Annotated in this window: 51 protein-coding genes and 1 pseudogene (2 of these 52 only partly in view); 32 read left to right on the forward strand and 20 right to left on the reverse strand. The window is 68.1% G+C overall.

Annotation, left to right across the window (positions count from 1 at the left end; all coding sequences use genetic code 11):
* A protein-coding gene (locus tag ACSFBC_RS15735; RefSeq protein ID WP_435511282.1) for a hypothetical protein crosses the window boundary here: on the forward strand, positions 1–77 show its 3' end. Its footprint begins 526 nt before the window's first position; only the last 77 of its 603 coding nucleotides appear in the window; the start codon falls outside the window, past its left edge; its stop codon occupies positions 75–77.
* A 197-nt stretch (positions 78–274) separates the two neighbouring features.
* Positions 275–1,789, forward strand: a complete 1,515-nt coding sequence (locus ACSFBC_RS15740) for an ATP-dependent nuclease (RefSeq protein ID WP_435511283.1) — start codon at positions 275–277, stop codon at positions 1,787–1,789.
* 458 nt (positions 1,790–2,247) lie between these two features.
* Here ACSFBC_RS15740 and ACSFBC_RS15745 read toward each other — a convergent pair whose 3' ends face one another.
* The 3 genes from ACSFBC_RS15745 to ACSFBC_RS15755 form a co-directional block, all read right to left on the reverse strand.
* Complete coding sequence (locus ACSFBC_RS15745) at positions 2,248–3,048, reverse strand: hypothetical protein (RefSeq protein WP_435511284.1); 801 nt, start codon at positions 3,046–3,048, stop codon at positions 2,248–2,250.
* 309 nt (positions 3,049–3,357) lie between these two features.
* Complete coding sequence (locus tag ACSFBC_RS15750; protein ID WP_435511285.1) at positions 3,358–4,344, reverse strand: Bug family tripartite tricarboxylate transporter substrate binding protein; 987 nt, start codon at positions 4,342–4,344, stop codon at positions 3,358–3,360.
* Complete coding sequence (locus ACSFBC_RS15755) at positions 4,341–5,324, reverse strand: alpha/beta hydrolase (RefSeq protein ID WP_435511286.1); 984 nt, start codon at positions 5,322–5,324, stop codon at positions 4,341–4,343. The genes ACSFBC_RS15750 and ACSFBC_RS15755 overlap by 4 nt, the downstream gene beginning before the upstream one ends.
* A gap of 110 nt (positions 5,325–5,434) precedes the next feature.
* Here ACSFBC_RS15755 and ACSFBC_RS15760 point away from each other — a divergent pair, with 110 nt between their 5' ends.
* A complete protein-coding gene (locus tag ACSFBC_RS15760; protein ID WP_435511287.1) occupies positions 5,435–6,358 on the forward strand; it encodes a LysR family transcriptional regulator in 924 nt (307 codons plus the stop codon).
* Positions 6,348–6,535: pseudogene (locus tag ACSFBC_RS15765) on the forward strand (IS5/IS1182 family transposase); the annotation flags it as partial. The gene ACSFBC_RS15760 and the pseudogene ACSFBC_RS15765, both read left to right, overlap by 11 nt.
* Before the next feature lie 36 nt (positions 6,536–6,571).
* On the opposite strand, the gene ACSFBC_RS15770 reads toward ACSFBC_RS15765, so the two are convergent.
* From ACSFBC_RS15770 to ACSFBC_RS15815, 10 genes are all read right to left on the reverse strand, one after another.
* Positions 6,572–8,239, reverse strand: coding sequence for a S8 family serine peptidase (locus ACSFBC_RS15770; RefSeq protein WP_435511288.1), 1,668 nt, complete (start codon positions 8,237–8,239; stop codon positions 6,572–6,574).
* Positions 8,240–8,812: 573 nt separating this feature from the next.
* A complete protein-coding gene (locus tag ACSFBC_RS15775; protein ID WP_435511289.1) occupies positions 8,813–11,077 on the reverse strand; it encodes an EAL domain-containing protein in 2,265 nt (754 codons plus the stop codon).
* On the reverse strand, positions 11,074–12,192 hold the full coding sequence (locus ACSFBC_RS15780; protein WP_435511290.1) for a sensor histidine kinase: 1,119 nt from the start codon (positions 12,190–12,192) through the stop codon (positions 11,074–11,076). Before ACSFBC_RS15780 ends, ACSFBC_RS15775 begins: the two co-directional genes overlap by 4 nt.
* Positions 12,161–13,321 (reverse strand): nitric oxide-sensing protein NosP, encoded by a 1,161-nt coding sequence (nosP, locus tag ACSFBC_RS15785; RefSeq protein WP_435511291.1) that lies wholly within the window; start codon positions 13,319–13,321, stop codon positions 12,161–12,163. Before nosP ends, ACSFBC_RS15780 begins: the two co-directional genes overlap by 32 nt.
* Before the next feature lie 242 nt (positions 13,322–13,563).
* Positions 13,564–13,797: a hypothetical protein gene (locus ACSFBC_RS15790; protein ID WP_435511292.1), complete on the reverse strand. Its 234-nt coding sequence runs from the start codon at positions 13,795–13,797 to the stop codon at positions 13,564–13,566.
* Positions 13,798–13,986: 189 nt separating this feature from the next.
* Entirely contained in the window at positions 13,987–14,607 is a 621-nt protein-coding gene (locus tag ACSFBC_RS15795) for a 2OG-Fe(II) oxygenase (protein WP_435511293.1), read from the reverse strand.
* A gap of 2 nt (positions 14,608–14,609) precedes the next feature.
* Positions 14,610–15,698, reverse strand: a complete 1,089-nt coding sequence (gene ada, locus ACSFBC_RS15800; protein ID WP_435511294.1) for a bifunctional DNA-binding transcriptional regulator/O6-methylguanine-DNA methyltransferase Ada — start codon at positions 15,696–15,698, stop codon at positions 14,610–14,612.
* 85 nt (positions 15,699–15,783) lie between these two features.
* Positions 15,784–16,434: a DNA oxidative demethylase AlkB gene (alkB, locus tag ACSFBC_RS15805; protein WP_435511295.1), complete on the reverse strand. Its 651-nt coding sequence runs from the start codon at positions 16,432–16,434 to the stop codon at positions 15,784–15,786.
* Positions 16,434–17,147: a 2OG-Fe(II) oxygenase gene (locus ACSFBC_RS15810; RefSeq protein WP_435511296.1), complete on the reverse strand. Its 714-nt coding sequence runs from the start codon at positions 17,145–17,147 to the stop codon at positions 16,434–16,436. The genes alkB and ACSFBC_RS15810 overlap by 1 nt, the downstream gene beginning before the upstream one ends.
* A 72-nt stretch (positions 17,148–17,219) precedes the next feature.
* Entirely contained in the window at positions 17,220–17,831 is a 612-nt protein-coding gene (locus ACSFBC_RS15815; protein WP_435511297.1) for a CGNR zinc finger domain-containing protein, read from the reverse strand.
* A 212-nt stretch (positions 17,832–18,043) separates the two neighbouring features.
* On the opposite strand from ACSFBC_RS15815, the gene ACSFBC_RS15820 reads away from it, so the two are divergent.
* Genes ACSFBC_RS15820 through ACSFBC_RS15840 form a run of 5 tightly spaced genes read left to right on the forward strand, consistent with a single transcriptional unit; the run spans position 18,044 to position 22,684 of the window.
* A complete protein-coding gene (locus tag ACSFBC_RS15820; RefSeq protein WP_435511298.1) occupies positions 18,044–18,892 on the forward strand; it encodes an ABC transporter permease in 849 nt (282 codons plus the stop codon).
* Positions 18,893–18,926: 34 nt separating this feature from the next.
* A complete protein-coding gene (locus tag ACSFBC_RS15825; protein ID WP_435511299.1) occupies positions 18,927–19,802 on the forward strand; it encodes an ABC transporter substrate-binding protein in 876 nt (291 codons plus the stop codon).
* Between the two features lie 14 nt (positions 19,803–19,816).
* Positions 19,817–20,941, forward strand: coding sequence for an LLM class flavin-dependent oxidoreductase (locus ACSFBC_RS15830; RefSeq protein ID WP_435511300.1), 1,125 nt, complete (start codon positions 19,817–19,819; stop codon positions 20,939–20,941).
* Positions 20,938–21,972, forward strand: coding sequence for an ABC transporter substrate-binding protein (locus tag ACSFBC_RS15835; protein WP_435511301.1), 1,035 nt, complete (start codon positions 20,938–20,940; stop codon positions 21,970–21,972). Before ACSFBC_RS15830 ends, ACSFBC_RS15835 begins: the two co-directional genes overlap by 4 nt.
* Positions 21,956–22,684 (forward strand): ABC transporter ATP-binding protein, encoded by a 729-nt coding sequence (locus ACSFBC_RS15840; RefSeq protein WP_435511302.1) that lies wholly within the window; start codon positions 21,956–21,958, stop codon positions 22,682–22,684. Before ACSFBC_RS15835 ends, ACSFBC_RS15840 begins: the two co-directional genes overlap by 17 nt.
* A 15-nt stretch (positions 22,685–22,699) precedes the next feature.
* Here ACSFBC_RS15840 and ACSFBC_RS15845 read toward each other — a convergent pair whose 3' ends face one another.
* On the reverse strand, positions 22,700–23,299 hold the full coding sequence (locus ACSFBC_RS15845) for a hypothetical protein (protein WP_435511303.1): 600 nt from the start codon (positions 23,297–23,299) through the stop codon (positions 22,700–22,702).
* A 121-nt stretch (positions 23,300–23,420) separates the two neighbouring features.
* On the opposite strand from ACSFBC_RS15845, the gene ACSFBC_RS15850 reads away from it, so the two are divergent.
* Together ACSFBC_RS15850 and ACSFBC_RS15855 are read left to right on the forward strand one after the other, a co-directional pair.
* Positions 23,421–24,434, forward strand: a complete 1,014-nt coding sequence (locus ACSFBC_RS15850) for a Bug family tripartite tricarboxylate transporter substrate binding protein (protein ID WP_435511304.1) — start codon at positions 23,421–23,423, stop codon at positions 24,432–24,434.
* 205 nt (positions 24,435–24,639) lie between these two features.
* Entirely contained in the window at positions 24,640–25,626 is a 987-nt protein-coding gene (locus tag ACSFBC_RS15855; protein WP_435511305.1) for a glycosyltransferase, read from the forward strand.
* A gap of 5 nt (positions 25,627–25,631) precedes the next feature.
* Here ACSFBC_RS15855 and ACSFBC_RS15860 read toward each other — a convergent pair whose 3' ends face one another.
* Positions 25,632–25,991: an HPF/RaiA family ribosome-associated protein gene (locus ACSFBC_RS15860; protein WP_435511306.1), complete on the reverse strand. Its 360-nt coding sequence runs from the start codon at positions 25,989–25,991 to the stop codon at positions 25,632–25,634.
* Positions 25,992–26,143: 152 nt separating this feature from the next.
* Positions 26,144–26,971, reverse strand: coding sequence for a MetQ/NlpA family ABC transporter substrate-binding protein (locus tag ACSFBC_RS15865; protein WP_435511307.1), 828 nt, complete (start codon positions 26,969–26,971; stop codon positions 26,144–26,146).
* 137 nt (positions 26,972–27,108) lie between these two features.
* Between ACSFBC_RS15865 and ACSFBC_RS15870 the strand changes: the two genes are divergently transcribed.
* The 9 genes from ACSFBC_RS15870 (at position 27,109) to ACSFBC_RS15910 (ending at position 35,043) form a co-directional block, all read left to right on the forward strand.
* Positions 27,109–27,837 carry a tRNA-uridine aminocarboxypropyltransferase gene (locus tag ACSFBC_RS15870; protein WP_435511308.1) on the forward strand — a complete coding sequence of 243 codons (729 nt, stop codon included), beginning with the start codon at positions 27,109–27,111 and terminating at the stop codon, positions 27,835–27,837.
* 151 nt (positions 27,838–27,988) lie between these two features.
* Positions 27,989–28,864, forward strand: a complete 876-nt coding sequence (locus tag ACSFBC_RS15875) for a methionine ABC transporter ATP-binding protein (protein ID WP_435511309.1) — start codon at positions 27,989–27,991, stop codon at positions 28,862–28,864.
* A complete protein-coding gene (locus ACSFBC_RS15880; RefSeq protein WP_183026147.1) occupies positions 28,857–29,519 on the forward strand; it encodes a methionine ABC transporter permease in 663 nt (220 codons plus the stop codon). Before ACSFBC_RS15875 ends, ACSFBC_RS15880 begins: the two co-directional genes overlap by 8 nt.
* Positions 29,520–29,673: 154 nt before the next feature.
* The gene (locus ACSFBC_RS15885) at positions 29,674–30,498 is read left to right on the forward strand and encodes a MetQ/NlpA family ABC transporter substrate-binding protein (protein WP_435511310.1); all 825 of its coding nucleotides are present in this window, start codon (positions 29,674–29,676) and stop codon (positions 30,496–30,498) included.
* A gap of 12 nt (positions 30,499–30,510) precedes the next feature.
* On the forward strand, positions 30,511–31,092 hold the full coding sequence (locus ACSFBC_RS15890; protein WP_435511311.1) for a 1,2-dihydroxy-3-keto-5-methylthiopentene dioxygenase: 582 nt from the start codon (positions 30,511–30,513) through the stop codon (positions 31,090–31,092).
* A gap of 140 nt (positions 31,093–31,232) precedes the next feature.
* A complete protein-coding gene (locus tag ACSFBC_RS15895; protein WP_435511312.1) occupies positions 31,233–32,141 on the forward strand; it encodes a TauD/TfdA dioxygenase family protein in 909 nt (302 codons plus the stop codon).
* A 1-nt stretch (position 32,142) separates the two neighbouring features.
* Positions 32,143–33,153, forward strand: a complete 1,011-nt coding sequence (locus tag ACSFBC_RS15900; protein WP_435511313.1) for an ABC transporter substrate-binding protein — start codon at positions 32,143–32,145, stop codon at positions 33,151–33,153.
* A 50-nt stretch (positions 33,154–33,203) separates the two neighbouring features.
* Positions 33,204–34,058: an ABC transporter ATP-binding protein gene (locus ACSFBC_RS15905; protein ID WP_435511314.1), complete on the forward strand. Its 855-nt coding sequence runs from the start codon at positions 33,204–33,206 to the stop codon at positions 34,056–34,058.
* A 115-nt stretch (positions 34,059–34,173) separates the two neighbouring features.
* Complete coding sequence (locus ACSFBC_RS15910; protein ID WP_435511315.1) at positions 34,174–35,043, forward strand: ABC transporter permease; 870 nt, start codon at positions 34,174–34,176, stop codon at positions 35,041–35,043.
* Here the strand turns inward: ACSFBC_RS15910 and ACSFBC_RS15915 are convergent.
* Together ACSFBC_RS15915 and ACSFBC_RS15920 are read right to left on the reverse strand one after the other, a co-directional pair.
* On the reverse strand, positions 35,012–36,007 hold the full coding sequence (locus tag ACSFBC_RS15915) for a CysB family HTH-type transcriptional regulator (RefSeq protein WP_435511316.1): 996 nt from the start codon (positions 36,005–36,007) through the stop codon (positions 35,012–35,014). The two genes, ACSFBC_RS15910 and ACSFBC_RS15915, sit on opposite strands and share 32 nt — an antisense overlap.
* Before the next feature lie 162 nt (positions 36,008–36,169).
* A complete protein-coding gene (locus ACSFBC_RS15920) occupies positions 36,170–36,412 on the reverse strand; it encodes a hypothetical protein (protein ID WP_435511317.1) in 243 nt (80 codons plus the stop codon).
* Positions 36,413–36,657: 245 nt separating this feature from the next.
* On the opposite strand from ACSFBC_RS15920, the gene ACSFBC_RS15925 reads away from it, so the two are divergent.
* The 10 genes from ACSFBC_RS15925 (at position 36,658) to ACSFBC_RS15970 (ending at position 51,312) form a co-directional block, all read left to right on the forward strand.
* Entirely contained in the window at positions 36,658–37,635 is a 978-nt protein-coding gene (locus ACSFBC_RS15925) for a ferritin-like domain-containing protein (RefSeq protein ID WP_435511318.1), read from the forward strand.
* Between the two features lie 172 nt (positions 37,636–37,807).
* A complete protein-coding gene (locus ACSFBC_RS15930) occupies positions 37,808–38,353 on the forward strand; it encodes a (2Fe-2S)-binding protein (RefSeq protein WP_435511319.1) in 546 nt (181 codons plus the stop codon).
* Positions 38,350–39,384 carry an FAD binding domain-containing protein gene (locus tag ACSFBC_RS15935; protein ID WP_435511320.1) on the forward strand — a complete coding sequence of 345 codons (1,035 nt, stop codon included), beginning with the start codon at positions 38,350–38,352 and terminating at the stop codon, positions 39,382–39,384. Before ACSFBC_RS15930 ends, ACSFBC_RS15935 begins: the two co-directional genes overlap by 4 nt.
* Entirely contained in the window at positions 39,381–41,675 is a 2,295-nt protein-coding gene (locus tag ACSFBC_RS15940) for a xanthine dehydrogenase family protein molybdopterin-binding subunit (protein ID WP_435511321.1), read from the forward strand. The genes ACSFBC_RS15935 and ACSFBC_RS15940 overlap by 4 nt, the downstream gene beginning before the upstream one ends.
* Positions 41,672–44,326: an excinuclease ABC subunit UvrA gene (locus ACSFBC_RS15945; RefSeq protein ID WP_435511322.1), complete on the forward strand. Its 2,655-nt coding sequence runs from the start codon at positions 41,672–41,674 to the stop codon at positions 44,324–44,326. The genes ACSFBC_RS15940 and ACSFBC_RS15945 overlap by 4 nt, the downstream gene beginning before the upstream one ends.
* Positions 44,323–46,452 carry a TonB-dependent receptor family protein gene (locus ACSFBC_RS15950; protein ID WP_435511323.1) on the forward strand — a complete coding sequence of 710 codons (2,130 nt, stop codon included), beginning with the start codon at positions 44,323–44,325 and terminating at the stop codon, positions 46,450–46,452. Before ACSFBC_RS15945 ends, ACSFBC_RS15950 begins: the two co-directional genes overlap by 4 nt.
* A 115-nt stretch (positions 46,453–46,567) precedes the next feature.
* On the forward strand, positions 46,568–47,779 hold the full coding sequence (locus ACSFBC_RS15955; RefSeq protein ID WP_435511324.1) for an imelysin family protein: 1,212 nt from the start codon (positions 46,568–46,570) through the stop codon (positions 47,777–47,779).
* A gap of 38 nt (positions 47,780–47,817) precedes the next feature.
* Entirely contained in the window at positions 47,818–49,224 is a 1,407-nt protein-coding gene (locus ACSFBC_RS15960) for a di-heme oxidoreductase family protein (RefSeq protein WP_435511738.1), read from the forward strand.
* Positions 49,224–50,249, forward strand: coding sequence for an imelysin family protein (locus ACSFBC_RS15965; RefSeq protein WP_435511325.1), 1,026 nt, complete (start codon positions 49,224–49,226; stop codon positions 50,247–50,249). Before ACSFBC_RS15960 ends, ACSFBC_RS15965 begins: the two co-directional genes overlap by 1 nt.
* 7 nt (positions 50,250–50,256) lie before the next feature.
* Positions 50,257–51,312 (forward strand): DUF1513 domain-containing protein, encoded by a 1,056-nt coding sequence (locus tag ACSFBC_RS15970; RefSeq protein WP_435511739.1) that lies wholly within the window; start codon positions 50,257–50,259, stop codon positions 51,310–51,312.
* 58 nt (positions 51,313–51,370) lie between these two features.
* Here ACSFBC_RS15970 and metK read toward each other — a convergent pair whose 3' ends face one another.
* Positions 51,371–52,555 carry a methionine adenosyltransferase gene (metK, locus tag ACSFBC_RS15975; RefSeq protein ID WP_435511326.1) on the reverse strand — a complete coding sequence of 395 codons (1,185 nt, stop codon included), beginning with the start codon at positions 52,553–52,555 and terminating at the stop codon, positions 51,371–51,373.
* A gap of 207 nt (positions 52,556–52,762) precedes the next feature.
* Between metK and ACSFBC_RS15980 the strand changes: the two genes are divergently transcribed.
* Both ACSFBC_RS15980 and ACSFBC_RS15985 read left to right on the forward strand, forming a co-directional pair.
* Positions 52,763–53,641 carry a lysophospholipid acyltransferase family protein gene (locus tag ACSFBC_RS15980; RefSeq protein ID WP_435511327.1) on the forward strand — a complete coding sequence of 293 codons (879 nt, stop codon included), beginning with the start codon at positions 52,763–52,765 and terminating at the stop codon, positions 53,639–53,641.
* A 124-nt stretch (positions 53,642–53,765) separates the two neighbouring features.
* A complete protein-coding gene (locus ACSFBC_RS15985; protein WP_435511328.1) occupies positions 53,766–54,650 on the forward strand; it encodes a lysophospholipid acyltransferase family protein in 885 nt (294 codons plus the stop codon).
* A gap of 194 nt (positions 54,651–54,844) precedes the next feature.
* On the opposite strand, the gene ACSFBC_RS15990 is transcribed toward ACSFBC_RS15985, so the two are convergent.
* Positions 54,845–55,726, reverse strand: the 3' portion of a protein-coding gene (locus tag ACSFBC_RS15990) for an alpha/beta fold hydrolase (RefSeq protein ID WP_435511329.1). It continues 30 nt past the right edge of the window; the window shows 882 of its 912 coding nt (coding positions 31–912); its start codon lies off the right edge, out of view — the gene reads right to left on this strand; its stop codon occupies positions 54,845–54,847.

A 55,726-nucleotide genomic window follows, 5' to 3' on the forward strand; every position in this document is an offset into this window, starting at 1 on the left:
TCAGCACGTGGCTTGAGAGTCAGAGGGAACCCGGTGTCGCAGGAGCTGCCATCGATTTGAGTGAGATGCTGGAATAGCCTCCGCATCGTCTCAGTCCTGCTGTCTACCTTGACCAGCAGCTCCGTGGTTTAAGCCATGCCGGAAATTTCCATGAGGGCGGACAAACGGCCGATCTGCTAGCACCAATCAAGAAGGAGGCATGATGCATCATCAATGCAAGTTTGTACGTCCGCCTTGCACCGCGCTTTGGCGCCAACACCTGCCTGGAGACAGGATGCACATAACGAGTCTGGCCATCCACGCGTTTCGGTCTTTCGCGGACCTCGGTTCCATCGAGTTCTCATCGATGAACGTGCTACTGGGGGCAAACAATTCCGGAAAATCCACGATTCTCAAGGCGCTTCATCTGTTGCAGCAGAACTCGGTGTCGCCGTCTGATGTCCGATTGGCCCATACCGAGGCGGTCATTCGCATCGGTCTCGCTGGCATAACAGCAAAGGCCCTCGCCGTGCCGACTGTTGTGGCGGATACGGGAGTCGCCGTGGTCGAACTTAAAGCCAACGCAGAGCGGAGCTCGGGAAGCGTCAGCCTGACTCTCGGGCTGACTGGTGGCGCACAGCAGGGCTTCGGTCAAATTCCCAATCGAGACCCGGATCATCTGATCATCCCCTTCTATTCGAAGCGTAAGACCGTGATCTACAGCCGGGATGTGAGCCTCCCCGCCGTCCGAGCCATATCGGGTAGTCTGGAGCATCTGTCCGCGAAACTTTCGAGGCTGGCGAACCCTCACTTCCCTGGCTACGCAGCATACAGCGACGCGTGCCAAGAGATCTTGGGATTTGTGGTTACGGCCATCTCCGCTGATGGCGGCCAGGAGGCCGGTGTCTACATCGACGAGCAAACCACGCTGCCGATGAGCCAAATGGGAGAGGGTGTGCCCAACATCGTTGGCTTCCTCTCGGACTTGGCGACCGCGCAGGGGAAGGTTTTCCTGATTGAGGAACCTGAAAACGATTTGCATCCGGCCGCACTAAAGGCGCTACTCGAACTGATCAAGGTGAGTTCCCAGCGCAACCAGTTCTTTGTCTCCACACACTCGAGCATCGTCGTTCGCCACTTGGGGTCCCTGCAGGGGTGCAGACTCTTTAACATCACCGCGCCGCGAGGACAGCTCCCCCCCGTCTCGGAGATATCACTCGTGGAAAACACAGCGAGCGCGCGTCTCGAAGTTCTGCGAAACCTCGGCTATGAGCTCTCCGACTTTGATCTCTGGGATGGCTGGCTAGTGCTTGAGGAGGCTTCGGCGGAGCGCGTCATCATCGAATGTCTGATACCGCACTTTGCACCACGAATGACGCGCGTGCGCACGATCTCGGCGCGCGGCATCGCTGGTGTAGAGCCGGCCTTCCATGATCTGCACAGGCTAGTCCTCTTCACGCACTTGGAAGCTGCCTATACCGGGCGTTGCTGGGTTCGTGTAGATGGGGACGCTCCGGGCAACGAGACCGTTCTTAAATTGCGCAGGGACTTTCCCACCTGGCCCCAGGGGAGCTTTGAGACCTTCGGGCAAGAGGATTTTGAGCGTTACTATCCTTCCGTATTTCAGGAGACTGTTGACACCGTTCTTGGCATTGCAGACAGACAGGAGAAGCGCCGTGCCAAGAAAGAGCTGCTCTTGTCGGTGCTCCAGTGGTTCGCGGACGATGTCGCGCGGGGCACAAGGGAGTTTGAAGTTTCCGCTTCAGAGATCATCGCGAGCCTGCGCCGAATGGAAGCACGGCTACAGTGAACGTTCGAAACGGGACTTCGATACAGTTCGAGAACTCAAGAAGCCTAAATCGATGTCCACGATTCCGGCAGCAGCCCACTTCCGCCAGACGAATTCGAATCCAATTTGCTCGGAAAGCGGCTTAGTTCGCATGACCCCGTGGTCCACCCGTACGGGTTCACTCCAGCCAACATCCATGGAGCTGTGGAGCAAGATGGGTATCGAATCGCGCTGCTGCTGCTGGACCGCAGAGGCTAAAACGGCTGACGTGAGCACGCAGCTAAAGTGGCGTGGCTAGACTCGCCGCCGTCCACGCCCGGGCGCCGGTTCGGATGTTCTAACGGATCGCAGCGGCATCGCGCTCGACTAGCTCGACGAAACGGGGAGTTGTTCGGTGGGATGTTAGGCGCTGCGCTTGTTTCTGCGGACGCGTCACCGTCCCGCGAAGATCCACGCGGCAAGCGTCGTTTCTGCGTAGGTCAGGTGAGCGCAGCCCGTACTGAGCCAAAGGCCGTTGCGCCAGCGTTACGCGCCATCGGCGGTGCCACGTACTTGATGTTCGATGAGCTCAGAGCCTTGTCGTCGATGCGCCGCAAGAAAGTCGCGTATTTCGTCACGGCATAGCCGGCGCCAGCCATCTCGGAATGCACCGCCATCAAGTGCTCACGCATTGCATCCTTGTCACTCCACGACCGCATCCCCACCCGGTCAACGAAGTGAACGACGCCGCCCGGTTTGAGAACTATGCGACCAAGGGTGTAGCAGGCGGCTTGCAACCGCAGGCGGTAGGCGGGCATCTCGCTGCCATCAAAATCGACATGCATCTTGCCGAGCTGCTCCGCAATAGCGCCAGGCCGTGCACCGGTGAGCCAGCACACAAGAGCGTCTACATCGCGTGGAAGGCAGTCCGATAGCGCGGGGTCAAATACATTGATGTGAGCGATCCGAACCGCAGGGCCGTTGGCCCAGTCGATGGTGCGCATTTCGCGCGCATCGATGCGCTCTGCGGCAATGCCGCTCATTTGAAGATACTCCAATGCCTTGTCGATCATCGGCGCGTTTTCTTCGACGCACAGGATGCGGCATCCAGCTTTGACCAAGCTCAAAGTGCTGGCGCCGGAGCCGCAGCCGATTTCTATAGCAGTCGGTGCATCACCCAATTGTTGCGCCATCCATGTGTAATGCCCGTTTGCCGCGAAGTGGGCGGCTGAGGTCGACCACTCGTTAGCATATTCCTCGTGCGTCATTGCGCGGCCGAAGTTCGGATTGATTGCATTCATGGATCTATTTTAGGTGGCGGATGCCGCGAGATCTGCCGCAGCCGGCCAGCGCGAGGGACGGAAAATTCAAAGTGAGTTGAAAAAAGTGCCGGGGGATTCAAGGTAACGTGACCAAGCAGTTCAAGTTGTCGTGCCTTGGCGTGCGGTATGTGGGTATGTGCTTGATCGAGCAGGAACACCGATTCAACATGAGCTGACCATCGACACCGGGCATGCAGAGACAACGCGGTGGAGCAGTGCGGGCCTCGTCCGGCCTCGTGGGACCCGACGCGAACTGGTTTGCGCCATCGGCGCCCGCCACGTCAGCGTTCAGTCCAAAGAAATACGCGCCTCGGCCGCAACGTGCTTCCACTTCGCCACGTCGGTGCGGATCACCTGCTCGAACTGCGCCGGCGTGTTGGCCACCACGGTGCCTCCCAGTTCTTTCAGACGGGCCTGAAGCTTGGGGTCCTGAAGGGCCTTGACCGAGGCGGCATGCAGCTTTTTCGTGATATCCGCGGGCAGGCCGCGCGGTGCAAGGAGGCCGTTCCATGCCACTGCGTCATAGGGCCGAATGCCGGCTTCCTCGAAGGTGGGCACGTCGGGCAGCTCTGGCGAACGGGTGCGCGACGCCACAGCCAGCGGTCGCAACTGGCCGGACTTGATGTAGGGAAGGGATGATGGCAGCGGCTCCCAGATCATGGCGACCTGACCACTTATCACATCAGTGAATGCTGGGCCGGCGCCTTTGTAGGCGACGTGCAGGATGTGCGCGCCGGATTGCGATTTGAGCAGTTCCATCGCCAGATTGCCGAGACCGCCCGCGCCGGAAGATGCATAGCTCAGCGCGTCCGGCTGCGCTTTGGACAGCGCGATGAGTTCCTGGAGATTGGCGACCTTGACATTCTTGTTGACGCTGAGAGTGCCCGGTACGGTGACGATCTGGGTGATCGGGGTGAAGCCCTCGACCGGGCTGTAAGGCAGCTTCTGATACACGGCGGGATTGGTGCCGTGGGTGCTGGAAGATGCCAGCAGCAAGGTGTAACCGTCGGGTCGTGCATCGGCAACGGCGCGCGTGCCGATGCTGCCGCCGGCACCGCCCTTGTTGTCCACAATGATGCTGACCTTGAGTTCCTGCCCGAGCTGCTGGGCGAACAGGCGACCGATCACGTCGGCGGTGCCGCCAGGCGGGAAGGGCACGACCAAGCGGATGGGCTGGTCGGGGTAGCGCGGTTGCGCCTGGACAGCGGGCGTGACCACCGCGACGCAGACGGTGCTGAGCGCGGCGATCAAGAACTTCCGGTGGCTTGCTTTCATGGTGCTTTATCTCCTATAGCCGAATGAGGGGCTGCAGACTGGTGGGCCAGCCAATCGCCGACGAGGTCAGCGATGTCATCGCTGTTGCGATCGGACATGCAGAAATGCGAATTGCCAAGGATCTGCTGCGCAGGCAGGTCGAGCGTGTGGCCAATCTGGCCCCGCGCGATCAATTGCTGCCAGTAGTGCTCGGCCTGACTGCGGTAGTGGCGCCAAAGCGCATGAGCCTCGAAGTGGTCGCCCCAGACCACGAGGTGCGGCGCCACTGGCAGGGCGGCATCCACCGGCACGCCGGTGGGCTCCACGGCAACCACGGCACGAACCAGTCCGGGGCAGCGGCGCGCGATGTGCGCGGCATAGCCTCCGCCCTGGCTGTGGCCAATCAGAAAACAGGGGCCTGTCTGCTCCACCAGGGCCTGATAGGCCGCGAGGGCCATGTCATCGTGGCCCGTCCAGCGCGGTACGAACTGGCGGGCGAAGGCGTCGAACGCGTGGACGGGGAACTGCTGCGGCGTAAATGCGCGGCGTTGCGCCAGGTTGGCGTGATAGCCACCCGCCGGACCCAGGCGAAAAACCGACCAGGCATCCTCTTTGGTGCGAAACAAAGGAGGTTGCTCGAAGATTTGCGGCACCATTGCCCAGGAAGCGCGTCCACGCTCGGGACCGTCGGAAACCAGCACGTCGAATCCGGCTTGCAACAGTCGCCATAGCCAGCCGGTTCGGCCGTCGGGCGTGGCTTCCCACTGCGCTCCCGTCATGCCGCCGCCATGCCATAACAGCACAGGCCAGGGATGCCGAGGGCTGGCCAACCGGTACTCGGTCACGTAAAGCTGACCGACGCTGTAAGTGCCGTTCAAGTCCACCGCCCTCGCCCCTCCGCCCAACACGACTTCGCGTTCGGTCACTGCGACGCCAGAGAGAACGCGATCCGAGCCCCCAAGATGGCGGCTTTTGATGGACTTGAGAATGATCTGGGACATGGGCTGGCAGTGCGATGGGAGTGAAATGTTAGGCAGCCGGGTGATGCCATGGTGTGCAGAATGCGGCCTTTCTGTGCCGATCCGGCACAACGAACGATCAGGAGGTATCCGTGCAGGACATCCATCTCAAGCTGCTGGAAGACCTCGTCGCCCTGTCCAGGTCAAACAACCTCTACCAGGCGGCAGAACTTCGCAACGTCACCCATCCCGCTTTTGGACGACGCATACGTTCGTTGGAAGCTTGGGCCGGCGTGCCCTTGTTGGATCGTGGGCATCAAACCAGCCAGCTCAATGCGGCCGGACGTCTTTTGCTGAGCAGTGCCCAGGAGGTGCTCGGCATCCTGGAGCACACCCGGGAAACCCTGCAAGGCCCGGCACGGGCCAGGGCTGCGCGCATCACCATCGCGGCAGGGCGCACCTTGGCACATTCGGTGCTCCCGCCTCTGCTGGAGCGCCTGCGGCGTGCGTTCCCTTCAGTTTTGTGGAACGTCTCGACAACCAGTCTCGGCTATGGACTCGAGATGCTGGAGCGTGGTGAAGCCGACATGCTGCTCTGTCATGTTCCGATACCGGCAAAAGCGCCACTCACCGAGGCCACTCTTGTGGGATGCCGGGTGGGTAGCGATGAGCTGATCGCTGTCAGTGCGCCTTTGGTTCCAGGCCATCCGCGTTGGCGTGTACCCCGTGCGGCAAGCGATTCCGAAGCACCGTTTCTTGCCTATGCGCCGAGCATGTCGTTGGGTCGAATCTTGAAAGACCGCTTGCCGGCGCTGTGTGCCACACAACGCCTGCGCACGGTCTACGAAGCCGACCTCGCCGATGCCATCCTGGCAATGGTTCGTGAGGGGACCGGGTTGGCGTGGTTGCCCGGCACACTCATTCGGCAAGAGTTGGCCCAGGGCACACTGGTGCGCGCCGATACCGCATCGAATGACATCCCCATGGAGATACACCTGTACCGCCGCGGCGACCACGCCAAGCCGCTAGGCCGGCAGATCTGGCAGCAGATCGAACGGTTGCTGAAGACCGATTGATGCAAGAAGAGCGATCGTCCGCTCAGCCACTGAAGCAACGGAAGAGGAGCAACCGCCCGGATGGATCAAGCGGCGGTTCGGGTTCGCGCAGGTGTGCTGCGAGGCTTGGCGAAGAACACCGCGCAGAGGGTCACGCCGTTCGCGCTGTCGAACCTGTGGATGGCGCGCAGGCTGCTATCTGCTATCTGCTTCCGCGCAGCCGACCACCAGCGCTCAAGTGGTTTTCGCGTGCCCCGTCACACGCAACTGGAAGTTGCGCAGTTGCGCGCCGCTCACGGGCCGGCCCGAGACGTCGGTCACGCGCAGCACCCATTCGCCGCGCGAGGATTCCGCGAAGAAGGCATTGCTCGACGACAGGGGAATGGCGAAGTCGCTGCCGTTCTTCAGCGTCGACATCGGCGTGAGCACGTGGCTGACCGTGCCCGAAGGCGAGGTCAGCGTGGCCGAGAGCGCGCTCGGCTGGGCATGGGTGGTGGCGAGGCTGAACTGCACGGACTCGAGGGCCACGTTCGCGTCGATCCGCACACGCAGCGTGGCCGACGACGGGGCGGCAGCGATGTCCGAGGGCTGGTCGGTCGAAGCCGTCCATCCGCTGTCTTGCAGCGGCGCCAGCGTCTTGAAGCCGCGCGCCATGGCCACGGCCGCGCTGGCGTCGACCAGGCCGAAACCGTACCAGTTGCTGAAGCGGTAGCCCGCGGCGTTGGTGATCCAGCCGGCTTCGACCAAAGTGTCCCGGACGGTGACGGCGGGCTGGGCGAGGTCCAGCGGACGGGCCGTGGAAGCCAGGATGAATTTCACGTCGCGCTGGGTCAGTGCCGGGTTCGCATTCAGCAAAAGAGCCGCGATGCCCGCCACCATCGGCGCGGCCGAGGAGGTGCCGCCGAACGCCGCGGTGTAGTGGCAGTCGGGGTCCAGCGGCGTGCCGCCGTCGAGCGCGTTCACGCGCGTCGCCGTGGTGTTCAGGCCCACCGAACATCCGCGGATGTCGGTGGTGACGATGCCGGGGCCGTAGTCGCGCTGGCCCGGGCCTGCCACGCTCAGTTGCCGACCACCTTCGCCGCCCGGCGCCGACACCCAGACCGAGGAACCGGCGGAGGAAAAGTACGAGCGCGTGCCGCGCGCGTTGACCGAGGCGACGGCGATGGTCTGGCGAAAGTTGGCGGCCGGATCGGTGTTGGCCAGCACGCAGCTCAATCCCGTGGCGCTGGCCGCGCAGCCGGCGAACTGGTCGTTGTTGTCCAAATCCTCGGGCTGCATGAAGCCATTCCCCGCGGCGAAGACATAGACCCCGCCCTTGCCCGCGCGCGTGCCGCTCATGAGCGATTCCCAGGCCTGGAGTTCGGCCTGCGAAAAGCCGGGATAGGCGCCGGTGTACGGTGCGCCCAGGCTGGTGTTGAACACGTCGGTGCCCTTTGCCTCGGCGCCTTCGCCCCAGGCATAGCCGACGTATTTGCGGAAGGCCGCGGCCTGTTCGGCCACGGTGCCGCTGTAGATGAATTCGCTGACGTTGAAGCCCTGCAAGCCTGCTTCGGGCGCCACGCCGCGCCCGCCCTGGCCGTTCCAGCCCACGGCTGCGATGATGCCGGCGACGTTGGTGCCGTGCCCGTCGATGTCGCCCAGCGGCTGGGTGTCGCTGAGAAAGTTCTTGCTGCCGCCCGGCACGATGTTGGCAGCCAGATCTTCGTGCGCGCTGTCGATGCCGCTGTCGACCACCGCGACCTTCACGCCCTTGCCGCGCAGGCCCTGCGCGTGCAGGGTGCCGATGCTCAGGTCCACACCGGCGCAAGGCAGCGTATCGGCGAACACGGCCTGGCCGACGTTCTCCAAATACCACTGGTCGATGAACAGCGGATCGTCGTTGTCGGCCGTGGTGCGCGCCAAGGGGGTGGCCGTATCGGCGCAATGAACGGCCAGCGTGTTCCGGTTGGGAGATAGCGCGACCTCATTGCCATTGCCATTGCCACTGTTCCCGCCGCTGCCGACAGTCGTGCTCCCGCCACCCCCTGTATTTCCATTGCCGCCGGTACTCCCCCCACCGCTGTTGCCGCCCCCACAGCCAGCCAGGACCGCCAGCGCGACGATCGACAGCGTGCGGCGCGGAGACGCCAAGACACAAGACAAATATTTAACTTTTCTCAATGGAATATCCCTGGAGGTGAATAAAGAAATCGAGCCCGATCGTCTTGGCGCGCGATCTGAAGGCATCACCTCGCATTGTCTTTTTGCTGTCGAAGGTTTTGTTTTTTTGGGGATTTAGTTAAATATCTTTAACAAAGGCGAACGAAAAAACTTAAGAACATTCGGACGAATGCAATGTCTGCCGTGCCGCTGCGCCTTGCGGGGCCGGGTGCGTGATCCGCGTGGGTCGGCGATGACGAAACGGGCTCGGCGTGTGCTGCAACGCCTCACGTCACGAGAAAAATCAAAAGTGCTTCTTCTCGTGCCGCAGGCCCTTCAGGCCGAGGTCACCTGGTTCTCGGCTTTGCTGCTCTGGCTCTGCGCCATGGTGCCTGTGCGCAGAAAGTCGCCCGCTTCGCCGGCCACCACGGCACCGCTGAAATAGTAGCCCTGCGCAAGGGTCGTGGAGCCTGTCGAGTGGAGAAACGCGAGTTGTGCTTCCGTCTCCAGTCCTTCGACGATGATGCCGATGCGAGCCTCCCGCGCGAGATTCATGATGGCGCGAACAGTGGCCGCGCTGTCGGGATCGTCGATGGCTCTCTGGAGCATCGACTGCGCGATCTTCAAGTGATTCACACGGTACGTCCGCAGATACTCGAACGACGAATACTCGGTGCCGAAGTCGTCGATGGCAATCCGTACTCCGAGTGCGCGCAATTGCGGCAGCACATCATTGTGGGTCCATGTCATCTGCGCCAGCGTCGACTCCGTCACATCGAACTCCAGAGCAGAGGGGTCGAGCTGCCATCTCGCGAGGCTTTCGACCACTTCACGGACCAGCTCACTGCCTTGCCTGAGTTGCCCGAGCGACAGATTGATGGCCACGACAGGGGGCTGCACGCCTTGTTCGCGCCACTGGTTCATTTGCCGGCATGCCTGGTTCAGTACCCAGCGACCCAGCATGACGATGCCGCCGGTGCGCTCCGCGATCGGCACGAACGCGGCGGCGTCGAGCAGCCCGCGCTGCGGATGGTGCCAGCGCAGCAGCGCTTCCACGCCCACGATCTTTCCGGACGACAGCTCGACCTGCGGTTGGTAGTAGAGCTCCAGCTCTTCGCGTTCGATGGCAGTCCTCAGGTCTTCGCCCAGCGCAACCCGATCGCGGACCGCCAGGTCGAGCTCTTCGGAGTGGAAGCGATATTGATTGCGACCCTCTTCCTTCGACCGATAGAGCGCCACATCAGCCTGCGCGAGCATTTCGTCGGGGCTCTCGCTGCCCGGGATGTAGGGGCAGATGCCGATGCTGGCGGAGACATGCACTTCATTGCCGTCAAGCATGTAGGGCCGCGCCAGTTCCACCTGGATCTTCATGGCCAGAGCGCCTGCGGCTGCCGGTTCGCCCATTTCGCTTTGCAGCACTGCGAACTCGTCGCCGCCCAGGCGAGCCACCACATCCGTTTCGCGGGTGCAATTCTTCAGGCGCTGAGCCACTTCACGCAACAGCAAGTCGCCCACCGGATGGCCGAACGTGTCGTTGACGGGCTTGAAGTGGTCCAGGTCGAGGCAGTGCAGCGCGAACGGCACGGAGCCCCGTCGTGCGGCAGCGTGGGCTTGGTGCAGGCGCTCCGTGAGCGTGGCACGGTTTGCAAGGCCGGTCAGCCCGTCGGTGCGCGCGAGCCGTGCAAGCTGTTCCTCCGCGGTCTTGCGCTCCGTCACGTCGATGACGATGCCCTCGACTTCCATGAGCCGGCCTTCCTTATCGCGCACCGGAACATAGCGGTTCTCGACCCAGCGCTGTCTGCCGTCGCCCGTGCGCAGGCGGTATTCGATCGAGGCGCCTTGGGCATCCTTCTCGAGCACGCGTGCCATCGCGGCGGCGACGCCGGGTTGGTCGGCCGGGTCGATCAGCACGTCCGCCCAGTTCGGGTCGGCCAGCAGGGCGGCCGGTTCGTGGCCGAACTTGGTGATGTTGTGCGAGATGTAGATCAGCGGGAATGCCGGCTCGCCGCGCAGGCGATAGAGGATGGTCGGACTGTTCTGCACGATGATGTTGGCGTCCGACAGTTCACGCGTCCGTTCCTCGACGGCCTGCTCGAGCTGATTCAGCTTGAAGGCCGCGTCCTCCGTCATCTGCCACTTCATCGTGAGTGCGCTGGCCAGTTGGCGGACCTCGATCGGATCGAACGGCTTCTTGAGCACCAGCAGGCGATCGCGTGCGTCCAGCCGCTCGAACACCTCGACCCACGACTGGTCCGCATAGGCTGTGCAAATCACGATCTGCAGACGCGGGTCTTCGAGCCAGAGCCGCTCGATCGTCTCGACGCCGTCCCACCCCGGCGGCATGCGCATGTCGATGAACGCCATGGCGTAGGGCCGGTCGGCCTTCAACGCTTCGCGCACCTTCTCGAGCGCCTCCTGTCCCTGGTGGGCGCTGTCCATCGCGAAGTCCACCTCGCTCTTCTTGGCCGGGATCCCGAACAAGGCGGACTCGAGGTCGTCCAGATTTGCCGCTGCTGCCGGGAGAAGAATCTTGCGGAAATCCTCATGGATGGCGGGCATGTCGTCCGCCAGGAGGATGCGGCGGTTCTGCAGATTGCTCATGGCGTCTCTGTCGCCTTTCTGATGGGAAGTTCGAGCGTGAATGCTGCACCGGTGCCCGGACCATCGCTGTGGACCGCCAGCGTGCCACCCATCTCGCGCGCAGCGATCGCCGCGCTGTGCAGGCCGAAGCCATGGCCGTCTTTCTTGGTGGTGAACCCGTGCATGAACACGCGGGTCAGGTTTTCCGGGGCGATGCCGACCCCCGTGTCCGCGACGCGGATGCGCAGCGTTTCGTCCCCGACGATCTCCGCATTCAGCATGAGTTTCGCGTTGTCGGCCGCCGTCGTCTCCATGGCCTGCTTGGCGTTTCGCACCAGGTTCATCAGCACCTGCAGGACCCGGCCCCTGTCCAGTGGGAGTTCGGGAATCTGTGCAAAGTCGCTCTCCATGACCACCTGGTGGTGCGCCAGGCCTGTGGTGTTCATGCGCAGGGCATCCTCGACCAACTCGTGGATTCGTATCGATTCGACCAGGCTGGAGGCGCCGGCATGCGCCTGCTGCGCGGCGATGATCTCCTTGATGTGGTCGACGCTCTTGGTCAGCGCCACCAGTTCGTCGACGACGGCGCGCTGTTCCGCCACCAGCAGCGGCGTCAATTGCATCAGGTAGCCCGGGAGCATTCGGCCCTTCGCGTCGGACGCCAGAAACGTGCCCAGATCGGCCGCACGCTCGTTCATCAGCTGCGCCGCGCGTGCGAGCCCCTCCACCTTGGATGCGCGAACCCTGGAGAGAATCAGCCCGGCGGAAACGTTGACGCTGTTGAGCACGTTGCCCACGTTGTGCAGCACGTTGGTGGCGATCTCGGCCATGCCGGCCGAGCGCGCGGCTGCCACCAAGTCGGCCTGCGTCTTGCGCAGCATCCGGTTGACCTGTTCGTTCTCGCGCAGCGCCGCTTCCAGTTCCGCCGTGCGGCTGAGCACCTGTTCCTCCAGCATGACCGTGGTCTGGAAGAGGTTGAAGTCGGAGCCCTGCGCGTTGGCGCTGCGTTCGGCGCGGTCCATCAAGGCCTGGATGATCTTGTGGAGCCGGGCGATCTCGTCCTTCGAGGACAGGTCTTGCGCGCCGGGGCGCTGCAGCGTCGTATCAGGCATCGTTCGTCTCCACAGCGGTCGCACCGAATGCAATGCCGACCAGCGTCTGATTGACGTGCACGCCACGGAACTGCTCGCCGTAGGTGTGGAAGCCGATCGTGTGGTTCTCCTGCAGCACCTCATCGATGCGATCCTTCGCGGCGCTCTGGGTGATCTCCAGCTTGCGCAGGATGCAGTCGTATCCCAGAACGAGTTGGGGGACCCCGATCTCGGCCCGTATCTCGGCGAAGGCCTGCTCCAGGTTCTGCAGGAGATCCACTCCTTTGGCCACCCTCAGGACCAGGCCATTTTCGATGGCGCAGAAGAAAGTCAGGCTGCCATCCGGGTTCGCTTTCTGGATCGAGCGCACATAGGTGGTTCCGCCGATCGTCAGCACCACGGGCCAAGCCGCGAAGCGCGAGGGGTCCAGGTCGGACGCGTCGATGCCGAGCATTCTTGCGTACTCCTGGCTCGCCGGCAGGCCATTGATTTCCTTCACGACACGGGAAGGAGCATCTGCCTCAGTCACCACCAGTCTGGCTTCCGTGGCGACGATGTGTTGCGTCTTGAAGATCCGAAACGGCATCCGGGACACGACCAGCACCAGCACCGCACAGTCGGAGCAGAACCGGCCATCCCAATAGACCTGGGTGCGATCGAACTTCATGCCGTCGCCGGCCGATCCGCCGAGCAGAGGAAGCTTGCCCAGCGCAGTCTGGAATGCGCGGGTCACGGGTTCTTCGCGCAGCGACAACCCGTCGATCAGCAGCAATGCAAAGCTGTTGTCGGCATCGTTGGGCACGCCCTCGGCCAGCAGCTTTTGCAGCAGCGACTGGGCGAACTCCTGACCGACCTCCACTTCGAATTGCTGTAGATGGTCGACCTGGCCTGCAGCCACTCTGAAGTGGCTGGCCGGAAAGCTCGCACCGGTCAGGCTGTGGTCTCGGGACCCGGCCGGGCCGATTTCCCCGGCCGTGGTGCAGCCCACGACCTGGACTTCGCCGAACAGCCGCTTCATCTCGTCGGCAAGCACATCCAGGTCATATTCGCTGGAGCAGAAGAAGATCACCAGCGCCGTGCCTGGCTGCATCACCTCGGCATGGAATTCCTGCGCGGCCTTGCGGGGGTCTGTCGCACAAGACTGCGCCTTGCGTAGGCAATGCATCTCCGTCATGTTGCAACTCCTTACGTTAGACCCCATTAGGCGCCCCATGGGCCGTGACGGTTAACCAATTGCATACGGGACATCCCTGCCACGAAGTCCGACCTGAGCAGGTGATTACATGAAAAGTTCTAGTGCAGCGGCAGCTTCGGATTTTTCGCGGCAAAGCACAGCGCCGCCGCCTCAGGCGATTCGGTGTCAGAAGGCAAGCTGCATTGCTGTTGGTGCGTCGACGCCTGAATCACCCGCGCCTCTCACAGACGGATGCCGAAGGCCACTGGCTTTGACACAGGGCATCGAAGCGGGAGGCTCGGACGATGGAGTCGGAGCACGCTGAGTTGCCGATACGCTGCTTGAAGTGCTTCCCGCGCCCCGAGGTCACCGGCTGTCATTTTCTGGAGGGCTTCGGCGTATCGATCGGTGGCCGCATGCCACTCGGCTTCATCATGTGCATTGACGTTCATTTCGTCTCCGACGGAATTGGTCATTTGCGTGGGGTGGCGTTGGTATGTATACGTGCTTTCCATGAAAAGCATGCGAGGGTAGGTCACGCATTCTTTGATTGCAGCGATCTCTTCGGCAGGGCCGTGCAATTCGTCACGCCACACGTCCGGCGCCCAAATCCAGCTGCAACCGATGCGACGCTCCCTCCAGCTTGTCCATGCACATCGGAAAGATCACGGTTCAGGCCATCCTTGATCCTTGACAACCGAGAACAGCAATTCCAGCCCCAGGCGCCCACCGCCGCGCACCCGGCCGATCCCGTGCCGGAGATGGACCGCGTACGTGCCGTTGCTGCCCGAACGGGGCCGCTGCGCCACCGCGATCACCGCGACGTCGCCACGGCGCAGCGGCACGACGACAGGCCGCGACTGCATGCGCGGGCGCTGCTCGGTCATCACGAAAGCGCCGCCGGTGAAATCCTCTCCGGGCTCGCCGAGCAGGGCCACGAGCTGCAGCGCAAAGCCCTGCGCATCGGCGCTGCGGTCGTGCAGTGGCTGGTCTTCGCCGGCGCGCAGATGGCTCAGGATGGCTTGCGAACCGTGGAAGGCACCGGGCGTGCCGGAATGGCGCAGGGGCCGTCCCAGGGCTTCGTTCCATCGGTTCGCGATGGGCACCAGCTGCGGATGGAAGGCCCGCTGCAGCTCGGCGACCCACGCGGGCCAGTCCGGGTCGGTCGCCAGCGCGCGGATCTGCCCGTCGCTCAACATCGCGGGGACCGTCGCGAAGCCCTCCCTGTCGAGCTGGGCCCGGAGTTGGACCCAGTCCAGCCGGGCGATCACTTCGTCGAAACCCACGCTCAGGCCGCCTCGCGTGCGAGCAGCGCGCGTTTGCGTTCGACGCCCCAGCGGTAGCCCGACAGCGCGCCGTCGGTCCGCACCACGCGGTGGCAAGGGATCGCGACCGCCAGGTGGTTGGCGCCGCAGGCCTGGGCCACCGCCCGCACGGCCTTCGGCTGGCCGATGCGCGCCGCAAGCTGCGCGTAGCTCACGGTGACGCCGGGCGGGATCTCGCGCAGCGCCTGCCAGACACGCTCCTGGAAGGCCGTGCCCTGCACGTCCAGCGGCAGGTTCAGTCCCAGCGAGGGCGCTTCGACGAAGCCCACGACCTGCGCCACCAGTTGCTCGAAGTCGCCATCGCCGCCGATCAACTCCGCCTTGGGGAACTGGTCCTGCAGCTCGCGCACGAGCCGGTCGGGTTCGTCGCCCAGCAGGATCGCGCAGATGCCGCGCTGGCTCTGCGCGACCAGGATGGCGCCCAGCGCGCATTGCCCCACCGCGAAGCGGATCTGCAGGTTCGGCCCGCCCGCGAGGTAGTCGCGCGCCCGCATGCCGAGCAGGTCGTCGGCGGCCGCATAGAAGCGGCTGTTGGAGTTGAAGCCCGCGCCGTAGATCGCATCGGTGACGGTGGCGCCGTCCCCGGCCAGTTCGGCGCGCAGCCGGCGCCCACGGAAGGCCGAGGCATAGGCCTTGGGCGTGAGCCCGGTCTGGGCCTTGAACACGCGGTGGAAGTGGTGCGGGCTCAGGCCGACCTCGGCGGCGAGCGCGTCGAGGTTGGGCGGCGATTCCGAACGCTCGATCAAGCGGCAGGCCCGGGCGACGGTGGCGGCGCGCTGCGCGGCCAGCGCGGTCCGGTCGCCCGCGGCCCGCTGGCTGCCGCGGTAGCCGGCGGCCTCGGCCGCCTGCGCGGTGTCGAAGAACACGGTGTTCTCGCGTTTCGGCAGGCGGGCCGATGCGCTGGGCCGGCAGTACACGCCGGTGGTCCGCACGGCGTAGACGAAGCGGCCGTCGGCACGCGCGTCGCGCGCCTGGACGGCGGCCCAGCGTTGATCGTCGTCCAGGTAGGCCGTCATGGCGGGGGCGTCGGGGTGCTTGAGGATGGCATTCATGGCGGTGCTCCGTGTGAGGTCCCAGTGTCCGGTGGACTTCGATCGCAAGCACTCCGCTTCTTGCGCTCGAACTGGCGTGCCCCGCTCAACCCGCCTGGCGGAAGGTGAGGTTGATGCGTTGCAGCCCGAGCCGCGGATGGGCTTCGCCCTGGAGCGGCAGCACGCCGTGATAGCGCAGCCGGTCCGCGCCGCCCCAGACCACCACGTCGCCGTGCTGCAGCGCGACCTGCTGCGCCTTGTGGGCACGCTCGAGGCCGCCGAAGAGGAAGCGCGCCGTCATGCCCAGCGACACCGACACGATGGGCGCACCGTAGTCCCGCTCGTCCTTGTCCTGGTGCAGGGCCAGCCGCGCGCCGGGTTCGTAGCGGTTGATCAGGCAGGCGTCGGGCTGGAAGCCGGCAAAGCCCGCGGCCTCGGCCGCATCGTGTGCCAGCCGCGCCAACGCGTCGGGCATCGCGGGCCAGGGCTGGCCGGTGAGCGGGTCGACGGCCGCGTAGCGGTAGCCGCGGCTGTCGGTGGTCCAGCCCAGCGCACCGCAATTCGTCAGTGCCACGGACATCGTGAAGCCGCCGGGCGTCACCATGCGCCGGAACGGCGACACCGCCGTGAGCGCGTCGATGCAGGTCAGCAGCGCGTCGATGGACGGCCGGGCGAAGGCGCGCAGCACCACGGCCTGCGGACCCAGGCGCTGGTCGGGCAGCGGGGCCTCGTCGTCGAAGAGCGAGAGTGTGCGCATCACAGGGCGTCGTGAAAGATCAGGCCCACAGTGTGCCGCTGGCCGCCGTGGACCCGGCTCACGCCGTGGCGCATGGCCAGCCTGCGCACGCGGCCACTGGGTCCGCGCTCGGGGCGCTGGTGTACGGTGAACACCACCGCATCGCCCTGGTCCAGCGGCACCACGTCGGCCCGTTGATGGCCCGTGCGGCTCTCGGTCATCACGAACGCGCCGCCGGTGAAATCGACTTCGGGGCGCGACAGCAGGATCGCGACCTGCAGCGGGAAGACATGCTCGCCGTAGAGGTCCTGGTGCAGGCAGTTGTGGTCGCCTTCGCCATACGAAAGGATCAGCGGCGTGGGCCGGCGCTGCCCGGCGCGGTGGCAGCGATCGAGGAATTCAGCCAGCGTGTCGGGGTAGCGCACATCGATGCCGAGCTGTGCGTTCCAGCGGTTCGCGATCGGCACCAGCCGCGGGTAGAGCGCATGCCGCAGTTGTTCCAGCAGCGGCGGCAGCGGATAGGCGAAGTACTTGTATTCGCCGCGGCCGAAGCCATGGCGCGACATCACGACAGTGGAGCGGTAGAGCTCTTCGTGCGCGTAGCGGCGGGCCAGTTGCCGGCACTGATCGGGTGTGAGCAGCCGCGGCAGCAACGCATGGGCCTCGGCGTCGAGTGACGCCGCGAGCGCGGTGTCCTCAAGGGTGTTCGGCGGTGGCGAAAAGAGGTCGTGCATGGCCGGCCCAGTCTAGGCCGATGCCATGTGCGCGGCTCTCCGATCCTTGCGCTCGAATTCTTCGCCGGCGTCTCAGGCCACTTCTTCCGGCACCGGAAACAGCCGTCGCCGGTAGCGCGCAGAGGCCAGCCGCGCGCCGCAGGTCGGCGAGCACCAGATGCGGTCGCCGCGCCGCGAGCGGTCGAGGAACATCACCGGGCAGATCGGGCTCGCGCATTCCTTGATGCGGCTGCGCGCCTCGCTCGAGAACAGCGCGATCGCATCGCGTGCCAACAGGGCCAGCACATGGGTGTTCGACACCTCGGCCAGCGGCTCGAGCGCGGTGCCGGTGCCGTCGAGCAGGCGCGGCAGCGGCATGTGGCAAGCCCAGCGGTTGATCTGCGTGATGGCGTCGTGCTGCGGCGTGCGCTGGCCGCGGATGGCCTGCGCCGTCTCGTAGATGGCGGCGCGCAGCACGCGCATGTCGGCCAGGCCGTCTTCGCCCACGGGCCGCTGCGGCACGGGCAGCTTCATCTTGCGCAGCCAGGTGTGCCAGAGACCTTCGTTGTGCACGCGCTCGTAGCGTCGGCCGGTCCATTCGCCCAGCGTCTCGACCAGCAGCAGGCAGGGCACGCCCGCGCGGAACTTGAAGGAGAAATCCCCGGCCTTGAGCGGGCGCAGGGCGACGTGCGCGCGCGGCGCCATGTCGGAGGTGTGGGGTCTGCATCCGCTTTGCACGCGAGGCAGTTTAGGAGCGTTGCCGGTCACAGCCCGCGTCAGAGATCGTCTATGGATATCTGTTTTCGTTCCTTGGTCGGCCAGGGGTCGACCCTTAGATTCGTCATTGGTATGACCCATGACGACGAACTCCATGCAGCCTCCGTGGCTGCGCAACCTCCCCACGGAACGGCGGGCGCATGACAGACGACAGTGCGGCCTTGCAGGCCGAGCGCATCGCGGGCCGCCGGCCCTCGTCCCGACCGAAACCGAACGGGTGGGCCGCCCTGGGCGCGCTGGCCGGCTTGCGCAGCTGGCTGTCGATCGTGGTGTTCCTGCTCGCCTGGTATGCCGCGTCCGCGGCCGGCTGGCTCAACCCGCGCACGCTGCCCGGTCCCGATCGTCTGCTCGCCACCGCGTGGACCATGGTGCAGGACGGTTCCCTGCCGCATGCGCTGCTCGTGAGCCTGTCGCGTGTGGTGCAAGGTGCGTTGCTGGGCCTGGCCGTGGGACTGGCGACCGGTGTGTTCGCCGGCTTCTCGCGGCTGGGCGAGGACCTCGTCGACAAGCCCATGCAGATGCTGCGCACCATCCCCTTCACCGCGCTGGTGCCGCTGTTCATTCTCTGGTTCGGCATCGACGAAACGCCCAAGGTGCTGCTGGTGGCCTTCGGCGTCGCGGTGCCGATGTACATCAACACCTTCGGCGGCATCCGCAACGTCGACGCCAAGCTGGTCGAGGTGGCGCGGGTCGCGCGCATGGGCCGTTTCGCGATCGCGCTGCAGGTGCTGCTGCCCGCGGCCCTGCCCAGCCTGCTGGTGGGCCTGCGCTTCGCGCTGGGCCTGGCCTGGGTGGCCGTGATCATCGCGGAGACCGTCGGCGCCGACTCGGGCATCGGCTTCCTGCTGACCCATGCGCGCCAGTTCGTGCGCACCGACATCATGCTGGTCTGCGTGGCGGTCTATGCGCTGCTGGGCCTGGCGACCGACTACGGAGTGCGCCTGCTCGAGCGCCTCCTTCTCTCCTGGCGCCGTGTCTACACGGGCTGATGCCAGCGTCTTTTTCCTTTCCCCCTTGCATGCCATGTCCCTGATCGTCGGCGCTCATCCGCAGAACCCTTCGCTGTCCCTCCTGGCCCGCCGGCCCGCGCTGCGCGCGTCGCTGAAGGCGGAGGGCATCGACTTCTTCGTCCACGGCGCCGGTGCGCAGACCATCCCGCTGATGGAACTGAACGTGCTGCAGCTCATGGGCACGGGCGCGACGCCGCCGATCCTGGCCAGGGCGCGCGACCTGCCGGTGGTGGTGTTCGGCATGTCCGGCCCGCGCGCCGAGCGGGGCGGCGTGGTGGTGCGCGCGGACTCGGACCTGCACAGCCTCGCCGACCTCAAGGGCCGCGGCATCGCGCTGATGCCGGTCTCGTGGCACACGCAGTTCCTGGCGGCCGAGCTGCACGGCGCGGGCATCGACTGGCGCGAGGTCAACGCGGTCGAGTTGCTGCCCGCGACCGCCAAAGACGCCTTCGAGGCCGGCCTGCTCGACGCCATCGTCGCGACCGATCCGCTGCTGTCGAAGATCGAGTCCACGGTGCCGGTGCGCGTGCTGGCGCAGCCGGGCAGCAGCTTCTCGAACCGCTCGGTCTACTGGGCCCGGCAAGCCACCGTGGCCGCGCACCCGCAGGCCGTGCAGGCGTTGGTCGATGCCATCGCCGAATCCGACCGGCTGACCGCCGCCGACCCGCAGGCCGCCGCGCAGCTGCTCGAGGGCGTGAACGGCAACACGGCCGCGCAATGGCTGCCGTCGCTGCAGTCGCGCCCCTGGGGCATCGCGGTGCCCGACGCCGCCTTTGCGGCCGAGCAGCAGGCGCATGCGGACATCTTCGCGCGCTTCGGCCTCATCTCTTCGCCGCTCGACGTGAGCGACACCGTGACCGCCGCCTTCCCGGCCGGCCGCACGCACTGACAAAGGAATCGATCATGGAAGTTCTCTGGTACCTCACCGGCCCCGACGGCCGCTATCCCTGGCGCGCCGACGGCGCCCGCGCGCTGACCTATCCCTATTTCCAGCAGCTCGCTCGTGCGGTCGACCACCTAGGCTACACCGGCGCCTTGCTGGCCACCGGCTCGCACGATGCGTGGGTGCAGGGTTCGTCGCTGATTCCCTACACCGACAACTTCCAGCACCTGATCGCGGCCCATCCGCCGCTGCTGTCGCCGGTCCTGCTGGGCAAGATGATCAACACCTTCGACCAGTTCTCGAAGGGCCGTCTGCGCGTCAATATCGTGAACGGCGACGCCAAGCTGATGGCGCAGTATGGCGTGCACCTGAGCCACGACGAACGCTATGCCTACACCGACGAGTACCTCACGGTGCTGACGGCGCTGCTGCGCGGCGAGACCGTGACCTTCAAGGGCAAGTACATCCACGTGGTCGATGCCGGCATCCCGCTGCCGCCGTACCGCCAGCCCACGCCGCTGTGGTTCGGCGGCTCGTCGCCGGCCGCGCACGAGGTGGCGGCCAAGCACATCGACACCTACCTCTCGTGGGGCGAGACGCCGCAGCAGGCTGAGGAGAAGATCCGCGAAGTGCGCGCGCTCGCGGCCAGGCACGGCCGCGCCGACAAGATCCGCTTCGGCATCCGCCTGTATGTGATCGTGCGCGAGACCGAGGCCAAGGCCTGGGAAGCGGCGGCCGATCTGTACGAGCACATGGACGAGCGCTCCATCGCGGGTGCGCAGTCGTACGTGGCCGGCATCGACTCGGTCGGCCAGCAGCGCATGTCTGCCCTGCACGGCGGGCGCAAGCCGCGCGACCTGCGCGAGCTCGAGATCTCGCCCAATCTCTGGTCGGGCATCGGCCTGGTGCGCCACGGCCCGGGCACCGCGCTGGTCGGCAGCCCCGCGCAGGTGCTCGCGCGCATCCAGGACTACCGCGATGCCGGCATCGAGGTGCTGATCGTCTCCGGCATGCCGCTGCTCGAAGAGGCCTACCGCTTCGCCGAACTGGTGCTGCCCCATCTGCCCGTCGACCGTGCGGTCGACCCGGGTGTCACCTCCGCCTGGACCAAAGAAAGGGATACGGCATGGAAAAAGCAAGCATGAAATCTTCGGACCTGAATCTCCACGGCCGCCGCGCCGCGCTCGGCGTGATCGGCGGCGGCATGCTCGCCACGCTGCTCGCAGCCTGCTCGCGTGAGTCGTCGCCAGCGCCTGCCGCTGCGGGCGCCGCACCGGCAGCACAGGTTGCAGCGGCGGCGGCCAAGGTCGCGCGCATCGCACCGCTGCAGGCCTTCAACTTCCTCACGCTCGCACAGTTGAGCGGTGGCATCGAAAGCTCGGTCAAGGCCGCGGGCGGCACGGTGGTCTGGAAGCCGCCGTTCCCGGCCTACGTGCCCACGGCGGAAGCGCTGCGCGGCGGCGCGATCGACATCGGCAGCGGCAGCGCGACCTCCTTCCTCGCGGCCTCGACGGCCGACAAGGACCTGGTGGTGTTTGCGGCCGAGAAGAGCTCGGGCAAGGACCAGGGCATCGTCGCGACCGGTGCCAGCGGCATTCGCACCGTGGCCGACCTGGTGGGCAAGAAGATCGCGGTCAACAAGGGCGGCACGGGCGAGTACCTGCTGCGCCTCGCGCTCGCGCGCCACGACATCCCGGTCGAGAAGGTGACCGTGGTCTATCTCGGCCCGACCGACGCCTCGACCGCCTTCGCGCAGGGCCATGTCGACGCCTGGGCGGTGTGGGAGCAGTTCTTCGCGGCCGGCCAGGCCGAGCCCGGGGCGCGCGTGGTGGTCTACGGCGGCGACATCGGCTCGCTGAACCGCAACGTGCACGTCACGACGCGTGCCTTCGCGCAGGCCTATCCGGACCTGGTGAAGGCCGTGTACGAGGCGCTGCGCAAGGAGGCCGAGGCCGTGCAGGCCACGCCCGGCCGCGTGGCCGACCTGAACGAGAAGCAGGGCGTGCCCAAGGCGGTCGCGGACATCATCCGCCAGGTGCCGCCCTCGACCGTGGTGCCGGCCGACGACGCGCTGCTGCGCGAGTTCCAGGAGATCGCCGGCTTCTATGCGAAGTACGGACTGTCGGCGCAGCCGATCGACGTCAAGGGAAGCACCATCGATGTCGCGATCCCCTGACCGCGACGACCGCCGCGTGCAGCTGCGCGGGCTGACGCGTCGCTTCGGCGATGCGCCGCCGGTGCTGCACAACCTGTCGCTGGACATCGCACCGGGCCAGTTCGTGGCCTTGCTCGGGCGCAGCGGCTCGGGCAAGTCCACGTTGCTGCGCGTGCTCGCGGGCCTCGACGGCGGTCAGGAGGCCGAGCGGCTGCAGGTGCCGGGCTCGGTGTCGGTGGCCTTCCAGGAGCCGCGGCTCTTCCCGTGGCTGCGCGTCTGGCGCAACGTGGTGCTCAACATCGGCGGCGAGGACCGCCGTGCGCTGGGCCTCGCGGCGCTGGCCGAGGTCGGCCTCGCGGACAAGGCCGAGGCCTGGCCGCAGACGCTGTCGGGCGGACAGGCCCAGCGCGTGTCGCTGGCGCGTGCGCTGGCCCGCGAACCCGCGCTGCTGCTGCTCGACGAGCCCTTCGGCGCGCTGGATGCGCTCACGCGGCTCACGATGCAGCGGCTGGTGCTCGACCTCTGGCAGCGCCACCGGCCGACGGTGCTGCTGGTGACGCACGACGTCGACGAAGCCCTGCTGCTGGCCGACCGCATCCTGGTGCTCGACCAGGGCCACATCGTGTCGGACCTGCAGCTGGACATCACGCGACCCCGGCGCATGTCGGACCCGGCGCTCGAGGCGCACAAGGTCGATCTGCTGCAACTGCTGGGCGTCGAAGTCGACGCCTGAGCCCGAGGCGCGCCGCTACTCCGACCACGCGTCCGCCAGGATCGTGCGGCGCGCGTCGTCGGGGTCCGGATGCAGCCAGGCGCCGCCGAGTTCGCCGGTGCGGGTGTAGGTGCCGCCATTGCCCTCGTCGGGGATGGGTTCGCACAGGCCCTCGACCACCACGGTGGTGCCGGCGCGCGACAGGCAGCGCGCCTTGATGTAGGCGCCGAGCAGGGCGGCCACCTCGGCATGGGGCGCGTCGAGAACGTACTGGCTGTCGCCATGGGCCCACGATTCGCTCAGGCGCAGGGCGATCACCGGCACGCCGCGCAGGGTCGCGGCACCGGGACGCAGCGTGGCCACGGATTCGGTGCTCGCGTCGGGTTCCTTGTCGACGCCGGCCATCGGCGTGCAATGCATCGTGATCGCGCTCACCAGCCTGCGCCAGGGCAGGGGCAGTTCCGCGGGCCGGCGCGCTCGCACCGCGCGGCAGCCCTGGCCGCTGGCCTTGTCGGCGCCGTGCACCCAGGTCGGTGGGTCCATGCCGGCGAGTTCAACGGCCAGTGCCGCAGGCGCGATGGCACACAGGCACGCCAGCCAGGCGGCGCGAAGGATCGGTGAAAGGCGTGGATGCATCGCCGCAGCATACGAGAGACTGGATCGTGGTGTGAAAGACGCGCGATAGATGAGGACGGAAGTTGACTTGCGCAACTTTGCTGCAGTGCGGTAACGTTATGTAACTTTCTTAACCGGTTCGATGATGATCTCCAAACGCCGCGTGCTCGAAACCATGGCCCTCACCCTCTGTGCTCCTGCCGCCTGGGCCCAGGGCGCGGGCAACGCTCGGGCCGCCGCCGTTGCGTCGTCGGGCGGATGGCCGAGCAAGCCGGTGCGCCTGCTCGTAGGCTTCCCGGCCGGCGCCTCGCCCGATCTCGCAGCCCGTGCCATCGCCGAGCCCCTGTCGCGCCTGCTCGGCCAGCCCGTGACGGTGGAGAACAAGCCCGGCGACAGCGGCAACATCGCGGCCAACCTGGTGGCCAAGGCGCAGGACGACCACACCATCGGCGCGTTGATCAACGGCAACCTGACGATCGCCCGGCTGCTCAATCCGAAGACGCCCTTCGATCCCGAGAAGGATTTCGCGCCCGTCAGCCTGATCGGCACCGCGCCCCTGGTGCTGGCGGTCAGCGCGCAGGCGGTGGGCGCCCATCCGATGGAGTTGCTGCTGTGGGCGCGCAACCTCAACGACAAGGGCCGCTACGGCACGCCCGGGGCCGGCACCGTCGGGCATCTGGGCATGGAACTGCTCAAGAGCCGCAGCGGCATCCTGGCCACGCACGTGCCCTTCAACGGCAACCCGCAGGTCATCGCGGCGATGCTGGCCGGCGAGATCCAGCTGGCGCTGCTGCCACCGGGCCTGGTCAAGCCGCACATCCAGTCGGGCAAGCTCAAGGCCATCGGCGTCACGTCGGCGGTGCGCAGCCCGCTGTACGAGGAGCTGCCGACCTTGCGCGATGCCAACGTGCACGGCGCCGACCTGGAGATCTGGACCGCGATCGCCGCACCCGCGGGCATGCCGGCCGGGGCCGTGGCCAGGCTCAATGCGGCGTTGTCGGAGGTGGTGCGCGCGCCCGAGGTGCAGCAGACGCTGCTGAAGGCTGGCTGGCAGGCGCAGTCGGGCACGCCGAAGGCGCTGAGCTACCGCATGCGCCAGGACACCTCGCTGCTCGGCGGCGTGATCCTGATGCGCGGCATCAAGACAGACGCCTGAGCGCGGCGGTCCGCGCGCTGGCCGCTTGCGCCGGATCACAGATGTTTCGTTGGTGCCGTCCAATTTGCATTGAGAATCACGCCCTGAAAGCTCCCGCTTCGACGGAGCGCCAGAGGAAAGCGACTCTCATGATTTGGTCTTTTCACGATCCCCATGCAGACCCTGCCGTGGCGTGGATCCCCGATGCGGTGCGGCGGAGGTTGTCATGCATGTGATGATCGCCAACAACTCTCCGATCCCGGTGTTCGCCTACGGCGGCACGGAGCGTGTGATCTGGGACCTGGGCCGCAAGCTGGTCGAGATGGGCCACCAGGTGACCTACCTGGTCCCCGAGGGTTCGCGCTGCGACTTCGCGCGGCTGCTGCCGATCCGTCCGGACCGCCCCTGGCATGAGCAGGTGCCCGACGACGTGGACCTGGTGCATTTTCAGTTCGATCCGCGCCTGGCCTCCGACGATGCGCTGGGCAAGCCCTTCCTGTTCACCGAGCATGGCAACAGCCACCGGGCGCGCCCGCTGCCGCGCAACACCGTCTTTCTCACGCGCAACCATGCGTCCCGCTACGGCTCCAGCGAGTTCGTCTACAACGGACTCGACTGGTCGGCCTACGGGCCGGTCGATTTCGATCGGCCGCGCCACCATGTGCACTTTCTCGGCAAGGGCGCCTGGGGCGTCAAGAATCTGAAGGGCGCGATACGCGTGGCCCGACTGGCCGGCATCGAACTCGAGGTACTCGGCGGCAAGCGATTCAGCTTCCGGCGCGGTGTCCGCATGACCTTTTCGCGGCGCGTGCGCTTTCACGGCATGGTGGGCGGCCAGCAGAAATGCGAACTGCTCAACGGCTCGCGCGGCATGGTGTTCCCGGTACGCTGGCACGAGCCCTTCGGACTCGCGGTCATCGAGAGCCTCTACTTCGGCTGTCCGGTGTTCTCCACGCCGTACGGCTCGCTGCCGGAGCTGGTGCCCCAGGACTGCGGCGTGCTCGCGGCCGATGCGCACACGCTGGCGGGCGCGCTGAAATCGTCCCGCTTCGATGCGCGCGCCTGCCATGCGCACGCGGTGGCGCAGTTCAGCTCGGATGCGATGGCCCGCGGCTACCTGCGCTACTACGAGCGCGTGCTGGCAGGAGAACTGATCAATGCGGTGCCGCCGGCGATCCAGGGCGATGCGCGGTCGCTGCCCTGGCGCGGCTGAGCGGGCTACAGGCCTTCAGGCTGTTGCGTGCGGATCGAGGTGTGGTCGCGGCGCTCGTGGAGCTTGCCGACCACGGTGTCGAGGGCGCGCCGGGCCTTGGCTTCGGCGCCGCGGAAGGCTTCGTCCAGGCTCGATGCCTGGTGCGTGACGGCCACCGGCGGCAGATGGGGCACGTGGGCTTCGATCACGCAGCGCTTGTCGTCCGCACCGCCCTTGGTGCCGCTGTTCTCGTCGGACAGATGAACCTCGATGCGGCGCACGTCGTTCGAGAAGCGGCCCAGTGTGCGGCGAATCTCGCCGTCGGCCCAGCTTTCCAGCGTTTCCTTGTTGTCCATGCCGTTGCCGGTGTTGATGTGGATTTCCATGCGGATGTGTGCTCCTTGTCGATGCTGCACTTCGGCAGCGAGGCCACCCGCCGCACGTGAGAGAGCGGCGCTGGTTCGAAGTCACAGCATGGCGCCACCGGCGGCACAGCGGCGTAGGCCAAGGGAGCCTCTTGCCGCTGCAGTGCCGAGGATCAGAAGGCCGGGATCAGCGCGCCGTTGAACTTGGTCTCGATGAACTGGCGCACCTCCGCCGACTGGTAGGCCGCGACCAGCTTCCTGGCCCACGGCGCATCCTTGTCGGCACGGCGCACCGCGATCAGGTTGGCATAGGGGCTCTTGGCCGACTCCTTGAGCACGGCGTCCTTGCTGAAGGACAGACCGGACTTCTCGGCATAGTCGTTGTTGATCGAAGCGATCGTCAGGTCGTCGAGCGAGCGCGGCAACTGCGCGGCATCGAGCGCGATCAGCTTGAGCTTCTTCGGATTCGTCACCACGTCGAGCGGCGTGGCCGTGTTGTTCTTCACCGCCTCGGGCTTGAGCGTGATCAGGCCGGCGGCCTGCAGCAGCAGCAGCGAGCGGTTGCCGTTGGACGGATCGTTCTGGATGCCGACCGAGGCGCCTTCGGGCAGCGCATCGATGCTCTTGAGCTTGCGCGAGTAGAAGCCCAGCGGCGCCGTCACCGTCAGGCCGGCCGAGACGAGGTCGAAGCCGCGCGACTTGATCTGGTTGTCGAGGAAGGGCTGGTGCTGGAAGGCGTTGGCATCCAGGTCGCCCGCCGACAGCGCGGCGTTGGGCAGCTGGTAGTCGTTGAACACGACGACGTCGATGGTCAGGCCGTCGCGCGCGGCGACCTTCTTCACCACCTCGAAGATCTGCTCGGCGTTGCCGACCGAGATGCCGACCTTGATGCGGGACTTGTCCTGGGCCAGTGCCGGTGCGCTCACGGCGAAGGTGGCGGCGAGCACGGTGGCGGACAGGGCGGCGAGGGCGCCACGACGGCGGAGGGCGGAGAACAGCATGGCGACGAAAAAGAAAGAAGAGAACAGGGGGGCGACTGTGCCCGCGCCGCGCCGTTTCGCGAACGAACAAATCCTCATGTCGATATGCCGGCCCCGGCCGGGCCCGCCTTCGATCGCCGGGGACGGAGAATCCCCGCATGCCCCACGCCGTATCCCTGCTGCGCGCCGAACGCCTGGCGCGCAGCACCAAGCCCTTCCTGTCCCGCGGCGGCTTCAAGCGCGAGCGCTGCGCCGGCTGCCGCCTGCTGCCCAGCCACTGCATTTGCGCCTTTCGCCCGTCGGTCGACACGCGCGCCGGCGTGTGCCTGCTCATGTCGTACATCGAGCCGCTCAAGCCCACCAACACCGGCTGGCTGATCGCCGACGTGGTGGCCGACACCTTCGCCTTCGGCTGGGCCCGCACCGAGGTCGATCCCGCCCTGCTGGCGTTGCTGGCCGACCCTCGGTGGCAGCCCTGCGTGGTGTTCCCGGGTCAGTACGCGGCGCCCGAGCGGGTGGTGCACAGCGTGAATCCGCCCGATGGCGCGGCCGGCAAACGCCCGCTGTTCATCCTGCTCGACGGCACCTGGTCCGAGGCGCGCAAGATGTTCAGCCGCAGCCCGTACCTGGATGGCCTGCCGGTGCTGAGCGTGCAGCCCGACCAGGCCACGCAGTACAAGCTGCGCCGCTCCGGCCGCGACGACCACCTGTGCACCAGCGAGGTGGCCGCGCTGTGCATGGACCTGGCCGGCGAACACGCCGCCGCGCGGACCCTGGACGCCTACCTGGCGCTGTTCACCGAGCACTACCTGCTGGCGAAGAACCAGCAGCCGGTGGTGTGGGACAGCCCCGCGCACCAGCGCTTGCAGGCCCTCCGAACGCCGTAACGCGCGCATTCCGGCCCTGCCTGGGCCGCCTTATATGGAATCCGAATAAGCAGATGGCGATTCAGTCGTTCCATCGGGTGCCGTTCGTTTGCCATACTCGCGTCCTTTTCCTCTGTCCGATGGCCGCTTGGCCCCCGGCGATTCCGTCGCGATGACCCTTCCTTCGACCGATGCGGCGCAAAAACTGCCCGTGAAACCTCCGGTGATCCGTCTTCAGGCGGTCCAGAAATCCTTTGCATTGCCCAGCGGCGAGGTGTTCGACGCCGTGCGCGCGCTCACGCTCGACATTCCCGAGGGCGAGATCTTCGGCCTGATCGGCAAGAGCGGCGCGGGCAAGTCCACGCTGCTGCGGCTGATCAACCTGCTGGAGCGGCCTGATGCCGGCCAGGTGTTCGTCGGCGGCCGCGACCTCACGACGCTCTCGCGCCGCGAGCTGCGCGACACGCGCCAGAACATCGGCATGATCTTCCAGCAGTTCAACCTGCTGCAGAACGCGAGCGTGTTCGACAACGTCGCCTTCCCGCTCAAGATCCACGGCCGCCACTCGCGCGCCGAGATCGACGCCCGCGTGCGCGAATGCCTCGCGCTGGTCGGCTTGTCCGAGAAGATCGACACCTACCCCGCGCAACTCTCCGGCGGCCAGAAGCAGCGCGTGGCCATCGCCCGTGCGCTCGCACCGCGCCCGCAGGTGCTGCTGTGCGACGAACCCACTTCGGCGCTCGACAGCGAGACCACGCGTTCGCTGCTCGAGACGCTGCGCGACATCAACGCCAAGATCGGCGTCACCATCGTGATCGTCACGCATGAGCTCTCGGTGGTCGAGGTGCTGTGCCGCCGCGTCGCCATCCTGGAGAAGGGCCAGCTGATCGAACAGTTCGCGGTCGACGAGGCACCGCAGGCCGAGCGCCTGACCGTGCTGGGCCGCGAGATCGATGCCCTGGTGCGCCGCCGCGAACGCGACGCGCGCGAAGCCGCCAACACCCCCCTGACGGCTGCCGCCGCGCCCCGAGGACTTGCTCATGCCTGAGAACATTGCCGCCATCCTGCCGGAGCTCTGGCTCGCCGCGGGCCAGACCTTCCTGATGCTGGGCATCGGCCTCACGGCCGCGGTGCTGATCGGTGGCCCGCTGGGCATCCTGCTGTTCCTGCTGGGCCCGGGCCAATCGCTGGACAACAAGCCGGCCTTCCTGATCCTGAACTGGATCGTGAACACCGTGCGTTCCTTCCCCTTCATCATCCTGCTGGTGGCGCTGGTGCCCTTCACGCGGATCATCGCGGGCACCTCCATCGGCCCGCTCGCGGCCGCGGTGCCGCTGTCGGTCGCGGCCATTCCGTACTTCGCGCGCCTGGTCGACCAGTGTCTGCGCGAAGTGCCGCGCGGCGTGATCGAGGCGGCCCATGCGATGGGCGCCTCGGAACTGCAGATCGTCTGGCGCGTGCTGGTGGTCGAGGCCCGCTCGGGCCTGGTGCTGGCGCTGACCGTGCTGTCGGTCAGCTTCCTCTCCTACTCCGCGATCGCCGGCGTGGTGGGCGGAGGCGGCATCGGCGACCTGGCGATCCGCTACGGCTACTACCGCTTCCAGACCGACGTGATGGTCTTCACCGTCGTGCTGCTGGTGGTGCTGGTTCAGATCCTGCAATTCGTCGGCAACACAGCCGCCCGCCGCCTCGACAAACGCTAAAGGCCGGATGAATCTGCTGCGCGACCCGATCTCGCATCTGCGGTCCTCACCGCACGCGAGTGCGGCTCCGGTCCTCGATGCAAGCTCGGGCCGCTCGCGACGATTCCTCCAAGCCTTTAACCCCCATCGTTTTTCCCCTCAGTGTCTTGAATCCATGAAAACCTCTGCCCTGCGCCGCTCCTTCCTCGCCCTGTCCATCGCGGCCCTCGCCTTCGGCGGCCTCACGCTCGACGCCCAGGCGCAAGCCGACAAGAAGAAGCTCGTGATCGGCGGAACCGCCGGCTCGAACATCGACCAGCTCAAGCTGGGCATCGTGCCGATCCTCGAGAAGAAGGGCTACACGGTGAAGCTGGTCGAATTCAACGACTACGTGCAACCCAACCTGGCGCTGGCCCAGGGTTCGCTCGACGCCAATTTCTTCCAGCATCTGGTCTACCTGAAGAAGTTCGCCGCCGACCAGAAGCTCGACATCGTCGAACTGGTGCAAGGCCCGATCGCGCCGCTGGGCGTGTACTCGAACAACCGCAAGAGCCTGAGCGAAGCCAAGGACGGCGACCGCGTCACGCTGCCGAACGACCCGAGCAACCTGGCGCGCGCGCTGGTGCTGCTGGAGCAGAACAAGCTGGTCACGCTCAAGGCCGGCATCGACCCGATCCGCGCGTCGGAGAAGGACATCGACCAGAACCCGCGCAAGCTCAAGTTCATCCCGCTCGAAGCCGCGCAACTGCCGCGTTCGATCGGCGACACCGAGTACGCCATCATCAACGGCAACTTCGCGATCTCGTCGGGGCTGAAGCTGACCGAAGCCGTGGCGCTCGAGAAGACACCCGACCACTACCTGAACGTGGTGGCCGTGAAGCGTGCCGACAAGGACACGGTCTGGGCCAAGGACATCGCCGACGCCTACCGTTCGAAGGAATACAAGGCCGTGGTCGACAGCAAGTTCAAGGGCTACGCCAAGCCCAGCTTCCTGCAGTAAGCCGAAGCAACGATGGCCGCGCTGGTCTGCTTCGATGCCGAGGGCCGCTGGCAGGACACGCTGGTGTGCGACCACCTGATCGGCCGCACGCTGGCGCAGGCCGGCGTGGTCTGGGGCCGCTGGCCGGTGCGCGAAGTCGACGGCGGCGATGCCGCCGCGGTGCGCGCGGCCTATGGTGAGGAGATCGCGGCGCTGCCGGGCCACTTCGAGGTGCGCAGCGCCGATCGCGTGCGCATGGTGCCCGGGCAGCCGGGCTGGCCCGCGCTGCGCGCGCAGTTCCTCACCGAGCACACGCATGCCGATGGGGAGATCCGCTTCTTTCTCGAAGGCGCGGGCCTGTTCTATGTGCGCAGCGGCGAGGGCTACGTCGGCTTGCTGTGCGAGGCGGGCGACTGGGTCGCGCTGCCGGCCGGCATCCCGCATGCCTTCGATGCCGGCGCCGAACCCGACTTCGATGCACTGCGGCTGTTCGCCGACCCGCAGGGCTGGGTCGCGCAACCCACGGGCCATGCGCTGCCCGCGGACCTGCCGCTGTTCGACGACTTCGTCGCGCACCTGCTCGAGATGACCGGGCACGAAGCCGAAGTCGATTGACACCGGGCGCCGGGGGCGCCTAAAGACGTTTCGCGCATAAGCAAGCAACGATTCAGTCGTTCCTTGGCGGGTCGCGCTTGCCTAGAGTCGAAGGCTTCGCCGCGGCCATGGGCCGGCGGCACTTCACAAGAGTGGCTCGCATGACCGTCATCACCCCCACCGATACCCAAATCGCCGCGCCGTCCGACGTGCCGGCCCAGGACTTCGAAGTCCGCCCCTTCGATGCACCCGTGGGCGCCGAGGTCGTCGGCCTCGACATCGCCAAACCCATCAACGCCGCGGACTTCGCGCGGCTGCATCGCGCGCACCTCGACCACCACGTGGTGGTGTTCCGCGACCAGCGCGTCTCGCCCGACGACCACGTGGCCTTCAGCCGCCGCTTCGGGCCGCTGCAGATCCATGTGCTGCACCAGTTCCAGCTCAAAGGCCATCCCGAGGTGCTGATCGTCTCGAACATCCTGGAGAACGGCGAGCCCATCGGCCTGGGTGACGCCGGCGTCTACTGGCATTCGGACCTGTCGTACAAGGAAACGCCCAGCCTGGGCTCGCTGCTGCATGCGCAGGAACTGCCCAGCGAGGGCGGCGACACGCTGTTCGCCGACCAGCACCTGGCCTGGGAAACGCTGTCGCCCGCACTGCAGCAGCGCATCCTGCCGCTCAAGGCCGAACACAGCTATCTCGCGAAATACGAGGAGCTGCGGTCCAGGAACCCGTGGCGGCCCAAGCTCTCGCAGCAGCAGATCGACCAGGTCGCGCCCGCCGTCCACCCGATCGTGCGCACCCATCCCGAGACCGGCCGCAAGGCGTTGTTCGTGAGCGAGCATTTCACGACCCGCATCGTCGGGCTCCCGCAGGAAGAAAGCGATGCGCTGCTGGCCGAGCTGTTCGCGCACAGCGTGCAACCGGGCCTCGTCTACCGCCATCGGTGGCAGCCGCACGACCTGGTGTTCTGGGACAACCGCTCGCTGATGCACCTGGCGGCGGGCACGCCGGACCATCTGCGCCGAAAACTTTTCCGAACCACCATCGAAGGCAATAAGGTTTTCTGACATGAAGAACGTTCTCCGCAAGTCCGCCAACGCCATCGCCGGCCTGGGCCTCGTTCTCTCCAGCCTCGCGGCGCATGCCGAAGGGCAGATCCGCATCGCCGAGCAGTTCGGCGTGGTCTACCTGCTGCTCAACGTGGCGCAGGACCAGAAGCTGATCGAGAAGCACGCCAAGGCGGCGGGTGTGGACGCCAAGGTCGAATGGGTGAAGCTCTCGGGCGGCTCGGCGGTCAATGACGCGCTGCTGTCGGGCAACATCGAGATCGCGGGCGCGGGCGTGGGCCCGCTGCTGACGATCTGGGACCGCACCAAGGGCAGGCAGAACGTGAAGGGCGTGGCCTCGCTGGGCAACTTCCCCTACTACCTGGTGACCAACAACCCGAACGTGAAGTCGATCGCCGACTTCACCGAGAAGGACCGCATCGCGCTACCGGCCGTGGGCGTGTCGGTGCAGTCGCGCGTGCTGCAACTGGCTTCGGCCAAGCTCTGGGGCGACAAGGAATTCGCCCGGCTCGACAAGATCAGCGTGGCGGTGCCGCATCCCGATGCGGCAGCGGCCATCATCAAGGGCGGCACCGAGATCACCGGCCACTTCGGCAACCCGCCGTTCCAGGAGCAGGAACTCGCGGGCAATCCGCAGGCGCGCATCGTGCTCAATTCGTACCAGGTGCTGGGCGGCCCGGCCTCGGCCACGGTGCTCTACGCGACCGAGAAATTCCGCAACGAGAACCCGAAGACCTACCAGGCCTTCGTCGAGGCCTTGAACGAGGCGGCGCAGTTCGTCGCCGCCAACCCCGAGAAAGCGGCCGACATCTACATCAAGGTGAGCCACGCGAAGATCGACCGCGACCTGCTGCTCAAGATCATCAAGAACCCCGAAGTGCAGTTCAAGACCACGCCGCAGAACACCTACGCGCTGGCCGAGTTCATGCACCGCGTGGGCGCGATCAAGAACAAGCCGGCCTCGGCGAAGGATTACTTCTTCGACGATGCGCAGAACGCGGCGGGGAACTGATGCGGGTGGCCGAAGGGGTGGACTCCTTCCCCCTCCGGGGGAAGGCAGGGATGGGGGCTGACGGCGCTCGCACGGCCACAGTGGATCCACGGCCGTCGGCCCCCACCCCAGCCCTCCCCCAGGGGGGGAGGGAGAAAGACACTTCGGCCTTGCTCCAGGTCGACGGCGTGAGCCTCGAGTACCGCACCCCCGAGCGCGTGGTGCGCGCCACGCACCGTGTGAGCTTCGACGTCCATGCGGCCGACCGCTTCGTGCTGCTCGGGCCCTCGGGCTGCGGCAAGTCGACGCTGCTCAAGGCGGTGGCCGGCTTCATCGCGCCGGTCGAGGGCGAGATCCGTCTGGATGGCCGGCGGGTGCATGCGCCGGGCCCGGACCGCATCGTCGTGTTCCAGGAGTTCGACCAGCTGCCGCCGTGGAAGACGGTGAAGCAGAACGTGATGTTTCCGCTGCTGGCGTCGAAGACGCTGGGCCGCAAGGAAGCCGCCGAACGCGCGCTGCACTATCTGGCCAAGGTTGGCCTCGACAGGTTCGCCGACGTGCATCCGCACCAGCTCTCGGGCGGCATGAAGCAGCGCGTGGCCATCGCGCGTGCGCTGGCCATGCAGCCGCGCGTGCTGCTGATGGACGAGCCCTTCGCCGCGCTCGATGCGCTCACCCGCCGCAAGATGCAGGAAGAGCTGCTCGAGCTGTGGGACGAGGTGCGCTTCACGCTGCTCTTCGTCACCCATTCGATCGAAGAGGCACTGGTGGTGGGCAACCGCATCGCGCTGCTGTCGCCCCACCCGGGCCGCATGCGCGCCGAGGTCAACAGCCATGCCTTCGGCCAGCACAGCCTGGGCGGCGCCGAGTTCCAGGCCACGGCCACGCGCATCCACGACATGCTGTTCGAGGAAGAGCACGCATGACTGCGGTCCTTCTCCCGCCCCTGCCGGGGGAGGGAAGGGGTGGGGGCATGCAGCCTTGCCACCGCCACCAGCCCCCATCCCAACCTTCCCCCAGAGGGGGAAGGAGCAACACCTCATGAGCACTCTCACGCCCCCCATCCGCCCCGAATACGAACGCACGCTGCAGCCCTTCACCGAGCTGCCGGTCGAGCGCGCCTTGCCCTTCACCACGCGCGTCTGGGCGCAGGGCTGGCTGCGCAAGGGACTGATCCTGGTCGTCATCGCCGCGCTCTGGGAACTCGCCGCGCGCTGGCAGGACAACGACCTGCTGCTGCCCACCTTCACCGCCACCGCGCGTGCGCTGGTCGAGGGGCTGGCCAGCGGCGAACTGGTCGAGAAGGTGCGCATCTCGCTGGTCGTGCTGCTGCAGGGCTACATCGCGGGCGTGCTGCTGGCCTTCGGGCTCACCACGCTGGCAGTGTCGACGCAGATCGGCCGCGACCTGCTGGACACGCTGACCTCGATGTTCAACCCGCTGCCCGCGATCGCGCTGCTGCCGCTGGCCTTGCTGTGGTTCGGCCTCGGGCGCGGCAGCCTGGTCTTCGTGCTGATCCATTCGGTGATGTGGCCGCTGGCGCTCAACACCTATGCGGGCTTCCAGGGCGTGCCCGAGACGCTGCGCATGGCCGGGCGCAACTACGGCCTCACGGGGCTGCGCTACGTGCTGCAGATCCTGGTGCCGGCGGCGCTGCCGGCGATCCTGTCGGGCCTGAAGATCGGCTGGGCCTTCGCCTGGCGCACGCTGATCGCGGCCGAGCTGGTGTTCGGCGCTTCGTCGGGCAAGGGCGGCCTGGGCTGGTACATCTTCCAGAACCGCAACGAGCTCTACACCGACCGCGTGTTCGCCGGCCTGGCGCTGGTGGTGCTGATCGGCCTGCTGGTGGAAAGCCTGGGCTTCGCCACCCTGGAGCGGCTCACTGTGCGACGCTGGGGTCAGCAGCGCTAGCGCTGAGGGCAAGGCCGGCGGGCCGGCGCGCGGCAGGCGCCACCGCATCGGCGCCCAGCGCCGCGTCCACCACCTCGCGCGTCAGCGTGGGGGCGAAGGCCTCGATGAAGGCGTAGACATAGCCGCGCAGGTAGTTGCCGCGCCGCACCGCCAGCTTCGTGAGGTTGATGCCGAAAAGGTGGCCGGCATCGATGGCATGCAGCTGCGTGTCGCGCTCGGCCTCGTAGGCGATGCCGGCGACGATGCCCACGCCCATGCCGAGTTGCACATAGGTCTTGATGACGTCGGCGTCCATCGCGGTCAGCACGATCTGCGGCGTCACGCCGCTGTCGGTGAAGGCGTCGTCGATGCGCGTGCGGCCGGTGAAGCCGGTGTCGTAGGTGATCAGCGGATGCTGCGCCAGCCGTTCGAGCGTGAGCGGCCCGTCGAGCAGCGGATGGCCCGGCGGCACCACCACCGAGTGGGTCCAGCGGTAGCACGGCAGCGCCACGAGTTGCGGGTAGTCGCCGAGCGCCTCGGTCGCCACGCCCACATCGGCTTCGCCTTCGAGCAGCATCTGCGCGATCTGCTTGGGCGAGCCCTGGTGCAGGTGCAGCTTGACCTGCGGAAAGAGGGTGCGGAACTCCTGCACGGCCACAGGCATCGCGTAGCGCGCCTGCGAATGCGTGGCAGCCACCGAGAGCATGCCGTCCTGGCGCGCGGCGAATTCCTGCCCCGCCTGGCGCAGGTTGCTGCTTTCCAGCAGCACGCGTTCGATGATCGGCAGCACATGGCCGCCCGGCTCCGTGAGCCCGGTCAGCCGCTTGCCTGCGCGCACGAACAGCTCGATGCCGAGTTCGTCTTCGAGTTCGCGGATCTGCCGGCTGACCCCCGGCTGGGAGGTATGAAGGGTGTGCGCGGCTTCGGTGAGGTTGAAGCCGCAACGAACGGCCTCGCGCACCGAGCGCAGCTGTTGGAAATTCATGGCAGAGAGCTTCGCGGCATAAGGCGCCGTGGATGGCGCAGGCCGCGATTTTCCGGCGCATGCTTCGAAGAAGGAACGACCGTTTCGTTGGTTCCAAATGAGCCAATCGTCTATGACCGCATCGAGGACCGGCTGCGAACGGTTCCCGACGTGTTCATGCGTTCATCGACGTGCGCCTGTCACGGCCTTCACCAGTTTCTCGAGCCCACCACGGCCGGTGGCGGCGCGGCCGACCAGCGCGCTGCCCAGCGTGCCGGCCACGGTACGGCCGATGAACGAACGACCACGGCTCGCGGCGAGCAGCAGCAGCAGGCCGGCACCGAGCACGACCCAGTGCTCGCCGGGGAAGTCGGCACGACGGTCGTCCGCGACGCGGGCCTTGTGGATGAAATTCTTGGCGTCCAAGTGGCGCTCCTTTGACAGTGGAAGTGAAGCCGCATTGATAGAACGCGCGGGCGTGGCGTCGTGTAGTCCAGGCCCGTCAATGCGCGGCGCATCGCATCGCAGGACGCGAAGGCCCAGCCCTACACGCAGGGTGGGGCAGGGACGACCTGGTGGCTGCGCGCTGCGCTCGACAGTGGGCTTTCGTGATGCCCCAGGCGCTCGGCGCCAAAGGCCCTTCAACCCCTTCACATTCCAAAGGAAACACCATGGCCAACGAAAGAGACCTCTCGCCAGCGACCGACCTGAACCGCGACCCGATCACCGGCACGCCGGGCGCGCACCCCGTGGGCACGGGCCTGGGCACCACCGGCGGCGCGCTCGCCGGTGCGGCGGCCGGTGCACTGGCGGGCCCGGTGGGCGCCGTGGTCGGCCTGGTGGCCGGCGGTGTGGCCGGTGGCCTGGGCGGCAAGGCCGTGGCGGAAGCCGTCAATCCCAGCGCCGAAGACGCGCACTGGCGCGGCGCCTATGACCGAGAGGCCTATTACGAAACGGGCCGCCCGTACGATGACTACCGGCCGGCCTACGAGCTGGGATGGTCGAGCCGCGCTTCGCGCAACGAGTCCTTCGACACGATCGAACCGGCGCTCGCGACCGAATGGGACCGGCTGCGCGGCAGTTCGAGCCTCGACTGGGAGCGTGCCCGCCCGGCCACGCGCGCTGCCTGGGACCGCGTCGACCGCGATCACTTCAGCGCCGGCGAGAACCGCGCGGTCTCGACCACCGGTGACGGCCTGGCCGACGACGAGGTGGTCGACGTGCTCAACGACCTGCTGGAGAACGCGCGCGACGGCGAATACGGTTTCCGCGCCTGCGCCGAGGAGGTGGAGAGCGCGCACCTGCAGCAGCTGTTCGGCGAGCGCGCCGCGAGTTGCCGCGTGGCGGCCAACGAGCTGGTGCATCTCGTGACGCAATACGGCGGCATTCCGGCCGAGGGCGGCACGGCCAGCGGCGCGATGCATCGCGGCTGGGTGCATGTGAAGGGCGCGGTCGGTGCCAACAGCGAGAAGTCGATCCTCGAGGAGTGCGAGCGCGGCGAAGATGCGGCACTGGCACGCTATCGCAAGGCGCTCAAGCAGACGCTGCCGTCCGAGGTGCGCACCGTGATCGAACGCCAGGCGCAGGGCGCGCAACGCAATCACGACCAAATCCGTGACCTGCGCGATGCCGCGCGTGCGCGCGCCTGAGTCCCCGGCGCCAGGGACTTGCAGCAAGCCGCCTTCGGGCGGTTTTTCTTTGGGCGACGACCGTGCCGACGTGCTGCCGGGCATGGCACGCTCCGATACCGCCCTTGTCTTACACGCGAGGGCGCAGCGCTGACCCATCTTGATCGACCTCACGATTGCTTCAGGAGCCGCCATGGACCCGTCTGACTCGACTGCGCGCACGGTGCCGTGCTACCCGCTCTCGCTCCGCATCAACGGCCAGCCGCACACGCTGGAGGTGGCGGCCTGGGTCACGCTGCTCGACCTGCTGCGCGATCGGCTCGACCTCACCGGCACCAAGAAAGGTTGCGACCACGGGCAGTGCGGCGCCTGCACCGTGCTGGTCGACGGCCGGCGCATCAACGCCTGCCTCACGCTGGCCGTGATGCAGCAGGGCCGCGAGATCACCACCGTCGAGGGCCTGGCCGACGGCGAGGCACTGCATCCGCTGCAGCGGGCCTTCATCGCGCACGACGCCTTCCAGTGCGGCTACTGCACGCCCGGCCAGCTGTGCTCGGCCGTGGGCCTGATGAACGAGGGCCAGGCGCACGATGCCGACGCCGTGCGCGAACTCATGAGCGGGAACGTCTGCCGCTGCGGTGCCTATCCGCAGATCGTGCAGGCGATCGGCGAGGTGATGGGCCTCGCGGCACCGCCGGATGCGCAACGCCGCATCGTGATCGGGACGGTGCCCGCATGACGCCGGTCGCGTATGCGCGGGCCGACGACGCCCAGGCAGCATTGGCGGCGCTCGCGGCGGCGGACGACGGCACGTGCCTGATCGCCGGCGGCACCAACCTGATCGACCTGATGAAGGAGAACATCGCGCGGCCCGCGCGCCTGGTCGACATCAACGGCCTGCCCTTCGACGGCATCGAGGCGACCGAGGACGGCGGCCTGCGCCTCGGTGCGTTGGCGCGCAACGCCGACACCGCCTGGCACCCGCTGGTGCGTGAACGCTACCCGCTGCTGAGCGCCGCGATCCTGGCCGGCGCGTCGCCGCAGATCCGCAACATGGCGAGCAACGGCGGCAACCTGCTGCAGCGCACACGCTGCCACTACTTCTACGACGTGGGCGTGCCCTGCAACAAGCGCGAACCGGGCTCGGGTTGCCCGGCCATCGGTGGGCTCACGCGGCAACACGCGATCCTGGGCGCCAGCGACCATTGCATCGCCACGCACCCCTCCGACATGTGCGTGGCGCTGGCCGCGCTGGGTGCGACCGTTCAGGTGCGTTCGCAGAACGGCGAGCGCAGCATCGCCTTCGCGGATTTCCATCGCCTGCCCGGAGACCGGCCTTCGCAGGACCACACGCTCGCACCCGGCGAACTCATCACCCACATCGTGCTGCCGCCCGCGGAGTGCTTCCGCGCGCATTCGGCCTACCTCAAGCTGCGCGACCGCGCGTCCTATGCCTTCGCGCTGGTGTCGGTGGCGGCTGCGCTCGACCTGGCCGACGACGGCACGGTGCGCGCGGTGCGCGTGGCCCTGGGAGGCGTGGCGCACAAGCCCTGGCGCTTGCCTGAGGCCGAGTCGCTGCTGATCGGCGCGCTGCCGACGGCAGAGCATTTCGCGCTGCTGGCCGATGCGCTGCTGCGCACCGCGCAAGGGCAGGGCGACAACGACTTCAAGATTCCGCTGGCCCGTCGCGCCATCGTGCGCGCGCTCGAGACCGCCGCGGCCGGCACCGTCGACAACCCGGGCCGCATGCCCGAAGGAGCACCCCAGTGACCGATCTCATCGACGCGCTCGCCGCACCCCGCGCCGATGCCGGCACCGGCTTCGTGCGGGTCGGCGACCCGGTCTCCCGCATCGACGGCCGTGCCAAGGTCACGGGCCAGGCGCGCTATGCGGCCGAGGTGCGGGCCGACGACCTGGCTTCTCCCTTGGTTTATGGCGTGGTGGTCAACAGCACCATCGCCCGCGGCCGCATCACCGGCTTCGCGCTCGATGCGGCCTTGGCCGTGCCTGGCGTGCTGGACATCCTCACGCACGCGAACAAGCCGAGGACACGCAGCGCGGGCCTGTTCTACAAGGACATGACCGCCCCCGGCGGCACGCCCTTCAAGCCGCTGCACGATGCGCGGATCGCGTACAGCGGCCAGCCGGTGGCGCTGGTGGTGGCCGAGACCTTCGAGGCGGCGCGCCATGCGGCTTCACTGGTGAGGGTCGATTACGCGGTCGAGCCGCACGACACGCGCCTGCTCGCCAACCTGCACCGCGGCCGCAAGCCCAGCCGGCTGAAGGCGGGCTACTCGCCGCCGCCCGCGGAGAAGGGCCACGCGCGCGCGGCCTTCGATGCGGCGCCGGTCAAGATCGAGGCCGAGTATTACAGCGGCGTCGAGCACCACAACCCGATGGAGCTGTTCGCCTCGACGGTGATCCGCGGCGCCGACGGCCACCTCACGATCTACGACAAGACGCAGAGTTCGCAGAACAGCCGCTGGTACGTGTCGCGCGTGTTCGGCCTGTCGAAGGACCGGGTCACGGTGCGCAATCCCTACGTCGGCGGCGCCTTCGGCTCGGGCCTGCGGCCGCAGTACCAGCTGCCGCTCGCGGTGATGGCGGCGCTGCAGCTCGAGCGCTCGGTGCGCGTGGTGCTCACGCGGCAGCAGATGTTCAGCTTCGGCCACCGGCCCGAGACCTGGCAGCACATCCAGCTCGCGGCCGAGCGCGACGGCACCTTGCGCGCGATCACGCACCATGCGGTGGCCGAGACCTCGCGCTTCGAGGACTACGTGGAGGTGGTGGTGAACTGGTCGGGCCAGCTCTACCGCTGCGACAACATCCGGCTCGGTTACGAGGTGGTGTCCCTCGACCAGTACAGCCCGATGGACATGCGCGCGCCGGGCGCTGCGCACGGCGTGCATGCGCTCGAGGTCGCGATGGACGAGCTGTCCTATGCGCTGGACATGGACCCGCTCGCGCTGCGCCTGAAGAACTACGCCGAGCGCAATCCGATGGACGGCCTGCCTTACTCGACCAAGGAACTGCGTGCCTGCTACCTGCAGGGCGCCGAGCGCTTCGGTTGGGCCGCGCGCCCGCTGGCACCCCGCTCGATGAAGCAGGGCAGCGAGTGGGTCGGCTGGGGCATGGCCACCGGCACCTGGGACGCGATGCAGATGTTCGCCCGCGCCAGCGCGGTGCTGCATGCCGACGGCCGGCTGGTGGTGAGCAGCGCCGCCACCGACATCGGCACCGGCACCTACACCGTGATGGCGCAGATCGCGGCCGCCGCGATGGGCCTGCCGCTGGAGCAGGTGACCTTCCAGCTCGGCGATTCGACCTTGCCGGTGGCCCCGATCGAAGGCGGCTCCTCGCACGTCACCACCGTCGGCTCGGCGGTCGAAGGCGTGTGCGAGAAGCTGCAGCGCCGGCTGTTTCGGCTGGCGCGCGCCATGCCCGGTACCGCGCTGCGCAAGGTGGCCTTCGAGGAGATGGAGTTCGTCGACGGCACGCTGCGCCGTGCGGTCGATCCGTCGGGCGCGATCCGGCTGGTCGACGTGCTGGCCCACGCGCGCGCGGCGCGCATCGAGGAGAAGTACCTGATGCTGCCGCACGTGTTCAAGCAGAGGAAGTACCTGCGCGCCACGCACTCGGCCGTGTTCTGCGAGGTGCGGGTGGACGAGCTCCTGGGCACGGTGCGCGTGACGCGCGTGGTGAGTGCCGTCGCGGCCGGCCGCATCATCAACGCCAAGACCGCGCGCAGCCAGGTCAGCGGCGCGGTGGTGTGGGGCATCAGCCAGGCGCTGCACGAGGAGACCCGGACCGACCACCGGCTGGGCCGCTTCATGAACCACAACCTGAGCGAGTACCACGTGGCGGTGAACGCCGACATCCACGACATCGACGTGATCTTCGTGCAGGAGGACGACCGCATCGTGAGCCGGCTCGGCGCCAAGGGCGTGGGCGAGATCGGCATCGTCGGCGTCGCGGCCGCGGTGAGCAACGCGATCTTCCACGCCACCGGCCGGCGCGTGCGCAGCACGCCGATGACGCCCGACAAGGTGATGGCACCGTGAGCGTGCCCGAGGATCGCCGGCCCGATGCCTTCGTGCGGGTGCGCGGCGCGCGCGAGCACAACCTCAAGAACGTCGACGTCGACATCCCGCGCGATGCGCTGGTGGTGTTCAGCGGCGTGTCGGGCTCGGGCAAGTCCTCGCTGGCCTTCGGCACGCTCTATGCCGAGGCGCAGCGGCGCTACTTCGAATCGGTGGCGCCCTATGCGCGCCGGCTGATCGACCAGGTCGGGGTGCCCGATGTCGATGCCATCGACGGCCTGCCGCCGGCCGTGGCGCTGCAGCAGCAGCGCGGCACGCCGAGCACGCGCTCGTCGGTGGGCAGCGTGACCACCTTGTCGAGCCTCTTGCGCATGCTGTACTCGCGCGCCGGCCACTACCCCGCGAATCAGCCGATGCTGTTCGCCGAGGATTTCTCGCCCAACACCGCGCAAGGCGCCTGCCCGACCTGCCACGGCCTGGGCCATGTCTACGAGGTGACCGAACGCACCATGGTGCCCGACGACACCCTCAGCATTCGTGAGCGCGCCATCGCGGCCTGGCCGCCGGCCTGGGGCGGGCAGAACCAGCGCGACATCCTGGTCACGCTGGGCTACGACGTCGACACGCCCTGGCGCGAGCTGCCGCGCAAGGACCGCGACTGGATCCTGTTCACCGACGAGCAGCCCACGGTGCCGGTGTATGCCGGCTTCACGCCCGCCGAGACCCGCGCCGCACTGCGCCGCAAGACCGAGCCCAGCTACCAGGGCACCTTCATGGGCGCACGCAAGTACGTGCTGCACACCTTCGCGACCACGCAGAGCGCGCTGATGAAGAAGCGCGTGGCGCGCTTCATGACCGGCAGCGTCTGCCCGGCCTGCGACGGCAAGCGGCTCAAGCGCGAGGCGCTGGGCGTGACCTTTGCCGGGCACGACATCGGCGCGCTGTCGCGGCTGCCGCTCGACCGCCTGGCCGAGGTGCTGGCGCCGGCCGCGGCCGGGACGCAGCGCGCCGAGGGCGACGCCAAGGTGCGCAGCCGCGCGGCCTCGCGCCAGGACACGGCGCGCCGCATCGCGGCCGGCGGCGCGACGCATGCGGCCTCGCCCGATGTGCGACGCACGCCGGAGCTGTCGGAAGAGAAACGCATCGCCGCACGGCGCATCGCGCAGGCCGTGCTGGACCGCGTCCAGACGCTGCGCGGGCTCGGTCTGGGCTACCTCTCGCTGGAACGCAGCACGCCCACGCTGTCGCCCGGCGAGCTGCAGCGGCTGCGGCTGGCCACGCAGATCCGCTCCAACCTGTTCGGCGTGGTCTACGTGCTCGACGAACCGTCCGCGGGCCTGCATCCGGCCGATGCCGAAGCGTTGCTGTCGGCGCTGGGCGAACTGCGGCACGCGGGCAATTCGCTGTTCGTGGTCGAGCACGACCTCGAAGTGATGCGGCGCGCCGACTGGATCGTCGACGTCGGCCCCGATGCCGGCGAGCAGGGCGGCGAGGTGCTCTACAGCGGGCCGCCCGAGGGCCTGCGCCACGTGGCCGCCTCGCACACCGCGCGCTACCTGTTCGGCGACGGCGCTGCGGCATCACGCCGGTCGGCCCGCACGCCGACCGGCTGGCTGCGGCTCGAGGGCGTGGTGCGCAACAACCTCGCGGGCGTCGACGCGGCCTTTCCGCTGGGCGTGCTCACGGCCGTGACCGGCGTGTCGGGCTCGGGCAAGTCCAGCCTGGTGAGCCAGGCGCTGATCGAATTGCTGTCCGCGCATCTGGGCCACGAGCTGCCGGCTGCCGACGAGGATGCGGCGGCCGGCGACATGCCCGCGCTCGCCGCCGGCGCGAGCGCGGGCCGCCTGGCCGGTGACGCGGACCGCATCCGCCGGCTGGTGCAGGTCGACCAGAAGCCGATCGGCCGCACGCCGCGGTCCAACCTCGCGACCTACACCGGCCTGTTCGATGCGGTGCGCAAGCTGTTCGCCGCCACGCCGGCCGCGCGCAAGCGCCGCTACGACGCCGGGCGCTTCTCCTTCAACGTGGCCAAGGGGCGCTGCGCCACCTGCGAGGGCGAGGGTTTCGTCAGCGTCGAGCTGCTGTTCATGCCCAGCGTCTATGCGCCGTGCCCGACCTGCCACGGCGCGCGCTACAACGAGGCCACGCTGCAGGTGCGCTGGAACGACCGCCACATCGCCGAGGTGCTGGGCATGACGGTGGACCAGGCCTGCGCCTTCTTCGCCGACGAGGCCGCGGTGCTGCGTCCGCTCGACCTGCTGCGCCGCATCGGCCTGGGCTACCTGCGGCTGGGCCAGCCCGCGACCGAACTCTCGGGCGGCGAGGCGCAGCGCATCAAGCTCGCGACCGAGTTGCAGCGCGCACAACGCGGCGACACGCTCTACGTGCTCGACGAACCCACCACCGGCCTGCATCCGGCCGATGTCGACAAGCTGATGGCGCAGCTCGAAGGGCTGACCGATGCGGGCAACACGGTGGTGGTGGTCGAGCACGAGATGCGGGTGGTGGAGGGCGCCGACTGGGTGATCGACCTGGGCCCGGGCGCGGGCGGGGAGGGCGGGCGCATCGTGGCCTGTGGGCCGCCGGGTGAGGTGGCGCGTGACATGCAAAGCAGGACCGCGCCCTACCTTCGGCGCGCGCTCGGCGCCGGGTCGTCAGAATCGCGGTCATGAGAAGAAACACTGTCGCGGCCGCTTCGGCCTTCTTCGCGGCCACGCTGCAGGCGCAAACCCTTCCTCCCGAAGCCGCTGCCGACAGCGTGCCCAGCCTGCATCCGGTCACGGTCTCGACGCCGCGCGGCGCGGCCACGCCCTTCGACATGCCGGCCTCGGTCGACCTGGTCGACCGCCGGCAATTGCGTGAAAGCAAGCTGCAGGTCAACCTGTCGGAGAGCCTGGGCGGCGTGCCCGGCCTGCAGGTGCAGAACCGGCAGAACTACGCGCAGGACCTGCAGATCTCCATCCGCGGCTTCGGCGCGCGCTCGACCTTCGGGCTGCGCGGCGTGCGGCTCTACATCGACGGCATCCCGGCGACGCTGCCCGACGGCCAGGGCCAGAGCTCGAACATCGACATCGGCTCAGCCGACCGCGTCGAGGTGCTGCGCGGCCCCTTCTCGGCGCTCTATGGCAATTCCTCGGGCGGCGTGGTGCAGGTCTTCACCGAAGAAGGTGAAGGCGCGCCGCGACTGGGCTTCTCGGTGGCCGGCAGCAGCTTCGGCAGTACACGCGTCGGTGCCAAGGCCTCGGGTGCCAGCGGCGGCATCGACTATCTGCTGAGCGCGAGCCGCTTCCGCACCGATGGCTATCGCGAACACAGCGCGGCCACGCGCGACATCGCGAACGGCAAGCTCGGCGTGCAGCTCGACGACGACAGCCGGCTCACGCTGGTGGCCAACAGCGTGCGCATCGACGCCCGGGACCCGCTGGGTCTGACGCGCGCGCAGCTCGACGCCAACCCGCGCGCCGCGCCGCTGGCCACCCAATACGACACGCGCAAGACCGTGGACCAGACGCAGGTCGGCCTGCTCTACGAACGGCGGCTCAATGCCGATCAGGACCTGCGGTTCATGGTCTACGGCGGCGACCGCCGCACCACGCAATTCCAGTCGATCCCGCCTTCGGCGCAGGCGAGCCCGCTGAGCGCGGGCGCCGTGATCGACCTGCAGCGCCGCTATGCGGGCTTCGACGCGCGCTGGACGCTGCGCACCGCGCTCGCGGGTCGTCCCTTCGAACTCTCGACCGGCCTGGCCTACGACACGCTGCGCGAGCAGCGGCGCGGCTACGAGAACTTCCAGGGCAGCGGCGCCGCGCAGCGACTGGGCGTGCGGGGCGGGCTGCGGCGCGACGAGCGCAACGAGGTCGGCAACGTCGATCCGTACCTGCAGACGCGCTGGGACTTCGCAGAGCGCTGGACGCTCGAGGCCGGGCTGCGCCACAGCAGCGTGCGTTTCGATTCCGAGGACCGCTACGTCCGCGGCGCCAACGGCGACGACAGCGGCGCCGCGCGCTACCGCCAGGCGCTGCCCGCAGCCGCGTTGCGCTACGCCGCCACGCGAGACCTGAACCTCTACGTCTCGGCCGGGCGCGGCTTCGAGACGCCGACGCTCAACGAGCTGTCGTACCGGCCGGGCAATGTCGGCGGGCTCAACTTCGCGCTGCAACCGGCGGTCAACCGCAGCATCGAGCTCGGCGCCAAGGCGCGCGTGGCCGACGGTCTGTTGACCGGCGCGGTGTTCCAGACCCGCACCGACGACGAGATCGTGACCGGCACCAATATCGGAGGCCGCGCCACCTTCCAGAACGCGGGCCGCACGCGGCGCGAGGGGCTCGAGCTGGGCTGGCTGCACGAGACGCCCTCGCACTGGCGCACGCAGCTGGCCTTCACCTGGCTCGATGCGCGCTACAGCGACGGCTTCTGCTCACCCGCGCCCTGCGCGCCGGGCAACGCGGTGGCCGCGGGCCACCGCATTCCGGGCATCGCGAAGCAGTCCTTTTTCGCCTCCTTTGGCTATGCGCCGAGCGAGGGCTGGCGCGCCGGCGCCGAGCTGCGCGCGCTGAGCCGGATCCAGGCCAACGACGCCAACACCGCCAGTGCCGCGGGCTATGCATTGCTCGCGCTGCAGACCGGGTACCTGAAGCGCTGGGGCCGCTGGGAGCTCGACGCCTTCGCGCGCGTCGACAACGTGGCCGACCGGCGCACGGTCGGTTCGGTGATCGTCAACGAGGGCAATGCGCGCTACTACGAGCCCGCGCCGGGCCGCAACTGGACCGTGGGCGCGGCGGCGGCGTACCGCTTCTGAGGGGTGGGCAGGTGCGCGGGGGATACCCCGGGGCCTTCTGTGGAGTTCGGGCGAATTGAGAGTTATTCTTATCTAGAATGGCCGGCCCTGTCCACTTCGAACGAGCTCCTGCCGCATGAAAACCACGGGTCTGGCCTCCGCCTTCGCCGCCGCCATCGCTGTTCCCGCCGCCCTGGCCTTCGCCATGCCCGCGTGGGCGCAGCAACCCGCCGCTGCCGTGCGCGGCATCGCGGCCGTGCCGGTGACGCCGCAGTCGGTGGCGGCCCACTACACGGTGCTGGTGCATGCCAACTACGAGGACGCGCTGGGCGGCGCGCTGGCCCTGCAGAAGGCCATCGCGACCTTCACCGCGGCCCCGTCCGAAGCCGGCCTCGCGGCCGCGCGCAAGGCCTGGCTGCAGGCGCGCGAGGCCTATGGCCAGACCGAGGCCTTCCGTTTCTACGGCGGCCCGATCGACGATGACAACGGCCCCGAAGGGCGCATCAACGCCTGGCCGATGGACGAGTCCTATGTCGACTACGGGGTCGACGCGCCGACCGCCGGCATCGTCAACGACCGCAAGGTCGCGATCACCAAGAAGTCGCTGGCCAGCCTCAACGAGCGCGACGGCGAGGAGAACGTGGCGACCGGCTGGCACGCGATCGAGTTCCTGCTCTGGGGCCAGGACCTGAGCGAGACCGGCCCGGGCGAGCGCTCCTTCGAGGACTTCGTCGACGGCAAGCGGCCCAACGCCGACCGCCGCCGCCAGTACCTGACGGTCGTGACCTCGCTGCTGATCGACGACCTGCGCACGCTGGTCAGGGCCTGGGCGCCGCAGCAGAAGAACTACGGCGCGAGCTTCGCGCGCGGCGGCAACGAGTCGCTGCGCAAGATGCTGGTCGGCCTGGGCTCGCTGTCGCGCGGCGAACTCGCGGGCGAGCGGCTCGAGGTCGCGCTCGCCAGCCAGGACCAGGAGGACGAGCACTCCTGCTTCTCCGACAACACGCACCGCGATGCGGTGACCAATGCGATGGGGATCCAGAACGTCTGGCTGGGCCGCTATGTGCGCGCCGACGGCCGCGTGGTGGAGGGCCCGTCGCTGCAGGCGCTGGTCGCGGCGCGCAACCCGCAGCTGGCCGCGCGCACCGGCGCGCAGATCGCGGCCTCGGTGGCCGCCACCGAGGGCATCCAGGCGCCCTTCGATCGCGAGATCGTCGGCGGCAAGGACGCCCCGGGCCGGCTGCGCGTGCAGAAGGCCATCGACAGCCTGACGCAGCAGAGCAAGGACCTGGTCGAGGCCGCGGGCGCGATCGGCATCACCCGGCTCACGCTGGTCAACCCCGAGTAGGCGGCGCGATGCGCCGCCGTGTGAGAACCTGGGCCGGGATGGGTGCGCTGGGCTTCGCGGCCCTGGCCGGGCCCGAAGTCGTCGCCCGCCCCGGCGAAGCGGAAGAGAAGACGGGCGGCGACACGACCGTGTTCGCCACCGGCCGCAACGCCTTCTCCTTCCCCGCCGCCAACCTCGACGATCCCGAGCGCACGCGCTTCGTGATCGGCAATTCCTTCTTCAAGCGCAACTGGGTGCAGGCGCCGGCCTCGACCAAGGCGCGCGACGGGCTCGGCCCGCACTTCATCGCGCGCTCCTGCGCGGCCTGCCACATGCAGGACGGGCGCGGTGCGCCGCCCGACTTCAGGAAGGGCCTGTCGGAGCCACCGGTGGCGCTGCTGATGCGCCTGTCGGTGCCCGGCGCAGACCGCGTGGGCGGGCCGCTGCCCGAGCCGGTGTATGGCGACCAGTTCCAGAATTTCGCGGTCCGCGGCGTGAAGTCCGAAGGGCAGATCGCGATGCGCTACGAGAACGTGGCGGGCCGCTTCGCCGACGGCACGCGCTACACATTGCAGCGGCCGGTCTATTCGTTCTCGAAGCTCCACTACGGCCCGATGGCGAAGAACGCGATGTTCAGCCCGCGCATCGCGCCGCAGGTGATCGGCGTGGGCCTGCTGGAGGCCATTCCCGAGGCCGAGATCCTGCGCAACGTGCAGGACCAGGCGGCGGCCGACGGGCCGATCCGTGGCATGGCCAACCGCGTGTTCGACGCGCCCTCGCAGCAGATGCTGGTCGGCCGTTTCGGCTGGAAGGCCAACGTCGCCACGCTGGCGCACCAGACGGCGGCCGCCTTCGCGGGCGACATCGGCATCACCTCGCGCATGTTCCCCGAGCCGACCTGCACGCCGCGCCAGACCGACTGCGCCGCCGCGCCCAGCGGGGCCGACGGTCGCGGCCACGAGATCGACGACAAGACGCTGGCCGACGTGGTCTTCTACCAGGCCACGCTGGCACCACCCGCGCGGCGCAACGTGAACGACGCGCAGGTGCGCGTGGGCCAGGCGCTGTTCGCGCAGGCGCAGTGCGCCACCTGCCACCGCCCGACCTACACCACGGCCGGCGCGCTGTTCCCGCCGCTCACGCCGCAGGTCACCAGCAAGGCGCTGTTCAACCAGACCATCCACCCGTACACCGACCTGCTGCTGCACGACATGGGCGAGGGACTGGCCGACGGCCGGCCCGATTTCCTCGCCGACGGCCGCCAGTGGCGCACGCCGCCGCTGTGGGGCATCGGCCTGATTCCCGACGTCAACGGCCACCAGCGGTTGCTGCACGACGGCCGTGCACGCGGCGTGATGGAAGCCATCCTCTGGCACGACGGCGAAGCGCGCGACAGCCGCGACGCGGTGCTGCAATTCAATGCGGCCGAGCGCGCCGCGCTGGTCAAGTTCGTGGAGTCGCTGTGATGTCGCAGACCAACCGTTTTTCCTTGCTGCCGGCTGCGCTGATGCTGCTGCTGGCCGGTGCCGCGCAGGCGCAGCCCGCGGCGGTCGCGCCCGCGGGGGCGCCGCAGTTCCTGGCTTCGGCCTACCGCGACGGCTTCGTGCCGCGCGCCACCGCCTTCGCGACCGAGAGCGCCGCATTGAACAAGGCCGTCGACACGCTCTGCGAGGGGTCTGACACCGATGCCGCCGCGGCGCTGGAGGCCGCGCGCACGCAATGGCGGGCCACCACCAGCGCGTGGGATCGGCTGGCCGGCGTGGCGGTCGGGCCGCTGGTCAAGCGCCGCGCGCTGACCGCGCTCGACTTCAATCCGACCCGTCCGCCGCTGATCGAGCGCGCCATCGGCAGCGCGCCCGTCGGCGCGGAAGCGATGGAGCGCGTGGGCACGCCGGCCAAGGGCATCCCCGCGCTCGAATGGCTGCTGTGGACGAAGAAGCCCGCGCCGCAATCACCGGCCTGCCGCTACACGCAGCAGGTGGCGATCGAGCTGGCGCGCGAAGGGGCGACGCTGTCGGCCGGCTTCGCCGAACTGGCCGCGACCGACTGGGCGGCCGATCCGGCGCGCACCTATCTCGCCTGGCAGGAGCTGTTCAACCAGTGGCTGGGCGGCTTCGAGCGGCTGCGCTGGGCGCAGATCGACAAGCCGCTCAAGACCGTCGAGACCTCGAACACCGGCAAGGCGCCGGTGTTCGCGCGCGCGGTCAGTGGCCATGCGGCGCAGAGCTGGGCTGCGCAATGGGAGGCGCTGCGTTCGCTCGCGGCGCCGGTGGCGCAAACGCTCGCGGCCAGCGGCAAGCAAGCCCTGGCCGAGCGCCTGACGCAGGCGGTGGCCGAAGCCGATGCAGCGATGCAGCGCGCCACGCCGGCCGACTTGCCTGCACTGCCCGCGGCCACGCGCGCGCTGGCTGGGGTGAAGAAACTGATCGAGGCCGATGTGGCGCCGGCGCTCAAGGTGGTGGTCGGCTTCTCGGACGGCGACGGTGACTGACGCGCGCATGCCGATGGACCGCCGGCGCTGGCTCGCCTGGATGGCGGCGTCCGCGATGGTGCCGCTGGCAAGGGCCGAGGCGACATCGGCGTCACGCTTCGTGGCCGCCTGGGAGGCCGAGGCCGGCTACCGCGTCGGCGTGCTCGCGCAGACACCGCAGGGCCTGGCCGTGCAGTCGGCGCTCGAGGTGCCCACGCGTGCACACGGCCTGTGGGTGGAGCGCGACGGCACGCTGCTCGCCGCGGCACGCCGGCCGGGCGATTGGCTGGTGCGCTGGCGGCCCGACGGCCAGGCCCTGGCCTGGTGCTGGATCGAAGCGGGCCGCGCCTTCAACGGCCATGTGATCGCGAGCGCCGACGGGCGGACGCTGTACACCACCGAGACCGATCTCGAGACCGCCGAAGGCCTGATCGGCGTGCGCGATGCCGCGTCGCTGGAGAAGATCGACGAATGGCCGACCCACGGCATGGACCCGCACGAACTGCTGACCGACACCGACGGCAGCCTGGTGGTCGCCAACGGCGGCATTCCCACGCTGCCCGAGACCGGCCGCGTGAAGGTGGACCTGGAGCGCATGGACGCGTCGCTGGTGCGGCTCGACGGCGCCGACGGAACGCTCCGCGGCCAGTGGCGCCTGGCCGATCCGCGGCTCAGCCTGCGCCACATGGCCTGGGGCGCGCACGGACAGTTGGGCATCGCGCTGCAGGCCGAGCACGACCGCGTGGAGGACAAGGCCGCTGCGCCGCTGCTGGCGCTGTTCGACGGCCGTTCACTGCGTGCCGTCGAGGCCGGGCATGCACTCGCGGGTTATGGCGGGGCCATCGCGTTCGGCGGTGAGCGCTTCGCGGTGAGTTGTCCGCGCGCGAACGGCGTGGCGATCTGGCGTGCCGATGGGCGCTGGGATGGCTTCACGTCGCTGACCGAAGCCTGTGCCCTCGCGCCCGTGCAGGGTGGGATCTGGGCCGGGGGGCGCGAACGGGCGGTGCCGATGGCCGGGGCCGTGGGGGAGGCGGCCGTGGTGGCTGCGTTGCGACTGGACAACCACTGGGCCGCGATGGCCTGAAGACTGCGGGTCGCAGTGCGCTGTCCGCCGGCCACGCCGACGGACAGCGCGTAGGGCCTTACTTCAGGCCGGCCGCCGCGCGCAGTGCCGCGGCCTGGTTCGTCGATTCCCAGGTGAACTCGGGTTCTTCACGGCCGAAGTGGCCGTAGGCGGCGGTCTTCTGGTAGATCGGGCGCAGCAGGTCGAGCATCTGGATGATGCCCTTGGGGCGGAGGTCGAAGTGTTCGCGCACCAGGGCGGCGATCTGCGCGTCGGGGATCAGGCCCGTGCCTTCGGTGTAGACCGTGATGTTCATCGGCTCGGCCACGCCGATCGCGTAGGCCACCTGGATCTGGCACTGGCGCGCGATGCCCGCGGCCACGATGTTCTTGGCCACGTAGCGTGCGGCGTAGGCGGCCGAGCGGTCGACCTTCGACGGGTCCTTGCCCGAGAACGCACCGCCGCCGTGCGGGCAGGCGCCGCCGTAGGTGTCGACGATGATCTTGCGGCCCGTGAGGCCGCAGTCGCCCTGCGGGCCGCCGATGACGAAACGGCCGGTCGGGTTGATCAGGTAGCGCGTGTTCTGCAGCCACTCCTTGGGCAGCACGGGCTTGATGATCTCTTCGATGATGGCTTCGTTGAACGAGGCCTTCATCTTGGTCGAGGTTTCGCTCTGGTCGGGGTGGTGCTGGGTGGAGAGCACCACGGTGTCGATGCTGTGCGGCTTGCCGTCGACATAGCGCATCGTGACCTGGCTCTTGGCGTCCGGGCGCAGGAACGGCAGGCGGCCGTCCTTGCGCAGCTGGGCCTGGCGCTCGACCAGGCGGTGCGCGTAGTAGATCGGCGCGGGCATCAGCTCGGGCGTCTCGTCGCAGGCGTAGCCGAACATCAGGCCCTGGTCGCCGGCGCCGGTGTTCAGGTGGTCGTCGCTCGCGTGGTCCACGCCCTGGGCGATGTCGTTGGACTGCTTGTCGTAGCAGACCATCACCGCACAGCCCTTGTAGTCGATGCCGTACTCGGTGTTGTCGTAGCCGATGCGCTTGATGGTGTCGCGCGCGACCTGGATGTAGTCGACGTGCGCGTTGGTCGTGATCTCGCCGGCGAGCACCACCAGGCCGGTGTTGGTCAGCGTCTCGGCGGCCACGCGGCTGCGCGGGTCCTGTTCGAAGATCGCGTCGAGGATGGCATCCGAAATCTGGTCGGCAACCTTGTCGGGGTGGCCTTCGGAAACGGATTCGGAAGTGAAGAGGAAATCGTTCGCCATTGATAAAACTCCGTCGGTCAGTTGGCGCGTTGCCAGCTGGGGGAGCTTCGGCGAACGCTTTAGCAGAATGCCGGATCGGCACGGGCACAATCGCGTGGCGCTTGTGCATGTCGCCCTGCAAGTAGTTCCATAACTCAGCGACAATTTGGATTCTATGCGAGCCGCGTTTTGCTTGCGTGAGCCTCACTTCTCACCCTTACCGCCTCGATGATTCCTCTGTTTCGCCTGCTCGCCCATGTGCCCCTGCCCTGGATGCATCGGCTCGGCGCGTGCTTCGGCTGGCTGGTGTGGTGGGCCGCGCCCGACTACCGGCGCCGCTTCCGGGAAAACGCCGAAGCGGCCGGTTTCACACCCGCACAGTACCGCCCCGCCGTCGGCGCGGCCGGTGCGATGGCCGCCGAACTGCCCTGGCTGTGGGCCCGGCCGCAAGGCGCCAGTGTGCTGCCGCGCATCGCGCGCTGGGACGGCGCCGAGGTCTTCGAGGCCGCGCTGGCCGAACGCAAGGGCCTGATCCTGGTCACGCCGCACATCGGCAGCTGGGAGCTCTGCGGCCAGGCGATCGCCGAGCGCTTCGTGGCCGTGCACGGCCCGCTGACCGCCTTGTTCCGGCCGCCGCGCAAGGCCTGGATGGCCGGGCTCATGAAGGGCTCGCGCGACCGCGCCGGCCTGCAGACCCTGCCCACCAGCGTGGCCGGCGTGCGTGGACTCATGCGCACGCTGCGCAACGGCGGCTACACCGGCATCCTGCCCGACCAGGTGCCACCGCTGGGGCAAGGCGTGTGGGCGCCGTTCCTGGGCCGGCCGGCCTACACCATGACCTTGCTACCGCGCCTCGCGCAGCAGACCGGCGCGCACGTGTTCCTCTGCGTGTGCGAGCGGCTGCCCCGCGGCGGACGCTTCGTGATCCGCTTCGAGCCCTTCGACGACACCCCGATGAGCGATCCGACGGCCACGCCCGAGGCCGCCGCCGCCGCGATGAACCAGGGCATCGAACGCCTGATCCGCCAACTGCCGGGCCAGTACGTCTGGGACTACGCGCGCTTCAAACAGCCCAAGGGCGAGCCGGCGCAGAAGGCTGCAACATGAGCGCAGCGCCGGGCCGCCCCAAGCAAGCTCGCACCGCAGTGCGCAGCACGGAGGTTTCCGAATGCGCAGCGCCGGGCCGCCCCAAGCAAGCTCGCACCGCAGTGCGCAGCACGAAGGTTTTCGAATGAGCTTCTCGTCCCGACTCGGCATCGGCTTCATGCGCACGCTGGCCCGCGTGCCGCTGCCGCTGGTGCGCGGCTTCGGCAAGGTGCTGGGCCGTGTGCTGTATGTCGTCGCGGTGTCGCGCCGCCATGTGGTGCAGACCAATCTCGCGCTGTGCCTGCCGGAGAAGTCCAAGGCCGAACGCGAGGCCATCGCCCGCGAGACCTTCGTCTTCGTGGCCCAGTCCTGGCTCGACCGCAGCTGGCTCTGGCACGCCCCCGAGGCCGTGGTGGCCAGCCGGCTGCGCGTGATCGGCTCGACCGCCGAGATCGACGAGATCGCGCACGGCAGCGCGCCGATGATCCTGTTCGCGCCGCACTTCTACGGTCTCGACGCGGCCGCGACCGCACTCACCATGCACACGGCGCGGCCTTCGACCACCATCTACACGACCCAGCGCGATCCGCTGGTCGACGCCTGGATCCGCGAAGGACGTCAGCGCTTCGGCAACGTGATCACGCTCAACCGCACCGAGGGCATCAAGCCGATCGTCGCGGGCCTGCGCAAGAACGGCCTGCTGTACCTGCTGCCGGACATGGACTTCGGCCGCGAGCAGTCGGTGTTCGTGCCTTTCTACGGCGTGCCCGCGGCTACCTTGCCCTCGCTCTCGCGTTTCGCGCGGCTGGGCAAGGCCAAGGTGGTGCCGGTGGTGTCGCGGCTCACGTCCACGGGCTACGACATCGAGGTGCTGCCGGCCTGGCAGAACTTCCCCAGCGACGATGCGGTGGCCGACACCGCGCTGATGAACACGCGGCTGCAGGGCTACATCGACGCGATGCCTTCGCAGTACTACTGGGTGCATCGGCGCTTCAAGACACGGCCCGAGGGCGCGCCACCGGTGTATTGACTCTCCCCCGAGGGCTTCACGCACTGCGTGTCGCTTCGCCTTCCCCCTTCCGGGGGCGACACCAGCGGCCCGGCGAAGCCGGCGCACTTGGCTCTCCCCCGGGGCTTGCCCACTTCGTGTGGCTTCGCCCTCCCCCTTCCGGGGGCGACACCAGCGGCCCGGCGAAGCCGGTTCCGCGGTGTCCCGCGAAGGAGTCAGGCGCCGCGCTGAAACGCCTCGATCTCGGCGGCCACGCGCTGCGGCTGTTCGTGCACGATCCAGTGCGTCGCGCCCGGCACCTTCACCAGCTTGAGCTTCGGCACGTAGTCGTCCAATCCGTCGAGCAGGCCGGGCAGCAGCGCGCTGTCGTCGAGCGCCCAGAGCACCAGCGTGGGCGCTTCGATGGTCAGGCGCTCGCGCGGCAGCTGCGGGATCGGCGGCGCGTCCTGGCCCGGCATGGCTGGCTTGAGCGGCGTCACCGCGTAGAGGTTGCAGGCGCCGCGCAGACCGGCGTTCCAGAGCGCGCGGTATTGGTCTTTCACGCTGTCGGTGAGCCAGCCGAAGCCGTCGCTGCCCGCGCCCATGAGCGTGAAGAAGGGCCACATGCGGCGGTAGTCGTCTTCGGCCAGCAGCGCGGGCGCGTCGGCCCGCGCCAGGAAGTTCATGTACGCACTGGCCTGCTGCTGCACCGGGTTGTCGCACAGCTCGCGCGCGAAGGTGCCCGGGTGCGGCGAGTTGAGGATGACCAATCGACGGGCCTGCGCTGGAAAGGCGTTGGCGAAGCCCCAGCCGAAGGCGCCGCCCCAGTCGTGCGCGACCAGCGTGTCGATCACGCCGTCGGTGCTTTCGGTGGCGGCCAGCTGGCGCACGTCCTGCACCAGCAGGTGCGGGCGGTAGTCCTCCACGGCCGGCGGCGCGCTCGACTGCTCGAAGCCGCGCAGGTTGGGCGCGACGCAGCGGTAGCCGCCGTGTTCGGGTTGCGAGAAATGTTCAAGCAGCGCATCCCAGATGAACGCGCCTTCGGGGAAGCCGTGCAGGAACACCATCAACGGCCGGCCGGGTGTGCCGCTGGCGCGGCAACTGAGCGTGATGCCGTT

Origin of the sequence: Variovorax frigidus (assembly GCF_051216515.1) — a bacterium.
Lineage (GTDB): Bacteria > Pseudomonadota > Gammaproteobacteria > Burkholderiales > Burkholderiaceae_C > Variovorax.

Bases quoted from the DNA above. Each gene is read 5' to 3' on its own strand.
- ACSFBC_RS15970 (WP_435511739.1), top strand. From the start codon at position 50,257: ATGCCGATGGACCGCCGGCGCTGGCTCGCCTGGATGGCGGCGTCCGCG.
- ACSFBC_RS15870 (WP_435511308.1), top strand. From the start codon at position 27,109: ATGCCCCACGCCGTATCCCTGCTGCGCGCCGAACGCCTGGCGCGCAGC.
- ACSFBC_RS15895 (WP_435511312.1), top strand. From the start codon at position 31,233: ATGACCGTCATCACCCCCACCGATACCCAAATCGCCGCGCCGTCCGAC.
- ACSFBC_RS15835 (WP_435511301.1), top strand. From the start codon at position 20,938: ATGAAATCTTCGGACCTGAATCTCCACGGCCGCCGCGCCGCGCTCGGC.
- ACSFBC_RS15965 (WP_435511325.1), top strand. From the start codon at position 49,224: ATGTCGCAGACCAACCGTTTTTCCTTGCTGCCGGCTGCGCTGATGCTG.
- ACSFBC_RS15865 (WP_435511307.1), bottom strand. From the start codon at position 26,971: ATGCTGTTCTCCGCCCTCCGCCGTCGTGGCGCCCTCGCCGCCCTGTCC.
- ACSFBC_RS15830 (WP_435511300.1), top strand. From the start codon at position 19,817: ATGGAAGTTCTCTGGTACCTCACCGGCCCCGACGGCCGCTATCCCTGG.
- ACSFBC_RS15745 (WP_435511284.1), bottom strand. From the start codon at position 3,048: ATGAATGCAATCAATCCGAACTTCGGCCGCGCAATGACGCACGAGGAA.
- ACSFBC_RS15855 (WP_435511305.1), top strand. From the start codon at position 24,640: ATGCATGTGATGATCGCCAACAACTCTCCGATCCCGGTGTTCGCCTAC.
- ACSFBC_RS15985 (WP_435511328.1), top strand. From the start codon at position 53,766: ATGAGCTTCTCGTCCCGACTCGGCATCGGCTTCATGCGCACGCTGGCC.
- nosP (WP_435511291.1), bottom strand. From the start codon at position 13,321: ATGACGGAGATGCATTGCCTACGCAAGGCGCAGTCTTGTGCGACAGAC.
- ACSFBC_RS15740 (WP_435511283.1), top strand. From the start codon at position 275: ATGCACATAACGAGTCTGGCCATCCACGCGTTTCGGTCTTTCGCGGAC.
- ACSFBC_RS15790 (WP_435511292.1), bottom strand. From the start codon at position 13,797: ATGACCAATTCCGTCGGAGACGAAATGAACGTCAATGCACATGATGAA.
- ACSFBC_RS15820 (WP_435511298.1), top strand. From the start codon at position 18,044: ATGACAGACGACAGTGCGGCCTTGCAGGCCGAGCGCATCGCGGGCCGC.
- ACSFBC_RS15775 (WP_435511289.1), bottom strand. From the start codon at position 11,077: ATGAGCAATCTGCAGAACCGCCGCATCCTCCTGGCGGACGACATGCCC.
- ACSFBC_RS15875 (WP_435511309.1), top strand. From the start codon at position 27,989: ATGACCCTTCCTTCGACCGATGCGGCGCAAAAACTGCCCGTGAAACCT.
- ACSFBC_RS15750 (WP_435511285.1), bottom strand. From the start codon at position 4,344: ATGAAAGCAAGCCACCGGAAGTTCTTGATCGCCGCGCTCAGCACCGTC.
- ACSFBC_RS15905 (WP_435511314.1), top strand. From the start codon at position 33,204: ATGGGGGCTGACGGCGCTCGCACGGCCACAGTGGATCCACGGCCGTCG.
- ACSFBC_RS15915 (WP_435511316.1), bottom strand. From the start codon at position 36,007: ATGAATTTCCAACAGCTGCGCTCGGTGCGCGAGGCCGTTCGTTGCGGC.
- ACSFBC_RS15960 (WP_435511738.1), top strand. From the start codon at position 47,818: ATGGGTGCGCTGGGCTTCGCGGCCCTGGCCGGGCCCGAAGTCGTCGCC.
- ACSFBC_RS15910 (WP_435511315.1), top strand. From the start codon at position 34,174: ATGAGCACTCTCACGCCCCCCATCCGCCCCGAATACGAACGCACGCTG.
- ACSFBC_RS15845 (WP_435511303.1), bottom strand. From the start codon at position 23,299: ATGCATCCACGCCTTTCACCGATCCTTCGCGCCGCCTGGCTGGCGTGC.
- ACSFBC_RS15850 (WP_435511304.1), top strand. From the start codon at position 23,421: ATGATGATCTCCAAACGCCGCGTGCTCGAAACCATGGCCCTCACCCTC.
- ACSFBC_RS15980 (WP_435511327.1), top strand. From the start codon at position 52,763: ATGATTCCTCTGTTTCGCCTGCTCGCCCATGTGCCCCTGCCCTGGATG.
- metK (WP_435511326.1), bottom strand. From the start codon at position 52,555: ATGGCGAACGATTTCCTCTTCACTTCCGAATCCGTTTCCGAAGGCCAC.
- ACSFBC_RS15755 (WP_435511286.1), bottom strand. From the start codon at position 5,324: ATGTCCCAGATCATTCTCAAGTCCATCAAAAGCCGCCATCTTGGGGGC.
- ACSFBC_RS15925 (WP_435511318.1), top strand. From the start codon at position 36,658: ATGGCCAACGAAAGAGACCTCTCGCCAGCGACCGACCTGAACCGCGAC.
- ACSFBC_RS15860 (WP_435511306.1), bottom strand. From the start codon at position 25,991: ATGGAAATCCACATCAACACCGGCAACGGCATGGACAACAAGGAAACG.
- ACSFBC_RS15885 (WP_435511310.1), top strand. From the start codon at position 29,674: ATGAAAACCTCTGCCCTGCGCCGCTCCTTCCTCGCCCTGTCCATCGCG.
- ACSFBC_RS15950 (WP_435511323.1), top strand. From the start codon at position 44,323: ATGAGAAGAAACACTGTCGCGGCCGCTTCGGCCTTCTTCGCGGCCACG.
- ACSFBC_RS15825 (WP_435511299.1), top strand. From the start codon at position 18,927: ATGTCCCTGATCGTCGGCGCTCATCCGCAGAACCCTTCGCTGTCCCTC.
- ACSFBC_RS15810 (WP_435511296.1), bottom strand. From the start codon at position 17,147: ATGCACGACCTCTTTTCGCCACCGCCGAACACCCTTGAGGACACCGCG.
- ACSFBC_RS15840 (WP_435511302.1), top strand. From the start codon at position 21,956: ATGTCGCGATCCCCTGACCGCGACGACCGCCGCGTGCAGCTGCGCGGG.
- ACSFBC_RS15935 (WP_435511320.1), top strand. From the start codon at position 38,350: ATGACGCCGGTCGCGTATGCGCGGGCCGACGACGCCCAGGCAGCATTG.
- ACSFBC_RS15955 (WP_435511324.1), top strand. From the start codon at position 46,568: ATGAAAACCACGGGTCTGGCCTCCGCCTTCGCCGCCGCCATCGCTGTT.
- ACSFBC_RS15930 (WP_435511319.1), top strand. From the start codon at position 37,808: ATGGACCCGTCTGACTCGACTGCGCGCACGGTGCCGTGCTACCCGCTC.
- ACSFBC_RS15815 (WP_435511297.1), bottom strand. From the start codon at position 17,831: ATGGCGCCGCGCGCGCACGTCGCCCTGCGCCCGCTCAAGGCCGGGGAT.
- ACSFBC_RS15890 (WP_435511311.1), top strand. From the start codon at position 30,511: ATGGCCGCGCTGGTCTGCTTCGATGCCGAGGGCCGCTGGCAGGACACG.
- alkB (WP_435511295.1), bottom strand. From the start codon at position 16,434: ATGCGCACACTCTCGCTCTTCGACGACGAGGCCCCGCTGCCCGACCAG.
- ACSFBC_RS15900 (WP_435511313.1), top strand. From the start codon at position 32,143: ATGAAGAACGTTCTCCGCAAGTCCGCCAACGCCATCGCCGGCCTGGGC.
- ada (WP_435511294.1), bottom strand. From the start codon at position 15,698: ATGAATGCCATCCTCAAGCACCCCGACGCCCCCGCCATGACGGCCTAC.
- ACSFBC_RS15880 (WP_183026147.1), top strand. From the start codon at position 28,857: ATGCCTGAGAACATTGCCGCCATCCTGCCGGAGCTCTGGCTCGCCGCG.